The organism is Rhodococcus sp. SMB37, from assembly GCF_004345605.1.
Lineage (GTDB): Bacteria > Actinomycetota > Actinomycetes > Mycobacteriales > Mycobacteriaceae > Rhodococcus.
Map to the genome: position 1 here is coordinate 401,606 of NZ_SLVY01000003.1, position 53,908 is coordinate 455,513.

Consider the following 53,908-nt stretch of genomic DNA (forward strand, 5'->3'; position numbering starts at 1 on the left):
CTCGACGACGCCAACGGAGAAACGGTCTTCCTCGATCTCGGGCCGGCGGGAGCTGCCCTCGGAGGCTGACTCAGACGCCGAAATGCTGATTGGTGTCCGATATTTCGGTACATCAACCAGCATTTCCGGCACCGATGTCAGGCGCTCTCGAAGCCCGGCAGGCGCGACGGGGTCTCGACCACCGAGTACTCCGATGCGTCCCCCTGCACCACACGACTCCCGGTGCCGTCGACCCCGACCGGCAGATCGCCCGCGAGCGTGATCCGGTGCAGGCGACGGGTGTGGTCGCCGAAGTCGGCGATTCCGTAGTGCTGGGTGGCGCGGTTGTCCCACACAGCGACATCACCCGGCGACCAGGCCCAGCGGAAGGTGTTCTCGAGCTTCGTGACTCGCGCCTGCAAGAGCTGCAGGAGCGCGGTCGTCTCGGACGACTTCAACCCCACGAATTCCTTGACGAAGTGCCCGAGGAGCAAGGTGCGCTCCCCCGTCTGCGGATGAACGCGGACGACGGGATGGATTGTTTCGTAGGTGTTGCGGCGGAACTCGTCCTGATATTGCTTGCGTTCGTCGGTGAGAGCGGGATCGGTGCTTCCGGCATCCAGCTTCTCCGCGTAGTCGTACAGGTTCGTGTGCAGTGCCCACAGGTTGTCGACCAACGACTTCAACGCATCCGGAAGCTGGTTGTAGGCCGCGGTCGTCGACGCCCACGTGGTCGCACCCCCGTACGGCGGGAGGGTCACGGCTCGCAGGATCGACGCCTTCGGGATGCGATCGACGAAGCTGACGTCGGTATGCCAGCTGTTCGCGGCGCCCTCGATCGGAAGCAGGCGCTTCCCCTTCGAATGCACCGTCGGGTGCGACTGCGTCTGCTGACCGAGAAGACCCGCGAACGCCCACTGGCCCTCATCGTCGAGATGCTCCTGCCCCTGGAAGACGATCGCCTTGTTCACGGCAAGCGCGTAACGGATGGCTTCGACGGTCTCGGACGACAGATTGCCGGACAGCTTCACCCCATCGATCCGGGCGCCGATGTTCTCTCCGAGCTTGGTGACCACGATTCCTCCGGCGCGGTAGATCTCCTCCGCAGTTGCTACCGGGCGCTCGAGTTCGCTGAGGGTCATGTGAGGCTCCTGGGTCGTCGTTCAATGCCTCCACGCAGCTTTCCAACGCGACCGCGACGCGTCGACCGTTCGGCTCACTGGGATCCGAACCCACCGCCGACACCGGTAACATCAGTGCCCATGCGAACCTCGGCGAGAGTTCTCCTCGCAACAGCCGCCATCGCCCTGGCCTCAGCGGGGACGGCGACAGCCGCGCCCACTCCCATCGTCGACGGCAACGGCACCATCGTGGCACCGAACGCCGCACAGATCTCGTTCGCACACACGCCGTCCGGTACGCGCGCAGGTACTGCGAACGAGCACGAGTCGCGTGCCGGGGTCTCCATCGTCAAGCTGTACCTCGCCGAATATGTTGTTCGGCAAGGTGATCCGGCCGATCAAGCCGACGCCGTCGAGATGATCCGGGCGCCGGACGATTCGATCGCCGACCGGCTGCATGCGAAATACCCGCAGGCGATCTCCACGACGGCCGCCGAGTTCGGTCTCGTCGACACCCACGTGCCCGGGTACTGGGGGTTCGGAACCACATCGACGCACGACATGGTGACCTACCTCGAAGCGAAGAAGCGCACCGACCCGGGATCCCCCGTACTGGGCGCGATGGCCTCCGCCCACGAGACCGCAGCCGACGGCTACCCGCAGAACTTCGGCACCGCGTTGCTCGCCGGGGTGATCGGCACCAAGTGGGGTTGGAGCGACGACCGCTCGTTCCACGCATCGGCGTCGTTCGGGCCCGATTTCTCCGTCGCCGCGTCGGTATACGGGTCGGCGAGCCAGTTGACGGATGACGTCCTCGGCGCGTTCACCGAAGGTGCGCCTTCCCCCGCCGAACACGGATACCGGCTCGCAGACTGCCCGGCCGTCGCGTGGCTCGCAGACGACCCTGCTCTGAGTGCGCCCGCGCAAGCACTGCTCGACGCGGTTCCCCCACAGCAGACCGCAGCATTCTGCGGAGTGTGACTCCTACTCCGCGACCCGTACGTACCGTGGAGAACATGAGCACCGCATGGCAGAACCCGGACTCCGTGTCCCTCATGCTCGACGACTGCGCGACATGGGCAGTGGTCGGCCTCTCGGGCGACCCCAACCGAACCGCATACCGCATCGCGAAGCTGCTCCGCGAGCGTGGGAAGCGGGTGGTGCCCATCCACCCGAAAGCTCCGACGGTCTTCGGCGAGCAGGGCTTCGCGACCCTCGCCGACGTACCGTTCCCCATCGACGTCGTCGATGTGTTCCGCCGGTCCGACGCCGCCGGCGAGTTCGCCGATCAGGCCGTGAGGATCGGTGCGAAGGGCGTGTGGTTCCAGCTCGGCGTGATCGACGAGGACGCCTTCGCGCGGACGATCGACGCCGGGGTTGCGATGGTCATGGACACCTGCCCCGCCATCGAGTGGGGGATGCAGCGCAAGAACTGAGTCGCTTATCCGCTGTGCAACAGTCGCTTTCCGAGGGGATCACCCGACTGATCGTCGAGACGCCAGAAGGTCCAGCCATCATATTCGGCGTCGTCATCGCTGACGAACTTCGTGACCGCGTTCGCCGCGGTGGTGGGATGGCTGAATCGACGGCCTTCCATCGGTCCGCGGGTGATCTCGACGTTGCTGTTCTCCTGGTCGAAGCGCGCTTGGATCCGATATCCGCCGAAGTCCGCGACGATCGCCGTTCTGGGGTCGACGAATTCGGGTTCGGCCACAGGCTTGGTCGCCTTCGCCGGCCGAGTACGCGGCCGCAACACTTCCTTGCTATGACGGGAATCGCGAACTCGGTTGAGGTTGAGCAAATCCCACCGGTCGTGCCCGTGCGCGATACTGCTCATCGGGATCGGATGACTGCCGGTGGGTACACGACCGGGACGTTCGGCGAGCCACAATTCGACGTCTGCCGCGATGCCTGATTCCACCTCGTCGGATTCGACCATGTAGAACTCGGGATATTCCTTGCCCAGATCCACGAACACCCAGTACGACGACCCCGTCGGATCGCTGCCCGGTGTGCCGTCCTGCCGGCGCGCCATCCACTGATCTCTGGTGGTCGACCGCACCCGGACGACGCAACTGCGCCCGTCCACCCCCTTGACCCGCACAGAACGAGAGCCCTTCAGCTGTGTAGCACTTCCGCCTCGCTGAACGACATCGGTGACAAACGCCCGGACGCCCCTGTCGGCTGACTCTTCCATGGGCCAACCATACGGTTACATACCGGATGCCGGATAGTCCCCGTACCGGTTACCGAAAGGCATCGCCCTTGGTGGACAACGCCTTGACACGATCGACGATGCGTTCTTGCAGCTTGGACGGGGTGCGCCAGCGCATCGCGAGCTTGTCGTAGTCCATCGCGTGCTCTGCGATGATGTCCTTCAACCGGTCGACATCGAGCAAGGCGAGCTTGTCGCGAAGACCCGCTTCTCCCCCGTCACGGAACACTTCGAACGGGTCGAACGGGCCGGGTGCACGCTTGGCACGCCGAGCCGGGGCCTGCCGGGCTGGGGCCTGCCGGGTTGGGGCAGGAACCACATTTCCGGCCGCGGCTGCAGGCCCGAGCGCACCGGCGATCGCGTTGGCGAATCGTTTGTTGCGTGCGGCTTCGTCCGCAATCACCCGAACGAGCGCGACGAGCGACCCCGCTGCGTTCGGAGCAGTGCTGTTCAGGCGAAGCAGCGCGGCACTCGCCTCCCCGATCTGAACCCGCAACCGGGCGTCGGACACATCGCTGCCGGAACCAGAGTTGCTGTCGAGACCACCCGTGCTCACAAGTACACCTGGGCATTCATCAGAATCGTCTCGGTGAGCATGCGCAGGGCATCGAACTGTCCTGCGCCACCGTATTTGCGTTTGAGAGTGCCGTACGGAACGAACTCTGCCGACGCTGCGATCTGGTTCGCTTCGGGAATCCACGCGGGAACGACGTTGGCGATCCTGTCGTCGCGTTGAAGTTGCTCGATAATCGTGCGATGCAGACTCGATGCGCTGCGGTACTTGGTGATCACCAGGCCGAGCTCACGGATCGTATGACCCGTGCGGTCGGAGAACTTCTCCACCCTTTGCTGCAACTGCGGAATCCCGTACGTGGACAGTATGTCCGGAATCGTGGGGACGATGTAGCCGTCCGCGACGCGGAGTCCGTTGAGGGTGAGCATCCCGAGATTCGGCGGGCAATCGACGAGGATGTAGTCGTAGTCGTCGCCGATCCGGTCGAGCGCGGAGTGCAGGACCTCGATCGGCCGATGCGATTCGGGATCGGCGTATTGCTGAAAGCTCAGGCCTTCCTGGATTTCCATGAGATCCAGCGAAGACGCGAGAAGATCGACCCCGCGCACCGCTGTCACGGGTGAAACGTCGTGCTGCAATGCCTTCTCGATGTCGAATGCGTCGGCGTCCGGATCCACAGCACGATGGAAGAGCGTGGCAAGCGTACGGCCGAGCTCGTTGAGTTCCCGCCACCGCTCCTCTCCGATCATCATCGTCGTGAGATTGGTCTGCGGATCGAGATCCACGAGCAGGACCCGCTGACCGAATTCAGCGGCCATGAACTCACCCAGAGCGGCCGTAGTCGTGGTCTTGCCGACGCCACCCTTGAGATTGATTGTCGCGATTACCCGCGCCACCAGCGCACTCCTCCGGAAAAAATTGCTACACGTCGCTGCAGCAAACTACACCGGAATATGGACAAAGGCGACGCGGGACCAGCTCAGTGCCCCCGCGACTCCACTGCGACGCGCTCGTAGTCCGCGATTGCCTGGTCAGGACCCACCATCGACTCTGCGGTCGCGTATCCCGACAGCAACACTGCCGGCTTGTGGTCGATCACGGCAGTTACGACGTCATCACCCGAGGTGAACACGAGAATGCCTTTCGCCTCGTCGCCGGGAAGCCCTTCCCACACCGCACCTTCGGTACCGAGCGACCGATTGATCTCGCTCATGAGGAGCGGCGCACTGAAGTAATACATCCGGTCCCACGAGTCGCTGTCGAGCCCACCTGCCTCTGTGATCTCACCGAGGCTCCGCTGCTGTCCCGACGTGAGAACCGAGTCGAACTCCGATTCCAATTTCGGATCATCGACCACGGTCACAGTGCCTCCGGAGCCGCAACCCACCAAAATCACCGCAGCCACACCACCGAGTGCGGCCAATTTCAATCCCCTGCGAAATGTCACTTCTGCCCCTCGCGTCACTTTTGTCCCCCCACCCGAACGCGACGGACGCTAACACCGAACAAGAAGTTGATCAGTGGTGCAGCTCACTATTATCGAAGCCGAATCCGACCTATACGCAACACATAATTCGGCCTTGTGCCCATTCACAAATCCCGACGTCAGTCCTTTGCCGTCAGCTCCGCAATGTCGCCGAGAAGCGCGGATTGCAGCACGCCTATCGACTCCGCGGCACCACCGAATTGATCGCCGACGAAATTGGTGTTGTCGGTCGAAAGCTCGCGCGCGCCGGATCGCCCGATGAGGTCGTCGATCCGCTCGTCGAGGCTCGCCGCACGGTGCGCAACCTCCACCATGGCCATCCGCCCGTCGGCGTATCGGAGAAGCTCCCCGATACGAGCGAGCGCCGCGACCCGGTCCAGAAGCTGCTCCCAGACCGGGTCCAGCGCCACGATCCGGGACTCGAGCCCCGCTCGGGCGCCCGGCGCGGTGCTGATCGCATCGTCCAGTTCGGCGAGGAGGCCTCGCAGCGCGATCGCGTCGGTGGCGATCTGGACGAGTTCGTCGGTGAGGTTCAGTTGTGATCGCTGCACGGCGAGGTGTTCGGAATGCCATGCCGGCGACGACTCGATCCGGTCGAACAAGGTCCCCGCGAGAAACAGCAGGGTGTCGTAGCGATCGACGAAGCGATCGGCCTCGCCCGGGGCCTGCCGGGCGAGTACCTCGGCGGCGCGCCGTCCCGCGTCCGCCACGGGCGTGCGCTCGGACCACCGTCCCACTCGGTCGCTCGCGATACCCAGCAGCGTGTCGCGGGCGCGGTCCACCGCAGCAACCGGCATCGGAGCGGGTGTGCGCTGCAACGCCCGGAACAACGCCTCACGCTGCTCGAGTTCGAGGTGGATGCCGTCGCGGCGTTCGCGACGCACGGCACGCACCCCCTGTGCGTAGTGCGCCGGGGAATGCACTATCGATTGCCGCGCCGACCGGATTCGCTTGTCGATCTCGCTCGCCCGATGCTCGAGCATCAGCCGGGACACACCGGGGCGCTGCGCCGCGGCACGAGCGGCAAACTTCTCCCGCTCGTCGGTCAGGCGCCGGAGCTCTCCGAACCCGCCCACATCCGGGATTCGCCGCGCGAGACCCCTGCGGGCAGCGAGGACCGCTCTGGCGGGTTCGTCGAGGTACCCGGATGCGATCGCGACAGCGGCGTCGTCGGACAACGGGTCGTGGCGGACGTCGATGCAGCACTGTTCGCACCACCGTCGAACCTGGGCGGCGATGCGCTCGCGGCGTTCGAGTCGGGTCGCGAACTCCACGGGAACTCTCGACTGGTCGGGCTCGGTCATCGTGACCTCCTCGGAGACTGTCGACCTCCACTGTTCCAGAGTTCACCGACATCGGCGGGTACAGCGGTCTCCCCAGTTTCGGCCCAGGGTACCCACGAGGCAGGTAAGGAAGGGACATACCGCCGCGCCACTCCACCGCGCCACTCCACCGAAGGCGCCGATGATCTGCGGTGATGGATGTCACACGGGAAATCTCCGAAAAGTGCGCACCTTCCGTCACCGAGTGTCGTCCCAACCCTCCAGCAGTATCGAATTCCGTTGTGTCACAGCGTTTCCGTTCAAAATTGCGCACAGACACCCCGGACCGTCTCCAAGTTACCCGCCGGTGTTACCCCGCAGTACGTCGTACGCAGCCCATCCCGATAGGGCCACCCGCTCCGTCGACCCGACCAGGAAGCCCTGCCCCGCAACATCTCCCATCGATACGACGAGCGCCGCTCGCCACTCCCGGTCACCGATCGCCAAAACGTGACAAAGCCTCATGTTTCCTCCATGCTGTTACCCGGAGGGATCATCCGAAGCAGGGGGCGTTGTCGCATCGGCAACCGCGGGCTTCACGCAGGATCCCTCCGAACCGCCCGACGGCGCCCTGGGGCAGGGGCCCACAGGGCAGGGGACCGACACGCATGCCCGCGTCAACCACGAGGAGCCGACCGATACATGTTCCCAGCCGCGTTATCAACCCGTGACGCGGGACGAGCATTCGGTTAACTTGGCTTCCTCATCGGGGTTGGGCTTCGACGAGCGCGGTACTGCGCACAAACCATGGAGAACGGTGGCAACGAGCATGTTCAAACGGATCGCAGTGGTCAATCGGGGTGAGGCGGCCGTACGCCTCATCCGGGCAGTCCGGGAGCTGAACTCCGAGCACAACTACGACATCACGACGATCGCGCTGCACACCGAGGCCGAGCGACGGGCCATGTTCGTGCGTCAGGCCGACGAGGGTGTCACCCTTCGGCCGTCCACGACAGCCGCAACCCCTTACCTCGACTACGTCGAGCTCGAGCGCGCGTTGACCGAAGCGAAGGCCGACGCGGTGTGGGTCGGTTGGGGCTTCGTCGCCGAGGACCCCACTTTCGCCGACGTGTGCGCCCGGCTGAACATCACCTTCATCGGCCCGTCCTCCGACGCGATGCGTCTGCTCGGCGACAAGGTCGAGGCCAAGCTCCTCGCCGAGAAGGTCGGCGTGCCTGTCGCTCCGTGGTCCGGCGGTCCCGTCGAGAACCGTGCCGATGCACGCCGCCACGCCCAGGCCATCGGCTACCCGCTGATCATCAAGGCCCGTTCGGGCGGCGGTGGACGCGGTATCCGCAAGGTCTACGCCGAGGACGAACTCGAACTCGCCCTCGAGCGCACCCAGGGTGAGGCCGAGCGTTCCTTCGGCGACCCGGTCGTGTTCATCGAGCGTCTCGTCACCGATGCTCGGCACGTCGAGGTGCAGGTCATCGCCGACCACCACGGCAACGTGTGGGCGCCCGGCGTGCGCGACTGCTCCATCCAGCGCAAGAACCAGAAGGTCATCGAGGAATCCGCATCCCCGCTGCTGACCAAGGAACAGGCCGACGAGCTCCGCAAGGTGTCCGCCGACCTGGTCCGCGCCGCGGGCTACAGCGGTGCGGGCACAGTCGAATACCTGTACCAGCCCGACCTGAAGATCTTCACCTTCCTGGAGGTCAACACCCGTCTGCAGGTCGAGCATCCGATCACCGAGGCGACCACCGGCATCGACCTGGTCAAACTGCAGATCCTCGTGGCCGCCGGCGATAAGCTCCCCGGCGATTGCCCACCCGAGTTCGGTCACGCGGTCGAGGCCCGCCTGAACGCCGAGGACGCCGACAACGGCTTCGCTCCCGCCCCCGGCACCGTGCAGCTGCTCAAGTTCCCGCTCGGCTCAGGTCTGCGCGTCGACACCGGCATCGCCCAGGGCGACGTGATCCCGCCCGACTACGACTCGATGGTCGCCAAGATCATCGCGTGGGGCCGCGACCGAGACGAGGCGCTCGCCCGCCTCCGCACGGCACTCCGCGAAACCACCGTGGTCCTCGACGGCGGCACCACCACCAAGTCGTTCCTCCTGGACCTGCTGAACCGTGACGAGGTCATCGACGCCAGCGCCGACACCGGCTGGCTCGACCGCACCGGCGCCGGTACCGCCACCGGACCGACCAAGGTCGCCGATATCGCACTCCTCGCGACCGCGGTCGACGTGTACGACGCCGACGAGGCCCGCGCCCGCGCCGGATTCCTCGCCTCCGCACGCGGTGGACGCCCCCGCGCCGGCCAGACCGGCACTCGGAAGGTCGAACTGAGCTACCAGGGCCAGGGTTACGAGCTGCTCGTCGGGCAGATCGGTCCGCACCGATACCGCATCGGCGCCGGCGACTCCGAGCTCGAGGTCGACATCGAGCGTCTCGGCGAATACGAGACGCGTCTGACACTCGACGGAAAGCGCCACAACGTCGTCTCGATCGCCGGACCTGCACACTTCCTCGTCGAGGTAGACGGCATCAGCCACCAGATCAGCCAGGACGAAGCCGGGGTCGTGCGCACGCCCGCTCCGGCCGTCGTGGTCGCTGTGCCCGTCGCAGTGGGCGACGAGGTCGAGGCCGGGCAGACGCTGGTCGTGCTCGAATCCATGAAGATGGAGACCGCGGTCCGCGCGCCGTTCGCCGGCAAGGTCCGCGAGATCCTCGCAGTCGTCAACGGCCAGGTCGACGCCGGCGCTCCGCTGCTGCGCGTCGATCAGGTTGCCGAGGAGACCACGACCGCTGCGGTCGAGCGGGTGCAGTTCCCCACTGCCGCACCTGCGTTGACCGACGACGCCGTTGCCGATGCCCACGCTCGCCTCGTCCGGCTCGGAGCATTGATCACCGGCTACGACGTATCCGCCGAGCGCACCGCAACCCTCCTCGGCGAGTACGAGCAACTCACCACGAAGGCCGCGTCCTGCGACCTGGTGCGGGCCGAGCTCGCTCTGCTCACCACGTTCGCCGACGTGTGCGAATTGTCGCGTAACCGTCCGACGCAGGACGAGGAGAACAGCGACGACAAGGTGCACAGCCCCCGCGAGTTCTTCCACGGGTATCTGCAGTCGCTCGACGTCGAGGTCGGCGGACTGCCCGAGAGCTTCCGCGGACGTCTTTCGCGCGCCCTGCGTCATTACGACGTCACCGAGCTCGACCGCACACCTGAGCTCGAAGAGGCCGTCTACCGGTTGTTCTGCGCACAGGAACGCATCGAGGCGCAGATCCCCGTGGTCTCGGCACTCCTCGACCGCTGGCTCGAGCACGGCACCGGCGAGTCCGGTGTGTCGAGCGAACTCAACGAGGTTCTCGACCGTCTCATCGTCGCGACGCAGGTCCGCTTCCCCGTCATCGGTGACACAGCCCGCAATCTGCGCTACCGCTTCTTCGAGGAGCCGGTGATCCGGAAGGCTCGCGAGCAGGTGTACGACGGGGTGCGCGGTTCGCTCGCCTACCTCGCCGAGCACGACAGTTCCGCCGACTACGCGGAGCGGATCGAGGCGCTCGTCGCAACTCCGGAGCCCCTCATCGATCTGCTCGCGCAGCAGATTTCGCGTCCCGAGTCGGTTCCCGGACCGCTCCTCGAGGTGATCACGCGGCGCGCGTACAAGATCCGCACCCTCGAGGACGTGGAGTCGAACGTTCGCGACGGTCGCCAGTTCGTCACCGGCAACTTCGATCTGCGCGGCACCCGGCTGTACCTGATCTCGGCCGAGGCCAAGCATTCCGATCTCGCCGCGCTGCTCGCTTCCGTCGAGGACGCCGCGAAGCCGCTGCCGAGCACCGAGAACCTCGTCATCGATCTCTACCTGGCATGGGACGACACTCCCGGCGACGCCGATGCGCAGGCACAGGCGTTGCAGACCACGCTGGCCGCGAGGGAGGTCACCGCAACCGCGCGCCGCGTGACGGTCACGGTGTGCCACACCGACAATGCCGAGGAGCACGTCTTCACGTTCCGCCCCTACGAGACGGGATACGCGGAGGAGACCAACATCCGCGACATCCACCCGCTCACCGGCCAGCGTCTCGACCTGTGGCGCCTGAAGAACTTCGACGGCACGCGCCTTCCTGCCAACCCGGATACGTACCTGTATCACATTGTTTCGCAGGAGAACCCGTCCGACGAGCGGTTCATCGCTCTCGCCGAGGTGCGGGATCTGACGCCGCAGCGCGACGAGTCCGGTGCGATCGCAGGCCTGCCCGCGTTCGAGCGGGCGCTTGCGAGTTCGCTCGACGGCATGCGGCGTGCGCAGGCGGCCCGCGGCGGTCGTCGGCTCGACGCCAATCGCGTCGTGCTGTTCGTCTGGCCCGTCGTGGACCTGACGTTCGACGAGCTGCGCCGGACCGCGCAGAACGCCGCACCGCTCACCGTCGGCGCAGGACTCGAAGAGATCACCGTCATCGGCTGGCTCCGCGAGAACCCGGAGCAACCCGCGCGTGAGGTCGCGCTGCGGTTCTCGTACCGTTCGGGAGCCGGTGTGGTCGTGCGTCTCACCGATCCGCCGAAGGAACCCCTCAAGCCGCTCGACGAGTACACCCAAAAGGTGCAGCGCTCCCGCGCCCGCAACACCGTGTACCCGTACGAGCTGATTCCGCTGCTCACCGGCAACGGCGGCAGCTTCGTCGAATACGACTTCGACGAGGCCGGCGAACTGGTTCCGGTGGACCGCCCGTACGGTCGCAACAAGGCCGGTCTCATCGTCGGTGTCGTGACCACCGCGACCGAGTTGTACCCCGAGGGCATGACCCGTGTCGCGATGTTCGGGGACCCGACCAAGGCGCTCGGTACCGTAGCGGAAGCGGAATGCTCCCGCGTCGTCGCCGCCGTCGACCTCGCCGAGAAGCTCGGTGCCCCCGTCGAATGGTTTGCGCTGTCGTCGGGTGCGACGATCTCGATGGACTCGGGTACCGAGAACATGGACTGGGTGTCGCGTGCACTGCGGCGCATCATCACGTTCACGCAGAACGGCGGCGAGATCAACGTCGTGGTCACGGGCATCAACGTCGGCGCACAGCCGTACTGGAACGCCGAGGCGACGATGCTCATGCACACCAAGGGCATCCTGGTGATGACGCCGGACAGCGCGATGGTGCTCACCGGTAAGCAGTCGCTGGACTACTCCGGTGGTGTGTCTGCCGAGGACAACTTCGGTATCGGTGGCTACGACCGCGTCATGGGCCCCAACGGCCAGGCGCAGTACTGGGCCCCGAACCTGTCCGCCGCGATCGAGGTGCTCTTCGGGCACTACGCCCACGCATACGTCGCTCCGGGCGAACGGTTCCCCCGCAAGGCGGAGTCGAGCGACCCGATCGATCGCGACGTGCGTGTCTACCCGCACGTGCATCCGTCGAGCGACTTCACCACCGTGGGCGATATCTTCTCGTCCGAGACGAACCCGGACCGTAAGAAGCCGTTCGACATTCGCACAGTGATGCGGGCTGTGGTCGACCAGGATCACGCGGTGCTCGAGCGCTGGGCCGACATGGCGGACGCCGACACCTCGGTCGTGTTCGATGCACACCTCGGCGGCCACGCGGTCTCCGTCATCGGCATCGAGTCGCGGGCCATCGCTCGTAAGGGCTGGTTCCCGACGGACGGTCCGGACCAGTGGACCTCGGGCACGCTGTTCCCGAAGTCGTCGAAGAAGACTGCGCGCGCGATCAACGCGGCGAGCGGGAACCGTCCACTCGTGGTGCTCGCGAACCTGTCCGGATTCGACGGCTCCCCCGAGTCGCTGCGCAATGTGCAGCTCGAGAACGGTGCCGAGATCGGCCGTGCGATCGTCAATTTCGACGGACCCATCGTGTTCGTCGTGGTGTCCCGCTACCACGGCGGCGCGTTCGTCGTGTTCTCCGGAGCGCTCAACGAGAACATGGAAGTTCTCGCGGTCGAGGGGTCGTTCGCCTCGGTGCTCGGTGGTGCACCCGCTGCGGCGGTGGTGTTCACCCGCGACGTGAACAAGCGCACGGCGAGCGACTCGCGCGTCGTCGAACTCGAAGCCCAGATCGCGGCGGCAGAGGACGGAGAGAAAGCACGTCTCGGTGTCGAGCTCGCGTCGCTGCGGACCTCGGTCCGGTCGGAGAAACTCGGTGAGGTCGCCGCAGAGTTCGAGGCGATCCACAACATCCAGCGCGCTCAGCGGGTCGGGTCGGTCGATGCGATCGTGCCGGCCGCCGAATTGCGTCCGCAGATCATCGCGGCTCTCGAGCGTGGCATTGCGCGGACCCTCGCGTAACCACCCGTAGAACGACCGAAGCCCCGCACCGGAAACCGGTGCGGGGCTTCGTCGTCAAGTTCTAGTCGTCCCGGTCGTCACGATCGTCCCAGTCATCGTGATCGTCGTCGTCCCAGTCGTCATGATCGTCGTCGAGGAGATCGTCGCACCGATCGTCCCACTCGTCGTAGAAGTCCTCGACGAAATCGGGGACCGTGTCGTCCCAGTCGTCGAACCATGCGTCGCAGGTATTGGTGTCGATGAACGGGACTCCAGGTGCTAGAGCGCCGGCAACGTCGGTGGAGCCCGTTCCGTAGGCCGTCGCGATCGCAGCATTCGGTGTCGTGGACGGGGTGGCTCCGGTGGAGGAAGGATCGGCGACCGTCGAGATCGTGTAGGTCGAGGACGATGCGGTCGGCGCGGCCTCGTCCGAGTCCGAAAGCACGAAACCGGCTGTTCCGGCTGCGGCCGCAGTCGTCAGTGCTATGGCTGCCCACCAGGTGCGGCTCAGGGCCATGATCTTGTCTCCTTCACGAGGGTGTTCCGTTCGGTGCACCCTTACTCTGGCGATCCTCGATGAGACGGCCATGAGGCGAAGATGACGATTTCTTCATCTCAGTCGAGCGTGCGGATCCATTCGACGAGCGCGTGCGCGACCGCGTGCGGAACCTCGGGGATCAGCGCGTGGCCGCTGCCCTCGATGAGGACGGTCGTCACCAGGCCGGGTCCGAATTCGTCGATCAGTTCCGAGCGGGTTTCGGCCGGGCGGAACACATCGTCGCCGGCCTGCACGTCGAGCAGCGGGGACGACGCTATCGGCCACCACGACTCCTTGTCGGTCGATGCCATGGCAGCGCGCTGAGAGACGATGGCGGCGGGCCACCAGCCGTCGAGCCACACCGACGGGTCGTGACCCTCCGCGAAGAAGACTTCACGCAGGTGAACGAGGCGTTCGGAGTCCGGTAGCGCCAGGTCGGAGCATTTCGCCACGCGCTCGGTCAATGACGACGGGAAGCGACGCGCACCGGCGGCCAGGACGGCAACTCCGCTGACCAGCTCGGGACGGTCCACGGCCAGCACGCGCGCGACGTAGTGGCCGAACGCGTGCCCTGCCAGTACTGCGGGGCCCGTGTCGAGCGCCGTGAGGACATCGGCGACGTCGCCGGCGAGGTCGTGCAGATCCAGGCCGTCGAGCGGACCCGTGCTCGAGCCGACTCCGCGAGGCTGGGGACGCAGGGCGCAGAATCCGGCTGAGGCCAGGTCCTGCGCGATCGGCTCGAACTCGTGGGAGTCGCGGCCGAGCGACGGCAGCAGCACCACTGCCGGCCCCGTGCCGTTCACGAGGACTTCGAGTTCTGTTCGCTCGGTTCGAATGATCTGTGTCTGCGTCACGCCGACCATCATCTCAGTCGAATAAGCCCGGAACGGTGCAACGATGGGGCCCTTCCCCACACTTCAGACACTCTTGTGCCCAACGTCACAATGGATGCAGAGTGAGACTCGGATGGATCCGAAATGCTTCGCGACGCGATCCGAAGACACCTTCGTGGCACTGAGTGCTGACAAATTATGCACTGCATGCCATTCCCGCGCACACCACACAGACCGTTCATAAGATGTTGTGTACCAGATGTTTTCAACGCTCCCGCTGGTGCAATCAAGATCGTCGATCATTACCGATCGGTCCGACCTGACCCTGGAGTAAGACTGTGCGCCACAGCAATTTCCGGAATCATCCGCACACACACGGGTTGCCGCGGCTACGAACAAACAGCATGTTCGTACTCCGTAGTAAGAAGCAAAATCAACCTTAATTCGTTGTGCTGCAATTGATTACCCGATGATCATGGAATTTGCTCCCAGATTACGGCGATACATTGCACATGACAATCAAGGGGATGTGCTGCATCATTGAATACGCAGGGAGCTAGCGAGCAGGGGCGCTCGACAATACAACGCGCAACAGGGGACATCTCTCAATCGCGCACTACTACAAGACCATCGGGCATACGCAGCCCCGAAGGCACGTCGCCGTGCCCGACGCGATCGCCGCCATCAGAGGAGACGACACATGACCAGCACCGCCGAACCCACCACACAGTCCGTCCAGGGAAACAAGCTTCGTGGACGCGTCGCCCTCGTTACCGGAGGAACACGGGGCATCGGTGCTGCCATCAGCCGCAGCCTGGCCACCCAGGGCGCAACCGTGGCAGCGGGCTACGCACGCAACACGTCGCAGGCCGACCAGTTCCTGGCGGAGCTGAAGACCAACGGCCGCGACGGCGTGAACTACTCCGTACACAAGGGTGACGTCGCCAGCGCAGAAGATTGCCGCCGGACCATCGACGAGGTCATCGCCGAGCACGGCCGTATCGACATCCTGATCAACAACGCCGGCATCACCATCGACCGCACCGTGCTGAAGATGGAGGACGACGACTGGGACAAGGTCATCTCCGTGAATCTTTCCGGTGCGTTCTATCTGGCCCAGGCAGCTCTTCGCCACATGCTCGAGCGCGGTACCGGCCGTATCGTCAACGTCTCGTCCGTCATCGGAGAGACCGGCAACATCGGCCAGGCCAATTACGCCGCTTCCAAGGCGGGCCTCTTCGGCCTCACCAAGACCCTCGCCAAGGAAGCCACGTTCCACCTGGGCAAGGCAGGCCTTCTCACCCCGGACAGCATCGGTGTCACCGTCAACACGGTCACCCCGGGATTCGTCGCCACGGAAATGGTGGAATCCATTCCGGAGAAGGTGCTGGGCCGTATCACCGACAGCATTCCCGTGAAGCGCCTTGCGGATCCCCAGGAGATTGCTCGCGTCGTCCACTTCCTCGCAGCCGATGCCTCGTCGTACATCACCGGTCAGGTGTGGGGTGTCAACGGCGGGCTCGACATGTGACCGCTCATCCCCATTCCAGCCACATTCACTGAACGGTTTCATTTCACATGCAGTCATTCGAGCTCAATCGGCACGGCAAGATCGTCTTTCCTTCGAACTTCTTTCCCGACCTCGATTTCTCAGCGTTCACCAGCGTCGAGCACCTCGACTCGGTGATCCGCCGCGATTTCGACACGAAGGCACCCTCGGTCTCGGAAATCCTCTCGCGTAGCGCTCAGGGAGTCTACAGATCCAAGTTCGAGCTCATGCGCGACATGGCTCTGAGTGGGTTCTGGGCCAATCGGTTTGCGCTCACCATGTTCGACAAGACGCCGACGCGGTGGGCCGATGTCCCCCGTAACCGCGACGATATCTACATGCCGACTCTCACGCCGTGGCCCGAAGCAGCCGAGCGCATGGCTTCCGTCCAGGCCGCGTTCCGTGAACTGCCTGCCGCATGGAACGACTCCGCCGAAGATCTCATCTTCGCCCGTCTGTTCAACGTGTTCGGTGCCCGCCGGCACATCGCCGGGTCGTTGCCCACCGTCAAGCCGACGGTCGAGCAACTGCTCGCCGACCCGTCCAACATGACGCTCCGGATCGGCAACCACGATCCGAACTTCCCGACCTACACGTACGACGAGATCCTCGACAGCAGCGAGGACGTCGCCGAACTGGAGGCCCTCGGCCGGTGGTCGATGGTGCTGCACAACCAGCACCCGTACAACCGCAACGACCTGCAGGTCGTCAAGGTCTCGGAGCTGAAGGACGACGATTACGTGGTTGTCTTCCAGCCGCGCGACCGTGAAGTCCAGCGCTTCATCACCCGTGCCACGTCCGGCAAGACGCGCAAGGGTGTGGGTTATACGCGCCCGACTCCTGTACCTCCGTCGAAGCCCTACCCGGCCATCGACGTCAGCAGGGAGTTCACACTTCGGCCGCGCATCGACGCGATCGCGGTCGCGCACGGCGACACTGTCTGCACGAACGAGGACCTCATCCGGAACACGGCGTACAACTGGTCGCCGATGACCGCTGAGTCCATCGCCGAGAAAACCGGAATCGAACAGCGCCGCTACACTTCCGGCACGTTCGAGGATCTCGCATTGTCGGCAGCGAAACAGGCCGTCGAGCATGCGAAGGTCGGTCCCGAGGACATCGGCGCGGTCATCGTGTGCACGTGCACGAGCGGACGGTTGATCCCGTCGCTCGCCACATGGATCTCCGGTGAGCTCGGAATTGCGCAGAGCCACGCGTCGTTCGATCTGATAGCTGCGTGCGCGGGCATGCCCTACGGCCTGGCCGAGGCAACGCGGATCATGCAACAGGTCAAGCGACCGGTACTGGTGGTGTGCGTCGAGAAGTTCTCCGACAAGATCGGCAATGTGCGCCCCTCTCGGATGATCTTCGGTGACGGCGCAGCGGCGATCGTCGTCTCGCCCGCGGACGAGGGCGCCGACTCCGACATCGAGTACTTCAACAGCTATGCGAGTGGGCCTACGAGCGAGGTCAACTCGATCATCTGGCCCAACCCGGACTTCGACAACTCCATCACCGTCTACGGTCCCGAGGTCAAGTCGCTCGCCGGTCGCTACCTCGCGCAGATGCTCGACGAGATCAAGGAACTGCCCGCACCGGCCGGTAAGGACGGGTCGCTGCTCGACAACATCGACCTGATCGTGCCGCACCAGGCGAACAAGACGATGATCATCGAGCTCGCCGCGAACGCCGGACTGTCGGCAGATCGCCTGTATTTCAACATCGAGCAGGTCGGCAACGCGTCTTCGGCGAGCATCCCGCTCGCGATCCACGACGCCGTCCGCGACGGTGTCATCGACAAGCCGATGCGCATCTTCGCACCCGGATTCGGTGCCGGCGCAGTCGCGGGGTACACCGTCATGCACATCGATCCGCAGGTGGTCGTGCCGTTCCGTCACGCGGAGGAGCACGCTGAGATCGATCCCACGCATGGGGAGCCGTCACCGTCCGATGTGGAGCTCGCGTTCCGCTAGTAGACCATTTTGTGCCGATCGTCCCGTTCGCAACGTTTTCTGCGGACGGGACGATACCCATTTCGAGGTCGCATTTCCCGGATGACCTCGACATGATTCGAAAGGCATACCCAATGAAAATTCGGCGTCTGACTGCCGCAACTCTGAGCTTCCTGGCCCTGACGGTCGTTGCTCCCGCTTCTGCGAACGCGTTCACCCTGGTCGATCTCCTCCCCAAGGGCGTAGCCGATCTGATTCCGAGCGGATCGTGGAACCCGTTCGCGCCCCCGCCGCTTCCGGCGCCCGAAGCGCCGCAGCCGCAGCCGCAGGACCTTCCACCGGCACCGGCACCGGCACCGGCACCGCAGCAGTCTGCCCCCGCACCTGCACCGCGTTCGGCGCCGAGCGGCGGATTCAAGAACTGCACCGAAGCGTGGAATGCCGGGGCAGCACCTGTCTACCGCGACGATCCGGGATACGCACCGCGCCTCGACCGCGACAGCGACGGCATCGGCTGCGAGAACGATCCGCGCTGATCCTGATACAGGTAGAGGCTCTTCCGTCCGATCCGACGGAAGAGCCTCTACATAGTTGTGATGTCAGAGCCAACTCGGGGGTGTCAGCTCTCCCCCTTCGACTCCGACGGCGCCACGGCCGGCAGCCCAGCGCACGACAGCGGGAAGTGAGCCCTGCACCTTGTGGGTGATCTCGGAATCCTCCTGCACCACGACCGGGGTGCTGCCGTCGACCTCGATCGCAATACCCGCACCGAGATCTTTCTTGCGCCACATTCCGACGATGTCGTCGAGCAGAGACTCGAGGACGACCGTCGGGAAGTCGCTGAAACGTCCGCCGTCGTCGAGGTCGACTGCGTGGATCCACACCTCGCGGGTGCGCATCCACGCAGTCTCCTCCGCGGGAACAAGTCTGCCCTGTGCAGTACGCACCTGCGCCTGCCATGCCGACTCCGGCAGGTTCCGCCACTTCTCGTCGAGCCGTGCGACGGTGTGGGCGAACAGGTTCCGGAGCGCTGCGGGACTCAGCGTGGCTCCCTCTGCGATCTCCTGGCCACGCTGCTCGGTCGATGAGTACATCGGGGTCTCGACACCTGTTGCAGCCCAATCCAGAAGCCGGCACAGGGCCGCGGCGTTGTACCCGATATGTGCGACGAGGTGCCGTCGGGTCCACCCGTCGAGCAGGGTCGGTCCGTCGAGTTCGTCATCGGTCAGCTCCGCTAGCCGCTGCGACAGATATGCCGTGCCGCGCCGGGCGATCAGCAGACGCTCGGAGAGTTCGAGATCGTTGAATCCCACGTCCGGGTTCTCCTATTTGATGATCGTCTTGTTCTTGACGGTGCCGAGGCCTTCGATGGTGACCTCGACAGTCTCGCCGTTCTGGATGTACCGCGCGGGCTTGCGGGCGTGGCCGACGCCGCCGGTGGTGCCGGTGATGATGACGTCGCCGGGCTGCAGGGTGACGATGTGCGAGATGTAGTCGACGAGCTTGGCAGGGGTGAACACCAGGTCCTGAGTGTTCGAGGACTGCATGATTTCACCTTCGAGAACGGTCTCGATCTTGGTGCCGAGCGTGTAGTCGGTGTCGAGGAACGGTCCGAAGCCGCTGGTCTTCTCGAAGGTCTTGCCCTGGTCCCACTGCAGCGTGCGGTACTGGTAGTCGCGCATCGTGTAGTCGTTGATCACCGAGTAGCCGGCGATGTAGTCGGCGGCGTCGTTCTCGGTCACCTGGTAGGCCTGCTTGCCGATGACGACAGCCAGCTCCGCTTCCCAGTCGAGCTGCGCACCGGCGTACTCGGGCACGATCACGTCGTCGTAAGGTCCGGTGAGCGCTTCCTTGAACTTCGAGAACAGGGTCGGGAACTCGGGCAGGTCGCGACCCATCTCCTTGATGTGCGTCGCGTAGTTCAGACCGACGCAGACGATCTTGCCGGGGCTCGGCACCACGGGTGCGTAGTCGGCGTTCGTGAGGTCGACGATCTTGCCCGAAGCCTTATCGGCGATGGTCTTCCAGTCGGCGTTACCGAGCAGCGCGGACAGGTCGGCGTAACCATCGATCACGGTTGCGGCCGAGTCGCTGTCGACCCTCACTGCTGCGGTGGTGCCATCGAGGCGGAGAGTGGCGAGTCGCATGAGTTTCAGGCTCCTTCGGAGATGATGGTGCGGTTGAAGTGAAGTCGTTCCACGATCGGCGCATCCGAGAACGCGAACAGGTCGACGCCGTTGTCGGTCTCGAGCGACCATTCCGTCCAGGACGGCACCACGATCATGTCGCCCTTGACGACGTCGTGGCTCTGATCGCCGAGATGGAAGCGGCCTTCGCCGTCGAAGACCTGGAACACCACGGAGCCGACGTCACGGCGTTCACGGGTGTGGGCCCCGGCCCGGAGACGGTGGAACTCGGCACGGATCGTCGGCATGACGTCGCCGCCGGTGGTCGGGTTGGTGTAGCGGACCGCGGCGTGGCCCGGCTCCGGGGTCGCGGCGTAACCCTCGTCCTCGAGTGCGAGCTGTTCATCGAGAGCGCGGTCGGTGTGGACCCAGCGGTAGCACGCGATCGGCGAGCTGGTCTTGCGGTCCAGTCCGACGAGCGGACGCAGACCGGGATGCACCCAGAGCCGCTCGGAGCGCGAAAGATCGGGGGTGCTCTCGTCGGTCACGCCGTCGGATCCGAATTCGAAGAATCCGGTGTCGGTGTAGTGCACGAACGGAATGTCGAGTCCGTCGATCCACGCCATCGGCCGATCGGTCTCGTTGTGGTGGCCGTGGAAGTTCCACCCGGGCGTGAGCAGGAAGTCGCCGCGACGCATCGCGACCGGGTCGCCGTTGACCACGGTCCACACGCCCTCGCCTTCCACGACGAAACGGAAGGCGTTCTGGGAGTGACGGTGCTCGGGGGCCGTCTCCTTCGGACCGAGGTACTGGATCGCCGCCCACAGGGTGGGAGTGACGTACGGGACGCCACCGAGTCCGGGGTTGGCCAGCGCGATCGCGCGGCGCTCGCCACCGCGGCCGACCGGTACGAGATCACCGGCGCGCTGCGCGAGCGGGTACAGCGTCGACCACTTCCACACGAACGGCACCGCCTTGGACGTCGGAGCCATCGGCATGAGGTCGCCGAGCTGCGTCCACAGAGGGTTCAGGTTCTCGGTGGCGAAGTCGTCGTAGAGCTTCCGGAGCTCGGGGTCCATGGGTTCGGTGGCGGTCATTGGTCTCCTCGTCAAACGCGCAGCACATGTCCGGCTTGCCGTCCAACGTATGTCCGGTCACTCGTCGAGCGATACGGTTTTCTTTTCTGCAGAACTCTTGAGGAGCGACGGTTCGATGCTCGCGACGTCCACCTGTATGCCGCGGACGGCAGCGTGCATCTGGTTGACCAACTGCCCGCGTAGATGCGCCCGGTAGCGGGTGACAGGCACCGCGGCGGTGAGCGCCGCAATCGCGCTACCCCTGCCGTTGCGAATCGCCACACCGAGTGCAGCGACTCCTTCCTCGGTGTGCTCGACGTTGACCGCGAACCCCACCTTCCGCGCAGCCTCCAGCTCGTGGACGAACACCTCGAACTCCCCCACCGCCATCCTCCGATCGGTGTCGTACGCCGGCGAAGACCCCTGATCGATTCGGGGCTCGTCGGCCGGACGCAGGTACAACTGCTCCAGAACCGCGCGCGGCTGCTCTGCCAGGAGGATGCGCCCACCCGCTGTGAGCTCGGCCGGAAGAACCTGACCTTGCCGATCGCCCACACGCAGGATCGATTCGGTCTCCGCGGTCCACAGGAATCGCGCTTGCGACCCGATCCTGATGACGAGGTTGATCGTCTCCCCTGCCAGTGCGGCGAGCGCCTCCATGTGTGGCCGTGACAGTTCGGTGAGTTCGCGGGTCCAGCCCTGCCGCGCCGGCCCCACTCCCATCGCCGGCCCTGGGTGGTAGATCCGCTTCTCGTCCTGCACTGCGAACCCGCGGTAGACCAGCATGGCGAGCAGTCGATGTGCGGTCGACGGTGCGGTCCCGAGCTCTTCCGCAGCTTCCTTCAATCGCAGCGCACCCACATCACGCAGCATCTGGAGTAGGCGAAGCGCATTGTCGACCGACTCCAGGGCATAGGTAGGCCGCTCGATCCTGCCTGGCTTCTTCTGCATAGCAGAACTCTATTGCATGGCGGTGCTACGCACTCCCAAGGTGGAAAAATGCACAAGCCCAACGGGGTCGTCTCCTCGACAAGTGACGGCCACATCGTCCTCCCGCGCGGCAACGTCATCGCCGTCATCGTGTGCTGGATGTTCGTCGTCTTCGACGGCTACGACCTCATCGTCTACGGCAACGTCATTTCGAGCCTGCAGGACGAGTGGGGCATCAGCTCCGCGACGGCGGGCACCCTCGGGAGCCTCGCGTTCGTCGGCATGATGATCGGCGCGGTCCTCGCCGGCCGGCTGTCCGACGCGATCGGACGCAAGCAAGCGGTCATCGGATGCGTCGTCGTGCTGTCGGTATTCACCGCGCTGTGTGCGATCGCACCCGGACCCGCCGTCTTCGGCATCCTCCGCCTGATCGCCGGAATCGGCCTCGGCGGACTCGTCCCGACATCCAATGCGCTTGCAGCCGAACTCGTCCCGAACAAGTGGCGCGCAGCCGTCGCGACCATGATGATGTCGGGCGTACCGATCGGTGGCAGCATCGCCGCGCTCGTCGGCATCCCCGTCATTCCCCACTGGGGTTGGCGACCGATGTTCCTGTTCGCACTCATCCCCCTCGTCGTACTCGTGCCGCTTGCCCTCAGGACCCTTCCGAGCACCACGACGAAGGCCGATCAGAAGGCCGGCGCAAGCGGTTTCACAGCACTGCTCGGCTCACAGTTCCGTCTCATCAGCATCATGTTCGCCGCCGTCACCATCGTCACCCTTCTCGCCTGGTACGGACTCGGCACCTGGCTGCCGAAGCTCATGCAGGGTGAGGGCACCGATCTCGGCAGCGCCCTCACCTTCGCACTCGCCTTGAATCTCGGTGCGGTCGCCGGATCGTTCATCACCGCCTGGGGTGGTGTGCGATACGGATCGGTACCGACCAGTGTCATCGCGGCGGCGATTGCCGGCGTCTCCCTGCTCGCCCTGTTGCTCGATCCTCCGGTCGCCGTCGTCTACCTCATCTTCGTGCTTGCCGGCGTCGGTACACACGGCACGCAGGCACTCATCATCGCCGCCGTTGCCTCGTACTACCCGGACCACCTCCGTGGTACCGCGCTCGGCTGGGCGCTCGGCGTCGGGCGTATCGGCGCGGTCGCCGCTCCGCAGGTCGGTGGCTGGCTACTGGCCGCGGGACTCGGCGCCGACTCGAACTTCATCCTGTTCGGTATCAGCGCACTGGTCTCGTCGCTCCTGCTGACCGTGATCTGGAAGAAGTTCCCCACCAGTCATGACGCGGCTCGCGTCCCGGTCATGGCCCACTGATCCGACCTAACCTCGAAAACGAAGGAGCCTCACCTCATGTCCGATCTGAAGGACGCACGGGTCCTCATAGCCGGCGGCGGCATCGGCGGCGTCGCCAATGCCCTGGCCCTCTCCCAGAAGGGCGCCCAAGTCACCCTTTTCGAGCGCGCCCCCGAATTCGGCGAGGTCGGCGCCGGCCTTCAGATCGGGCCCCACGGCAGCCGGATCCTCCAGTCACTCGGCGTCTACGACGAGGTGATCTCCAAGGGCGTTCTGCCCAAGAACCTCGTCTTCCGCGACGCCGTGACCTCCGAGATCTTGACCAAGGTCAACCTCGGGCACGACTACCAGCAGCACTACGGTGGCGTGTACTTCGTGGTCCACCGCTCCGACCTGCATTCGGTGCTCGTCGAGGTTGCCCGCAAGGCCGGCGCGGATCTTCGCGTCAGTTCGACCGTGCAGGACGTGATCACCGAGGGCGACACCGTGCGCGTCATCCTCGAGGACGGCTCCGAGCATGTCGGCGACGTCGCGCTCGGAATGGACGGCCTGCACTCGCGCCTGCGACCGAAGCTGCACGACGACAAGCCCGTCGGCTCCGGATACGTCGCGTTCCGCGGCACCTTCCCGATGAACGAGGTTCCGCTCGAGGAAGAGATCGAGGACGTCGTCGGCTACATCGGCCCGCGCTGCCACTTCATCCAGTACCCGCTGCGCAACGGCGAGATGCTCAACCAGGTGGCCGTCTTCCAGTCCCCCGCGTTCCTGCGCGGTGAGGAGAAGTGGGGCAGCCCCGAGGAATTGGCACACGCCTACGACCACTGCCACCACTCGGTCAAGGAAGCGTTGAAGTATCTGTGGACCGACCGTTGGTGGCCGATGTTCGACCGCAACCCGGTCGACAACTGGGTCGACGGCCGCATGCTCCTGCTCGGCGATGCCGCACACCCGCCGCTGCAGTACCTGGCGTCGGGCGCAGTCATGGCTCTGGAGGACGCCCGGTGCCTGGCCGACTATGCCTCCGAGGATCTTCGGGGCGACACGAAGAACTGGCCGAAGATCCTGCGCGACGTCAATGCAGAACGTGCACCGCGCTGCAACCGCATCCTCACGGTCGGCCGAATGTGGGGCGATCTGTGGCACCTCGACGGGGCGGGTCGCGAAGCGCGGAACGAGTTGTTCCGCATCCGCGACACGTCGAGCTACAAATACACCGACTGGCTGTGGGGCTACAGCTCCGACCGCACGCACTGAGCCCGCGGCTTCTACCGCTGATGACCGAATGTCACCCCGAGTCACTTGGACTGACCAAGGGTGACATTCGGTCATCAACCGGTACATCCGACGAATCGAACATGTTCGGTCCCAATGCATTTCTCTCCCCTGGACGCGAGTCCTACGACGGAATCCACGGCTCGTGGCGCGACCTGCGCAACGCACCCTCGCCCGGTGGCACATCGACGATGACGATCGCCGAGCATCTCGTCGACACGGCACTCGAACGGCTCCGCTGACGCGCTCCGGACACACGGACCCGTTCAGGCAGGCATGCTGGGAGGCGGCACTGATCCCGAACACCAAGGAGCACCCGACATGGCACGCATCGCACTCTTCGGCGGACACGGCAAGGTCGCACTGCACCTCGAACGACTGCTCGCCGATGCCGGCCACGAGACCAGTGCGTTCATCCGCAACCCCGATCACGCCGACGACGTCCGCGCTGCAGGCGGCACACCGGTGGTGGCCGACGTCGAGCAACTCGATATCGCTGCGCTTGCCGAACTTCTACAAGGCCACGACGCGGTCGTGTGGTCGGCGGGTGCCGGCGGCGGCAACCCGGAACGCACGTATTCCGTCGACCGCGACGCGGCCATCGAGTCGATGACCGCAGCGCAACAGGCCGGCGTCCACCGGTATGTGATGGTGTCGTATTTCGGGGCGCGCCCGGACCACGGCGTGCCCGAGGACAACAGCTTCTATCCCTACGCAGAGGCGAAGGCCGCCGCCGACGCGCATCTGCGCGGCACCGATCTCGAGTGGACGGTTCTGGGGCCGAGCGCCCTCACGCTGGATCCGCCGACCGGACGGATCGAGATCGCCGGTCAGGGCGCGCGCGACAAGGGGCAGGTGTCGCGCGCCGATGTCGCCGGCGTCGTCGCTGCGGTGCTCGAACGTCCCGATACCGCGGGTCGCACCATCGAATTCAACAACGGCGATACCCCGATCGCCGAGGCACTCGACGCGCTCGAGTAGCCGTTCGACCCGACGACGTCTTACGGCGACATGGCCGAATGTCACCTTCATCCAGTCCAACTGAATGAAGGTGACATTCGGCCATAGTGCAGCGGGGATCAGGCCTGCGGGGCAAGCTCCTCGACGCGCACCGGGGAAGTGTCGGAGGCGGCCGCGATGGCCTCCTCGAACTGCCGGTGATCGACCTGGGATCCGAGCATCAGCGCGAGGCGCGCAAGGAACCCCTCGCGATCGTCCTCAGCGGCCTGGTCGAGGGCGGTCGACAGACCCAGCCACACGTTCTCGCGACGCTGCTCGTCCGCCGTGACCTGCTCGGCCGGGCGTGCGGGCAGCGCATCACCGGCTGGTGCGACACCCGCGTGCAGTGCAGCCGCGACCCCGGAGAGCTGCGCGACCGGGACGCGACACAGCAGCAGACCGTCGGGACGGATGACGAGCGCTTCGCCCGCGGTCGCACCGAGCGCCCCCGCGAGGTCGGCGGCGTCGAGGACGGTGACGCCCTCTGCAGCAGCACTGTCGACGGCAAGTGCACGGACACTCTCGGGCGACAAGGCTTCGCCGAGTTCGGTGGCCGCAGTCGCGAGCGCTTCACTGCCTGCCTCGTCGAGTCCGACGCCGAGCACCGCGAAGCCGGTGCCGCGTGCGACGTTGAGAGAGCTGTCGGCACCGCCGACACGCACCTTGCGATCCTCGACCGGGTCGCCCGGGAGCACGCCGTCGATACCGGTCGCGACCGGCCAGGTGAGCGGGGAGAGCCGGGCGTGGGTGGCGCTGGACTGACGCGGGTTGATCAGGTGACCGAACTCGGGGCGGCCCACCGCGAGCGCGAGCACCGCGTCGCGGGTGGTGCGGTAGCCGTGGCTGCCCGGGCTCATGATGAGCGTGGACTTGCCGGCGTTGGCGACGTTCTGCTCCCACGCATTGTGGCGCTCGAAGGAGTACGCCTGCAGCAGGGCCTCGTCGGCGTTGCCGTGGATGACGGCGGCGAGCTGCCACGCGAGGGTCTCGGCGTCTTCCATGCCGGAGTTCAGGCCGCGCACACCGAAGATCGGGACGAGGTGCGCTGCGTCGCCGGCGAACAGGATGCGGCCGTGCGTGAACTCGTCGAGTGCGAGTGCGCGGGCGCTGTAGAAGCCCTTCCACTCGAGCGTCCACGGCAGGTCGTTCTGCAGCCAGTCGAGGTGCTTGGTGATGCGGGCCCGGATGGCGTCTTCCTGGGTCTCGATCTCGGCGTCCTCGGAAGGGTCGAGCTGGTAGTCGATGCGCCAGATGTTTCCGGGTTGCTTGTGCATGATGATCGTCGAGCCCGGGTTGCTCGGCGGGTCGAACCACACCATCCGCTCTGCGGGCAGATCCGATTCCCAGTGGATGTCGGCGATGACGTAGCGACCCTCGTAGCTGGTGCCCTGCAGACGCAGACCGGCGAGCTCACGCATGCGGCTGCGGCCACCGTCGGCAGCAACGACGTAGCGGGCGCGCAGATGGCGCTTGCCGTCGGCGGTGTCGACCTCGAGGGTGATCTCGTCGTCGCCGCGCAGGATGCCTGCGATGGATGTCTGCCAGTACAGCGTGATGAGGGGGTTCTGCTCGATGGTGTCGACCATGATCTGCTCGAACTCCGACTGGGAGACGTTGATCATGGGCGGGCGCACGTCGAAGTCGCGCAGCGGCATCTCGAAGTGCAGGACCTGCTCGTCGCGGTAGTAGCTGCGGCCACCGACCCACGGGAGCACGATCTTCTCGAGTTTCCTGCCGAATCCGAGGCGACCGGCGGCTTCGAGGCTGTGCCGGGAGATGCAGATCGCGCGGCTACCGAAGGACACCTGGTCGGCGACCTCGATGATGGTGACGGGGATACCGCGTTGTGCGAGTCCGAGTGCGGTAGCCATGCCGACCGGTCCGGCACCCACGACGACGACGGGGAGCGTCTCGTCGGACGGCGTCATCGACTCGAACGTCGCTGCGGGGTACTTGGGAGGCTGGTAGTAGGTCGACATGGGTCAGACACCTTCCTGCGAGGGGGACTGAGCCTGCTCGGTGCCGGTGCCTGCGGAGGGCACACGCAGGAGCAGGATGCTCATCAGGCTGATCAGGGCGATCAGCACGAAGTAGCCGGTGATGGACATGGAGGTGCCGGTCGCGGCGAACAGCGAGGTCGCGATCATGGGAGCGAGACCGCCGCCGAGGATCGCACCGACCTGGTAGCCGAGGGACGCGCCGCTGTAGCGGATCTTGGCGGGGAACAGTTCGGCGAACAACGCGGACTGCGGGCCGGCGCAGCATCCGAGGGTGAATCCGAGGGCGATCATGGCCAGTGCCATCACCGGCAGGATCGCGGTGTCCATCAGCGGGAAGAACAGGGCAGCAGCGACGACGAGCGCAGCGGACGCCTTGATGTAGATGTTTCGGCGGCCGACGAGGTCGGAACGCCAGGCGCTGTAGGCCATGCCGGCCATCCAGAACGGGCAGGAGGCGATGAGCAGTGCCAGCATCGCGGTCTTACTGTAGCCGAGTTCGGTTTCGCCGTACTTGAGCACGTAGACCATGTAGGCGTACGCGATGCCGTTGGTGGCGATGAACGTGCCACCGGCCAGCAGCACGGTCTTCCAGTGCTTGGTCAGCACCTCGAGGATCGGCATCTTTTCATCGACGTCGGCGGGAGCTTCCTTGGCCGCCTTGAACTCGGCGCTTTCCTCGAGTCCGAGACGAATCCACATAGCCACGATGACGAGGACCGCCGACATGAGGAACGGCACGCGCCAGCCCCACGAATTGAAGGCGTCTTCGCTAAGGAACGCGGTCAGCGGAAGGTAGACGAGGTTCGCGATCAGTACACCAGCGGGCACACCCAGCTGGGGCGCCGCTCCGTACAGGCCACGTTTGCCTGCGGGGGCGTTCTCGGTCGCGACGAGCACTGCACCGCCCCATTCACCGCCCACGCCGAGGCCCTGGATGAAGCGCAGAGCCACGAGGAGGATCGGGGCAGCCACGCCGATGGCGGCGTAGTTCGGCAGCAGGCCGATCGCCACCGTCGCGAAGCCCATGAGCAGCAGCGACGTGACGAGCATCGACTTGCGGCCGATCTTGTCACCGAAGTGACCCATGACCACGCCGCCGATGGGGCGGGCGATGAAGCCGACGGCCAGCGTCGCGAAGGCAGCGAGGGTGCCGGCGACATCGGACGAACCGGGGAAGAACTGAGGTCCGAGTACGAGCGCTGCAGCAGTGCCGTAGATAAAGAAGTCGTACCACTCGATTGCGGTACCGACGAAGCTGCCCAGCGCGGCTTTACGCGCGGCTTCGGCCGACGCCTGCGGCGGCGAGTCAAGGACGGTCATGAGTACTGGTGCCCTTCGGCGAGATGTAACGGGGGTGCGTTCCGGTTAACGAGCGTTCGGACGCGATACGAACATCATGAGGGCGATCACATTCGTTTGAAAAGCGGATAAAGTCGGGGATGAATCACAGGAAAACCGTTATTAGAAGGGTTTCCCCAGTTCATTCGGGTACTTCGTGCTCCCCTGCAGTGAGCACGAAGTCCACAAAAGTCTGCGCGACACGACTCTGCAGCGCGTCTTTCCGCCATGCGAGGAGGATTCCGACGGGAGCCGGCTTCGGTTCCGCAAACGGCCGCACGGCGATCGGGAGCCCCTCGTAACTCACGTCCTGCGCGGGGCGCTGCAGCAGCAGCGTCCACCCCAACCCTCGGCCGACGAAGGATCGGGCGGTCTCGTAGTTCTGGGTGCGGTAGGCGACCACCGGCGAGAATCCTGCTTCGGCGCACAGGCTCATCGCGTGGCCCGAACTCGGCGGCGCATCGAGGATCACCATGGGATCCTGCGCGAGGTCCGTCAGTCGCACCGGCTCCCCCGACAACGCTGCCGGGTGTTCGGCGGGCAGCAGCAGCATCGGCTGTCTGGAATCGAGCAGGACGGTCTGGAGCCCCGGATCGAGCTCGAGGTCGTACAGGAATGCCACGTCGAGCTCACGGGAGTCGAGCAACGCCCGCAACCGGTCCTGCGTGTCCTCCCGGAAATCGACGCGCGCCCGCGGATGCGCCTCGGTGAATCCCGCGATCAACGACGGCAGCAGAGTCGGCCCGAGAGACGGATAGCACCCCACGGCGACAGGACCGACGACCGACCCCGCCTCGGAGTGGGCATCACTCTCGAGTTCCGTGGCGAAATGCAGGACGGTCTTGGCACGCTCGAGGACCGCATGCCCGGTCGGGGTCAACCGCACCCCGCGGGCCCGCTGCCGCACGAACAGTGTGACGTCGAGTGCCCGCTCGAGATCGTTGATGGAGGCGGACACCGCCGAGTGCGACATGTGCAGCGCGTCGGCGGCCGCGGTGATGGTCCCCCAGTCCGCGACGGCGACGAAGGCCGCCAGCTGACGGATGGTGTAGGCGGGCACGCCCTCGGATCTGGCCATGCGCCTACGGTAGATCGGCGCTCAGGACATCATCACGCGGTCGGCAATGTCGGCCCGGACCATCGACGGCACACTCGCGGCGAACTTCTTCAGGTACGCGAGGACCCACTCACGCTGCGATGCGAGGAACGGAAAATCCGAGCCCACCATGTGCCGTACGGCGAGCATGGGCAGCGGTGCGTCGAGCGCCCGGAACGCACCGTTCCTCAGACCGGACACCGTGCATCCCGGATAGAACTGGCCGAGCATCAGCCCACCGAGTACGAACTCCGACTTGCGCTCGTTCTGCACCAGGTCGATCACCTCGTAGTCCGTGACGTCGGGGAATACCGCGACGACGGATTTGAGTGCCGCGTCCGGCCCGGAGGCCGGCGACAGATGCGGGAAGAGCTCTGCGAGGTCGTCGGCGACGTCCCGCATCCGCTGCGCGTCGACCGCACCCCGCACGAACACCGCATAGAACAGCCCTCGGCCGATCGACGGCGCCGCGAACGGGCAGACCGCGCCGCTGCGTCCGAGCTCGTCGTGCGGGCTGCACAGGAAATCGACCGCCCAGCGACGCAGTTCCCCGGTGCGGGGATGCTCGTCGTCCCGGACATCGTCGAAGACGCTCACCGGCTCGATGCCGGATCGGCGGCCACGGAGAACATTGGTCTGGTCGGTCATGGTCGGCCTTTCCGGAGGTGGTCCGCGAGGACCGGGGTGATCTGGTCGAGTGCGTGCGGCCCGGTGATGTCCCGGTGCGTGACGTCGAGGCGGTGGGTGACGATGTGCCCGTCGATGTGCGGTTGCCAGACTTCGACGGGATCGGGCATCCGCGCGGCGACGGCGTCGGCCGATGCGAAGAACACCAGGTCAGCGGCGGGTCGTGCGGTCGGTCGGTGTCCGGTGGCGAAGCCGACGGTCCGACTGAAGGCGTTGTGTAGGAGGTCCCGGTGCTGTCGCGCGGATCCTGGGCCGGCTGCCTCGATCTCGGCGGCGATGATCTCCGCGTCCGGCGCTTCGTCCTGCAGGTGGGTATCGAGCATGGTCAACGTAGCGACCACCTCCCCCGCGGCGTCGAGCTGAGCTGCGATCTCGTGGGCGATCTGCCCGCCCACCGAGTAGCCGAGCAGGTGGTACGGACCGTGCGGTTGCGTCGCCCGGATGCTTTCGACGTGCGCGGCGGCAAGACCAGCGAGGGTGTCGACAACGCGATCAGGATCGGCCAGCAGCGGCGACTGCAACCCGTACACGGGCCGGTCGTCGACACGCCGTGCGAGTCCGGCGAAGCACCACGCCAGGCCCGCAGCGGGGTGCACGCAGAACAGCGGGTCCCCGGACCCGCCCTCGCGCAACGGGATCACCGCGTCGAATGAGTCTTCACACGCCGGCGAATCGACGAGGCGTCGAGCCAAGGACCCTGGGGTGGGGTGAGTGAAGATCCACTGCACCGGGACGGGACGGCCGAGGGACTCCGCCAGCGCGGCGACCACCGCCGTCGCGCCGAGTGAGGTGCCGCCGAGGGTGAAGTAGTCGTCGTCGAGGCCCACTCGTGGGATGTCGAGAGTTCCGGCGAACGCGGAGACCACGGCATTCTCCGTCTCATCGCGTGGCGCCCGGTAGGGCCGGCGCCCCTCGGTGAGGTCGGGGATCGGCAGGGCCGCCCGGTCGAGTTTTCCGTTGGGGGTGACGGGGAGCGTGTCGAGCACGGTGAGGGTCGCGGGCACCATGTGCGGAGCGAGTCGCGTCTGGGCGTGGGCGCGAACATCGTCGGCGACGAAGTCTGTGCCGGGAATCGGAACGACATAGCCGTCGAGGCGGTCGCGGCGCACGGTGACGACCGCGCGGGTTACTCCGGGGGCGTCGAGGAGCACCGATTCGATCTCACCGGGTTCGATGCGGAATCCGCGGATCTTGACCTGTAGGTCGCTGCGGCCGACGTAGTCGAGCGTGAGTGTGCCGTCGGCAGCGCGGCGCCACCGCACGAGGTCGCCGGTCCGATACATCCGCTCCCCCGGCTTCCCGGACGGATCGGCGACGAACCGGGACGCCGTGCCGCCGCGTCGGTTCCGGTAGCCGCGGGCCACGGCGGGTCCGCTCACGTACAGCTCTCCCACTACTCCGACGGGAACCGGGCGGAGGCGGTGGTCGAGGACGAGTTCGGTGATTCCGCGAATGGGGCCACCCAGTTCGACATGTCCGCCCGGAACCAGCGGTGTACCGGCGTTGGTCTGGATGGTGTTCTCGGCCGGCCCGTAGGTGTTGACCATGTCGCGTCCGGGTGCCCACTGCGCCACGAGTTCGGGCGGGCAGGTTTCCCCACCGACGACGACGGTACGCAGGTGCCCGAGCCCGGCAGGGTCGAGGGTCGCGAGCACCGATGGTGTCAAGGCGATGTGTGTGACACGTTCTCGGGCGAGAAGATCAGCGAGCTCGCTACCGCCGTAGACCGTCGGCGGGGCAACGATCAAGCACCCGCCCGACCCGAAGGCCCACAGCTGTTCGAGGATCGCGGCATCGAAACTCGGTGAGGCGAAATGCAGCACCCGCGACCGCGATCCGAGGACGAACCTCGTGCGCTGCTCTTCGACGAATCCAGCAAGTCCCGTGTGAGTGACCACGACACCCTTGGGAGTTCCTGTCGATCCCGAGGTGTAGACGAGATAGGCCGCCTGGTGGGGGCGAAGCGGTGCGCGACGGTCGATGTCGGCGATCGCGCGGTCGGAACAGGCTGCGATCATGTCACTTTCGGCCGGGTCGTCGAGCACCACCCACCGCTGGAATGGTAGGTCGGCGTGCAATTTCTCGACGGTGACTCCGATGGTCGCGTCGGAATCCTCGATCATGTGCTCGATCCGCGCGGAAGGGTACTTCGGGTCGACCGCAACGAAGGCGGCACCGGTTTTCGCGACCGCCCACAGCGCCAGGACCGACTCGACCGAGCGAGTCAGCGCGACCGCAACCACCGTCTCAGGGCCCGCTCCGAGATCGATGAGCCGGCGCGCCAGCCGGTTCGAGCGCGAGTCGAGTTCGCGGTAGGTGAGGTGGTCGCTGCCGCACACCACCGCGACGGCGTCGCCGCCGATCGTCGCGCCGCGCGCCAGCAGCCGCGGGAGGGTGACAGTGGGTTCTATCGGCCGACCCGACACCGGCACGAGATCGGTGCGTTCGCTCGTACTCAGGATGTCGATCTCGCCGACCTCGCGGTCGGGTCGGGCGACGACCGCGTCGAGGATCCGCGTGAACTCCGCGGCGAAGCGCTGAACTGTCACTTCATCGAAGATATCTGTGCTGTATCCGAACTCGGCTGAAGTTGCGTTCCCGTCCCGCGGCTCTTCCACGGCGAGGTAGAGTTCGCATTTGGCTACCGGCGGTGCCACGTCGACGGTGTCGATCACGAGGCCGGGCAGTTCGACGCGGGTAGGTGCGATGTTGCGGAACTCGAGCAGAGCCTGGAACAGCGGAGTGTGCGACGTCGACCGCGCGGGGTCGAGCGCTTGCACGACCTGATCGAACGGCACGTCCGCGTGGTCGAAGGCGTCCAGGTCGCGGTCGCGGGTGCGGTCGAGGAGTTCACCGAACGACGCGGATGCATCGATGTCGGAGCGGAGCACGACCGTGTTGACGAACATGCCGACCATGTCGTCGAGTTCGGCGGCCCCGCGGCCCGCCACGGGAGTCCCGATCGCCAGTGTCGTTGCACCGGTGATCCGTTCGAGCAGAATGGCGAATGCTGCGTGCATCACCATGAAGAGTGTTGCGTCGTGGGCGCGGGCCGTTGCAACCACACCCGACGTCAGTTCTGCAGGAATCTCGAACGACACAGCAGCACCGTGGTGGGTGCGCCGCGCGGGACGAGGTCGGTCGACGGGAAGGTCGAGGAGTTCGGGGGCGCCGTCGAGCGTCGAACGCCAGAAACCGATCTGCCGCGCCAGCAAGGACTGCGGGTCGGTGGCATCGCCGAGTCGGGCGAGATGCCGCAGCGCGTGGTCGGTGTAGCGCGCCGGCAACGGAGCCCACCCGGGTGCGTGCCCGTGAAGCCTGGAGGTGTAGGCGAGCATCGTGTCGCGTGCGAGCGGCAGCGTCGACGCGCCGTCGGCCGCGATGTGATGTACGACCATCACGACGACGTGATCTGCGGGCCCGACCTGCAGCAGCGCGACGCGAACCGGGACATCGCGGCTCACGTCGAACCCCGCGGACGCGAGGTCGCGGAGTGCAACGAGCATGCCGTCTTCTCCGTACACGGGCACAGGCGTGAAATCGAACGCCGTGTCGTCGAGGACTTCCTGGTATGGCCCGGACTCCGACGACGGGTAGCGGGTGCGCAGCGGTTCGTGTCGCGCGACGACGTCCGCGAAGGCCGCGCGCAGCACGTCGACATCGAGGTCGCCGGTGACGCGCAAGGCGATAGGCACGTTGTACGCGGGCGAAGCCGTGTCGACCTGGTTGACGATCCACATGCGCTGCTGAGCGGGCGCCAGTGGAACCCGGCCGGGGCGGCGTCCGGCAGGGACGAATCCCGCTGCAGGCGCAGCACTGCCTGCGCAAGCAGCGAGATCCGCAACGACCGGCGACGCGAACAGATCGCGGACGCCGAGCCCCACTCCGAGTGCAGCATTCACACGGGCGACCGCGCGGGTCGCGCTGAGGGAATTGCCGCCGAGGTCGAAGAAGTGGTCGCTGCGACCCACTCGCTCGAGCCCGAGGACCTCGGTGAACACCGCCGCGACAGCGTGTTCGGCGTCCCCCTCCGGTGCGGCGAACACGGCGCTCCCGGCGCCGAACACCGGTTCCGGCAGGGCGTTGCGGTCGAGTTTCCCGACGGGGGTGACGGGCAGCTCGTCGAGAACGACGATCGCGGCAGGCACCAGGTGGGCGGGCACGCAGCCGCGCAGGTACGCGGTGAGCTCACGCGCGTCGGGCTCGCCCGCGGTAGGAAGGGCGGGCTCGCCCGCGGTGGGAACGACGTACGAGACGGGAACGACATCACCGGACGGATCAGGGCGTCCGACCGTCACCGCCGCGGCGACGACGGGGTGGCGGACCAGGGCTGCGTCGATCTCGCCGAGTTCGACCCGGATACCTCGGATCTTGATCTGGAAATCGGAGCGGCCCACGTAGTCGAGGACGAGGGTGCGGTCGGGCAGTCGCCGCCAGCGCACCACGTCGCCGGTCCGGTACATCCGTGCACCGCCCGGCGCTGCGACGAAACGTGCCGCGGTGAGCGCCTCGCGATTGCGGTAGCCGCGTGCCAACGCCGGGCCGGCCACGTACAGCTCCCCGGCCACCCCGACGGGGACGGGCCGCAGCCGGTCGTCGAGGACGGTTTCGGTGAGCCCACGGACCGGACCACCGATCGTCACTTGTTCACTGGCCATGATCGTCGCGGCATTCGACATAACGGTCGATTCGGTCGGCCCGTAGCCGTTGATCATCGTTCGCCCGGGGGCCAGGCGTTCGACGAGTTCGTCCGGGCATGCCTCCCCCGCTACCGCCAGTGTGTGCAGGGAGTTCGGGAGCCGCGGCACCGTGGACAACACGGTGGGCGTGAGGACAGCGTGGGTGACGTCGTGACGATCGAGAATCTCGGCGAGTTCGTCGCCACCCATCACGGCGGGCGGCACCACGATCAGACGTGCTGCGCCACCCGCAGCCCACAGGATCTCGAACACGGAAGCATCGAAACTCGGGGAAGCGCAGTGCAGCACACGGGCACCGGGGTGCCCGCCGAAGCGGTCACGCTGCTCTGCGACAAGGTCGGCGATGCCGCGGTGGGTGATGGTGACGCCCTTGGGAAGGCCGGTCGATCCGGACGTGTAGATCAGATAGGCAGCCCCGTCCAGGTGTACGGGCGCGGGCGCGCACGCCGTGAACTCCGCAGCGGGCAGGCCCTCCCTGAGCTCGAGCCATCGAACCCCGTCGGGCAGCGCTGCGCGGAACTGCGGCGTGGTGAGCCCCACCGCCACGGCCGAATCGGTGAGCATGTGCGCGATCCGTTCGGCGGGGTACGAGGGGTCGACGGGCACGAATGCTGCGCCGCTCTTGACGACCGACCACAGCGCCACCACCGATTCGATCGACCGCGCGATCGCGACGGCCACGACCGTCTCCGGCCCGGCCCCCGAGGCTCGCAGGGCGTGGGCAATCCGGTCGGAGACCGCGTCGAGTTCTGCGTAGGTGACGGTGTGGCCCTCGTACTGCACCGCGACACCCTGCGGATTCGCGGCGACGGCGGCCGCGAGGACCTCGGGCATCGTCGTGCCGTTCACTCCTGCTGCGCCGCCGACTGCGCCGGGCACGTCGATCACCCCGATCCCGGTCAGCGGCGTGTCCGACGACGCGAACGCGAACGCATCGACGAGGTCGAGGAGTCGTGCATGGTGCCGATGCACCTCGTCGTCGGTGTACCGACCGGGGTTGGCGCGGATCTCGACGATCGTCCTCGGCGGGTGACCGGAGCGGTAGATGTTGATCATGATGTCCGGCACCGGGCCTGCGGTGAGGATGTGGAAATCGGCCGTGCAGGGTCCGAATCGCCATTGCCGGTCGAAGAGCATCACGTTGACGACGGGCGACGAGATCCGCCGGGCAGCGGCATCCGCGCCCAACTCACGCAGGATGTCCTCGACGTTCCCCCGCTGATGACGCAGCGCACCGGTGAGTTCGAGCCGGACCCGATCGACGAGCGTGCCCACGGTGTCGTCGGTGCGCACCGTCACGAGCAGGGGGACGACGTTGGCGAGCATGCCTCCGGACCGACGCAGCACCGCGGTAGTGCGCGCGGAGACGGGGATGTCGACGAGCACGGCCTGCCGCCCGGTCGTCTGTGCGAGGTGGCACGCAAACGCCGCAACGATCCGCGCGGCCACATCGGCTCCGGACGCATCCAGCCGGGCTGTCGTCTCCTCGGTGAGCGCGGCACGGGCAACCCGGCTGCGGACCGCGGGTGGTGCGATCTTGTCGGTGAGTGTGACTGCGGCCGAGCGTGAGTGAAGCCGTTCTGCCCAGTGGTCACGGTCCTGCTCGTACCGGCGGGAGGCGCGGTAGTCGTGGTCGATCTGCTGGAGTGTGCGCAGGTCGGCGGCGCGATTCGGCTGGGGTTCCCGATTCTCGAACTCTGCGGTGTACAACTCGGCGACCCGATCGACCATCGTCGCGGCGCCGTGCCCGTCGAGTGCGATGTGGTGGATGCGCGTGTACCAGAAGTACCGGTCGTCGGCGACCTGGAGCAGAGCGGCCTCGGTCAGTGGGTCGTCGGTGAGATCGATTCCGGCGGTGTGGTTGTGGTCCATCCACTCGTGCGCCGCCGCCTCCGGGTCGGGCGCCGCACGGAAATCGTGCACGCCCAGTTCGGCATCCGGAGGAGGCGCAACCACCTGATGGGGTTCGCCGTCGATGTCGACGAGCCGGAGGAACACCGATTGGAACTCGTGTGCGGCGACGAGCGAGATCCGACGGAACAGGTCGACGTCGAGCGCGCCACGAATGTCGACGTACTGTGCGATGCAGATCGGCACACGCGGTGCGAGCTGTTGAGCGAACCACAACCCACGCTGGGCGGGAGACAGTGGAAATGGTTCGTGGACAACAACAGTGGCGGCGGCCATGGAATCACACCCGGGGTTGCGGCAGAGGTGGCGTCCATTCGTTCCGGACGGCCGGAGAAACCGGCTCCACTACTGTCCCGCGGGCACGACCCCGCAGATACGCACCCTAGGTGTCGACCCGCACCACCTAGTCCCGTTCGCGGGCGGGCTCCTCGGATTCGCCATCGCTCTCGCCTGCGCGGTGCCGCGCGTCGGATACCTTCGCGAGGCCTCGGCCGAGAACACCGCCCACCGATTTGAGCGGACTGTCGATCGAATCCAGCGCGTCGGCGACCTCGGGATCCTCGTCGACGAGCCATCCTGCCGCGTCGGCTCGGCATGCCGAACGGAAATCCTCGAGGTCCTCCCGCAGCCTGGCAAGCGTGCGCATGGTGCGCGGTGAGGACAGTCGTTTGACGACCTCGAGCGGGGTGCCTTCGGCGAGCCGGGCGAGCGCGCGGCGTCCGCGGCGAAGCAATTCGCCATCCTGCTCGAAATGCTCGGCGAGCAGGATGCGTGCAGCGCTGAGAACCTCGCTCCGTTCGTCCGGTTCAGCGGTGCGGGCGCGTTCGATTCGCAGGCGCTGCCACATGGTCGTGGCGTCCTCGACGAGCACGAGCAGCTGCAGCGTCTCACCGAATCGGCCGTCGTCGGCCATCGTGAGCAGCAACGCGATGTGTGCCGACACGGTGATCTCGGGCTCGACCGGGCCCAGGAGCTCGAAGGCATGCGCGCGGAGCCGCTGGACCACTGAGGAGAGCAGCGGGCCGAGTTCCGCGACCGTGATCCACTCCTTCTCGGGGAGCGCTCCACGGTGATCGACGATCGCGATCGCGCGCGTCAACGCGTTGTGGTGGGCGACGACGTCGCCGAGATCGGGAGCGCCCGCTGCCGCCAGGACCTTCTCGACGGTGTCGGGTTCGGCGTCGTCGCCTCGGAGCCGCACGATCGCGGCTTCGACCGATCCGACGACACCCGCCAGCGCACGCACGATCGCATCCTCGGGGATCGCACCGGAAACGTCGGGATTCGGCAGGTCGTTCATGTGCACCATCGTGCTACGACGCACCCCCGATGCACCACCCGGCGACCCTACTCACAGCCGGGGACGATCCTGACCGCTGGGTACGCGCACCCACGCACTCTCGAGCAACGAGACCACCTCGGCTTCGTGACGTGCACGGTACGCGCTGAGGATGCGGCGTGGGCGAGTCTCGCCGTCGAGCCCGATCGCGGTCGCGAACGCGGCCGGAACGTTCGCTTCCGGCACGACCTCCGGCGTCGTGTAGCCGATGAGCGCGAGCGCTTTGCGGAGCGGGTCGGCATTCGAGGCGAACGTGCGCAGCGGCAGCACGTCGAACCGGCCGTCCGACCGGACTTCGAGAAACAGCTCGCCGTACTCGTCGATACCGATCTCGTCGAGGAACCGACGCACCGAGGCGAGCTGCGGAACCGGCCCGGTCCATCGCAGCATCTGAGGCCCGAGCCTCGACCTCAGCACCGTCTCGGCACCGGGCTCGCACCCGACGATGCCCGCGACAGCGGACGGAATCGGAACCTCCGCGCCGCGCATGTGGTCGCGAGTGACGGGAATCCGCAGCCGCCAGTGCTCATCGAGCCGGTACAGGCGTTTGGTGCGTTCCGGGGGCAAAGCGGGTACGTGGGTGCGACGCCGACGGCGGACACACTCCGCGACGACTTCGAAATCCCCGCTCGCCGCAAACACCCGGGCGGACGCATCGGAGATCGAAAATCGCTGGACCAGCGCTTCGGCCACCTTGTCGAGCTCGATCGAGCCGGCAGCACCGTCGACGAGCCGAGCGATGCGTGTCGCGACGGCGGTGACGAGGTCGGTCTCCCATTCGAGCAGACCCCACAGTCCGTCGTCCTCGGTGACGGTGAACCGGTCGTCGTCACCGAGCTCTTCGACGACGCTGTGGATGTCGATGTTCGCGTCCATGCGTGCGACGAGTGTTTCGGCGGAGAGCGGGTCGCCGATCACCTCGAGAATCTGCGCGGCGTGACCCGCGACGGTGCCCTGAGCGGTGAGAATCCGGCCTTCGAACATGGTGGTTCCGCAGTACTGCATCCACGATTCGAATTCGTCGGCCGGTAGCTGCCATATCGCGGCGACCCCTGCGGGTTGCACCACTCCGTTCGCGGATTCGAATTCGCCGAGCAGGGCACGGGTCTGCTTCTCCGCTTCGGCGAGATCGGGCACGGCGATCCATCCGTCTGCGACGGTGCAGCGATCGTCGAGGCGGTCGAGGACTTTCCACAACGGCGCGTCGAGCCCCGGCACCACCTGCGCCAGCACGGGACGATCACGCAGGATCCGGTCGAACGAGGCCACGGGGCGTACGTCGGTGCGTAGCGCGGCCAGGAAGTCACCCACCGCGGTCCCGAACGGGAACGTCGACGGTTGGGACGAATCGGCGTCGACATCGTCGTGGATGCGACGGCGCAGGATTTCGCGCTCGGCGCCGGGCAACGACGCAACGTATTCAGCGAGTTCGGTCACCGGGTCGGCCGGAGCCCCCACGGGAAGATCCCGGGCGGCGATCGCCCCGAGTCGTGCGACGGCCTCCTGGATTTCTTCGGGCGCCCCCGTGTCGAGGCCGATGTTGAGCAGAGGGCGATCCCGCTCATTGCACAGCGTGCGCCATCGGGCGACGGCAGCGAGATCGTCGACGAGAAGCGCGAGCGCCGGGACAGGCGCTGCCGACTCTTCCGGCCCGAGTGTGGAAGGGTCGCGCAGCACCGTGAGTACGAGAGCCGCACAAACGATTTCGTAGACCGCGTCGCTGTCGGCGCCGCGCACGTCGAACAGGTCGGCGGGGCTGCGGCTGAACAGCTCCGCGGTGGTAGGGGCATGTGGCAGGCGCGCGACGATCGTCGCGGCCGACACCCCCAGGTCGAGGGCTTCCACGGCGACTTCGACGGTGCGGATCAGCCCGTCCGCGAACCGCAGTTCGGGGTGGTCGGTGACGTAGATCCGCGACAGTTCCGCGCAGAGCTCCGGGATCTCGGTGTCGGCGGCGGTCTGCGCCGGTGACTGCGATTCCCACCAGCTCGGTGTCGGCGCGAGCGCATTCAACGCTGCCGTGCGCGCAGATCCGTAGCGATCGAGCCACGGCATGAGCTCGAGCCAGGTTCGGTCGTCGAGCTCATCGACAGAAAGCGCACGTGACCACAACGACACGAACCGATGCTCCTCTTCGACGTCCCGGGGGAACCGTCGTAGGTTCCTCCGTGCGAAACGCCCGTGCGGACGCCCGACCGCTCAGCATACCGGCCGAAACCGCACCGTGCGCCCATCGGCGAGTGCCACCGAGCCACGGTGGCGCGTATCCGATCAGGTGGTGGTGTGGACCGGCAGACGTCAGGTCCCGGCCGATGTCATGTCACTGCCGCGTCGTGAGGGGCTTCGTCGCCGGCCTCCTCGTCTCCCACCTCCGGCCGCAGGCGCAACAGCACGAGCCCCGCGACCGATGCGACGATGAGCGAGCCCACTGCCCCGTTCACGTGCAGGGCGTACACCGCGATCCCGGATCCGATCAGCCCTGCCAGCAGCGCACACCACAGCAGCGCTTTCCCGACGAACGCTCCCATTTCTCAAATACCTTCCGGCAAGTCCCCATCCAGGTCGCAACGATAGTGTCACCTGTCACAAAACCGACAGAACCCGGGCGGTGTGTCCCCGATTGGTGTACCAATCGCGGCGCGAGGATACTCGGCACAACATGGCTCGATGGATGAGAGGCACGACGTGGATACACAGTCGACCGGGCACGATGTGATCCTGCGGGATGTGACCCTGCGCGACGGCCTGCAACTCACCGGGAAGCTGCTCCCGGCGCAGCGCAAGGTCGAGATCGTGCGCACCCTCCTCGCCGCGGGGATACCGGAACTCGAGATCGGGTCGCTGGCGCGCGCCGACCTGGTGCCGCCGATGGCGAACACCCTCGAACTGGTGTCGGCGCTCACCGAGGAAGAACTCGATCGCTGCTGGATCTGGGTGGCCACCCCGCGGCACGTGGAGAAGGCACTCGCTGCGGGAGCGCGGCGGTTCCAGTACTGCTTCTCGGTGTCCGATTCCCACAACCGCGCGAACATCGGGCGCGACACCGAAGACAGCCTCGCGGCCATGCCCGCCGCCGTGGCACTGGCCCGCGCCGCGGGCGGCAGCATCCAGTTGTGTCTGGCGACATCGTTCACCTGCCCGTTCGGCGGACCCGTCGACCCGGACCGTGTCCTCGAGATCGCGTGCGACCCACGGGCCGACGGATCGGCCGACGTCGTCGTCGCGGACACCCTCGGCCAAGCCGTCCCCGCGCAGGTCAGCGACCTCGTCTCGCGCATCCGCGCGGAGTCGCCCGATCGTCGGATCGTCTACCACGGCCACGACACGTGGGGTCTGGGTGTCGCGAACAGCCTCGCTGCCGTGGAGGCCGGTGCGAACGTCGTCGACGGCGCGCTCGGCGGACTCGGCGGTTGCCCGTTCGCACCCGGAGCGAGCGGGAACACCGCGAGCGAGGACCTGCTCTTCGCGACCCGTCCGTCGTGGCTCTCTCCGCAGGTGTTCGCCGACATCGTCCGGCTCGGAGAGGACGTCGTCGCCGAACTGGACGAGCCGAACCGGTCCCGTGCAAGGCAGGGGGCACGGTCGGAGGCCGACGCGTTCGAATGGATCGTCCGCGCATGAGGATTCTGATTGCACCCGACAGTTTCAAGGGCACCTACACCGCCGCCGAGGTCGCCGATGCAATCGCTGCCGGAGCGGTATCCGCGGGTCACGAGACGATCCGTATGCCCGTGGCCGACGGCGGTGAGGGCACGCTCGACGTCCTCACGGTTCCGCTCGGCCTCGAACATATCGAGGTCGACGCGGTCAACCCGTGGCGGGCCCCGTGCCGCGGCTTCTTCGGCCTGTCCCCCGACGGCACCGCGATCGTCGAGCTCGCCACGGTCAGTGGAATCACGACCGCACACAACGGTGTTCGCGATGCCGCCACCGCGGACACGTACGGCACCGGGATGATCATGGCCGCCGCGGCGAAGCGCGGTGCGCGGCAGATCGTCGTGGCCGCGGGCGGGTCGGCCACCACCGACGGTGGCCTCGGGGCGCTCGCCGCGATCGAAGACGCCGGTGGCCTGTGCTCTGCCTCCGTCGTCGTGCTCACCGATGTCACCACCCGCTACACCGACGCCGCTCGCGTGTTCGGACCGCAGAAAGGCGCCGACCCCGCGACCGTCGAGCTGTTGACGACGCGACTACACGAGGCCGCCGCGTCATTGCCATGCGATCCTCGGGACGTGGACGGCACGGGTGCAGCCGGCGGGTTCTCGGGAGGAATGTGGGCCCGATTCGACGCCGAATTGCGCCCCGGCGCCGACTACGTGCTGGATGTGGCAGGTTTCGACGACGCGCTCGCTACCGCCGACCTCGTGGTGGTCGGAGAGGGACGACTCGACGGGCAGTCGCGCGCCGGCAAGATCATCTCGGCGATTCTGGCGCGCAGTGGTTCAGTGCCTGTCGTCGCGGTGGTGGGATCGGTCGGTGACGATCTCGGCGACTACCGGTCGCGGTTCGCAGACGTGGTGGTGGCCTCCGATGCGGACGCGATGCGGGATGCGGGGGCGGCGCTGACCCTGCCAACGCCGAACAGTCGCGCGAGCCGCGCATCGGATGCGTAGAGCGCATCGACGTCGAAAGTGGACGCCGAGCTCAGCACCTCGGCCGCACCTGTCGTCGCGACGAGTTTCTCGATCTGTTCGGCGACCCGGTCCTCGGTGCCGACGATCGCGGCGGCCGCCGTACCCTCGAGGACCCGCTGTCGGCGCTCGGTGACCGGCAGACGTCGCAGCGCCTCCACCGGCGACAGCGGCGGGAAGAATCCGCGCTCTCGGGACAGCGCCATCGCCCACCCTTCCGGCAGCAGCAGATCGGCGGCATCCGCATCGGTGTCGGCGATGAGGATGTCGGCGCCGATCACCAGGTACGGCTCGGGATTCGCCACGCTGGGTCGGTAGTCGGCGCGATAACGATCGAACGGTTCCGGTCCCTGCGTCAGGATCGGACCCGCAACGACGGCGGGTAGGCCCAGGTGTGCTGCCACTCGAAGGCCGGCGCCGGTCCCCAGCACGAACAGTGGAGGTGGTTGCGCGACACGTGGCCTGATCGACACCGTCGCCGTGTCGTCGAGATACGCGCGTAGTTCGTCGATATCTGCGGCGAAGTCGTCCGGATCGGCGCGGGTGGTGCGCAAGGCCTCGCGAATGGGTGCGGTGAAGCCGAGCGACCGCCCGACACCCAGATCGATCCGGCCCGGGTGCAGTGCTTCGAGTGTCGCGAACTGTTCGGCGACGACGATCGGTTGATGATTGGGCAGCATGACACCGGCCGACCCGACCCGGATGTGTCGTGTCCGATCGGCGAGGGCCTGGATCAGCAGTGCCGGGGTGCCGGATGCCACGCCCGGTACCGCATGATGTTCGGCGACCCAGAATCGTTGATACCCGGCGGCTTCCGCGAGTTCCGCGCGGTGCAGGGTCTGCCGCAGTGCCGACGCGTCGTCCTGCCCTTCCCGAGTGCGGGAGCGGTCCAGCAGCGACAATGCGACATCCATGTGGGATATCAACGCCTCACCTTGCGGCGATCATCCCGGAACCTGCCCGCAGTGGTCAGGGCGCCGGGTCGACCGGTGGGTCGCAGGGAGCTACGGGCTCCGGAGCGTGTTCGGGTGCGGGGAGCGGTGCAGGGCTCGGGGCGGGGTCGGACCCACGGGCCGGCCACGACGCAGGCTGCGCAGCGCCGCACGGATCACTGCCGTGAGGTGCCGGGTCCGGGGGTGAACCTGCATCGCCGGGAGTACCCGCATCGCGGGGAACAGAATGCGGCGCGAGGCGATCCCACAGCTCCGGGGTGTCGGCTTCGGGCGCGAGGTCGGTGGTGCCGGGTATCGCACTCTGCCCCTGGGAACCACCCGGCGGCTCGGAGCTGCCCTGGTCGTCGGACCCACCGCCGGATACACCCATCGCGAGCGCCAGCCCGCCGCCGAGCATTGCGAGGAGAGCGATGACGATGACCATCAGGGCCAGGTTCCGGCGGGTCGCTGCCGCACCCGCCGCGGCAGCGGGCTGCACTCGACTGCGACGCGACGCGACCAGGGCCGCTCCGGTAGAGCGATGCCACGGCACACCGTGCGGCGTCACGAACGGGACGCCGAGGATCGTGGAGAGTTCCCGGGCGGGCGCCGCGTCGCCGGGGCGGAGGTCCAGGAAGACCAACGCCGCGGGTGAGACTCCGGCCCGGGCGAGTGCTTCGTCCATCGTGTCGGGCAGGGCGTCGGGGTGGCCGGTGAGATCGTCGCCGCCGCGCACTACCGACGACAGCACCGTCCGCGAGCCGGTGTCGACGATCGACACCGACTCGACGCCGCCGGTGCGAGTGTGGATGGCCAGGACGGGAGTCTCGGCGAGTTCGGGTGCTCCGGCCAAGTACGCGAGCCGTGCGCCGTCGAGTGGGACCACTTCGACAGGTGCCTCGCTCACCGCGCGGACAGCCTCCGCGACGGCGTCGGTATCGGCCTCGCCGCTCGGCAGGGCGACCAGACCGATCGTTCCGACGGTCAGCGACGCGTTCTCTGCCCGTTCCGTCATCGAGGTCACGGCCCGGGCGACGGCGTCGGACTGCGACGCATCCGGTTCCGCCGCCCAGCGCTGCGAGTCGAAGGGGCCGAGCTGCGGAACGTCGGCGTCGACGAGGACCGCGGAGACTTCACCGTCATCGACGGCAACGCCGAGTACAGGACGCATCGTCACCGCCTCTTCGTCAAGATCGTCACGGACCGCACGAGCGTAACCGAATTCGATGCTCAGATCCGGTAGCACCCGACGGTCAGTCCGACGATCGCGGCCACATAACTGCCGAAGGTGATGTACGAACCGTCGGCAGCGAACATCCGCATCGAGAACCCCGTGTCAGGTGGCAGGACCTGACGTCCGTGGAAGCCGGCATCGGCGGCGGTGCGTTCGAACAGGTCGGCCGCACGCTGCAGATCGGCCACGGGTACCGGGTTCGAACTGCCTTGGATGGGCAGGTGCACCGACATTCCGTAAGTTCCGTCGGCAAGGGTGCACCCCGCGTTCGTGCGCGCGTATTTCTCGGAGAACTCGAGGTCGGGAAATTCCTCGGACAGTGCGTCCACGACGTCGCGCTGGACTTGGAGGTAGTACTCGACGGCTGCATCGGTGGAGTCGGCGACAGGCTCGGGAACAGCTCTGGATCTCGCTGTGGCGCATCCGGTCATCGTCGCCACCACCGCTGCCACGATGCATACGCGGAGAACAGGAAATTCGCTCATCGGACACTCCGTTCGTCGGCGGTGTCCGCTACGACGACCGCAATGTTGTAGGTGCTCATGGAGCCGGGCACCAGATAGGAGCTGTGCCCTTCGGAGGCGGTGCGCTGAACACCCGAAACATCTTCTCCCGCATCGCTGGACAGATGGGTCAGACCTGGAAGGTGACTGGGGTCGCCGCCGAAGATCCCCGTGTCGGCGATGAAGTCTCCATCCGCCTCGATGAGGTACATCGACCCAGGCGCCACGCCGAGTGAGCCGACGTCGGAGGTACCGAGCCCGGCGGCGCCGACGAAGACCGCCTTGTCGGCCTCTGCCCCCTGCTGCAACGCGAGACTCGTCACGAAGGCTCCGTACGAATGACCGATCGCGGTCACATGCGGTGGCGAGTCGGGTCGGGACGCATCGAGCCCGTCGAGGAACGTGGCCAGGCGCGGCGCGCCCAGCGTCGCGGACAGATCCGAGACGGGACTGCGTTCGGTGAAGGCCAGCCCCCAACCGAAATGCGGTGCCTGATAATTCATCCAGGTGACGGCGGCGACGGTCTCGGAGCCTCGGTCGACACGGCCGAGTTCTCGCTGGGCTTCGTCGCGCAACGCAGAAACCTGCTGGTCGTATCCGTGGAGGTTGCCCTGCACTGTCGATCCTGCTCCCGGAGTGTAGACCGCGATGTGGTCGGCAGTGTCGATGTCGCCCACCGCGACCGCGGCCATCGCCTCACGGCCGGACATGTCGAGCGCCAGCAGCCTGCGGTCGTCCAGCGTGAGCGTGCGGTCGATCGCATCGAGCGCAGCGAGCTTGTTCAGGGTCTGCTCGAGCCCCGCGTCGGCGTTGGAGAGCAGACCGCCGAATACGTTGCTCTCCAACTCTTCCTGCAGTTGCAGGACAACTCCCTCCAGCCGCTCTCGTTCGATTCCGAGCAACGCGCGGTTCGCGAGGTCGCGGACGTCGGAGGGTATCCCGTCGAGCCCACCGATTCGCTCCGGGTGCTCGGTGAGCAGCACGGTGCGGTCGAAGGGGCCGAGACTGTTCCACCATGCGGCCACAGCACCCGGGTCCGATGCTGGATCGGGAAAGGGCCCCATCGCCGGAAATCTCATGGATGTGTGGACGAACTGCGTTGCCGACACGACACTCTCATCAGGGAAGGTGCGTGCGAGCATCGATGCCGCCTCATGGTCGAGTTCTTGTGCGCGCCGAAGCACCGAGTCGAGTCGCGCACGCAATGCACTGCGGTCGGTGTCGGGTTCGGGTCCGATTCGACCGGGGGCGTCGGTGAGTGTGCCGTCTACTCCGATGACGAGCCCGTGTTCGTCAGCCCAGGTGTGTGCAGCCGCGAGTTCGGCACGCACAGCACGTAGTTTCGGAGCCACCATCGCTGCGCACGCACTCACCCGGCGATACGAATCGGCCTGGACATCAAGGGTATCGACGAGCATTCGGAGCGATACCGCTGCGGCATCCGCGGCATCGCCGGTCCAGGCTCCCCCGAACATGGCGGCCCGGCGGATGTCGCCGGCGATACGGTCCAGTTCCTCGGCACGATCGCCGAGGTGGGCACCCAACTCCTCCAGTGCGTCCGGATTCCACCCTGCAAGGTCGTGCAGATCCATGTCGTTTCCACCCCCTGCCGCGAAAGCATAGGGGGCGCATACGACTACCGGTCCAGGGAGGGGTCCACGGACCGGAATCTGTGGATGAATCGACTGCCTGTGGACAACCCGCTCGCTGCACGCCTGCACACGGCAGCCGTCGGCGCCGGGACGATCACAGTTTCTTCAAGGCGTCGACAGCAAGTGTCAGATCGTCACCGTCGAGCAATTCGGCGCTGGGTGCTGCAAGCCAGAGCATCGCGATCCCCTGGAACAGGGTGAACAGCAACTTCGCCAGTGCGTGCGCCTGCGCCGGCGGAAGGTCCGGGTGGGTCTCACGCAGCGCTGCGGCGAGGTCTGCGTAGGCATGCTCGGATGCCTCGGCCATGTAGTGCCGAGAATCCTCGGCGCGCGCGATACGCACCAGGTTCTCCAAGGTCAGCATCAGGTCTTCGCGGTGGTCACCCAAAATGGCGACCATCTGGTCCCAAGTTCGACCGAGCGTGTCGTACAGGGGCGGGCCGTCACCCGCGCTGCGGATCGCGTCGCCCATCCGGTCGCCGATACCACTGCCGACGCCTTCGGTCAGCGCCTCGGTGACGAGGCGGTCCTTCGAGCCGAAGTGATAGCCGATGGCAGCCAGACTGACCCCGGCCGCCGTCGCGATGTCGCGTGCCGTGACCTTGGCCAGTCCTTGCTCGAGGATTGCTTTGCGGGCTCCCGCCAGTAGGTCCTCTCGGTTTCCCATGGCGGCAGCCTAGCAAGAACGTCTGAGACATTTGTTCTAGACATGGGCCGCGCTGTGTGAGACGTTTGTCTAAGACATTCGTTCTACGGAAGGTACGAGCATGGACACCGATCTTCACGTTCTCGTCAGCGGCGGCGGAATCGCAGGCAATGCCGTGGCGTTACAACTGCTTCGCGCCGGTATCCGCACCACCGTGGTGGAGCGAGCGAGTGCACCGCGCCCCGGCGGTCAGGCGGTGGATCTACGAGGGCCGAGCCGGGAAGTCGCACAGCGAATGGGTCTGATCCCGGGCATCCTGACGCACCGACTGGACGAGCAAGGAATGGAATACGTCGATCGCCGTGGGCGCGCGTATGTCCGGATGCCCACCGAAATGTTCGACGGGAAAGGCCCGGTCGCCGATATCGAGATCACCCGCGGCGACCTGAACCAGGTGCTGTTGGACGCGCTGACCGACACCGTCGGCACCCTCGACTACCGCTACGGCGAATGGATCGAGGCGATGACCCAGGACGAGGGCGGCGTCGACGTCCTCTTCGCCTCGGGAAAGAGGCAACGGTTCGGTCTGGTCATCGGAGCAGACGGTGTCCACTCTGCGACCCGACGACTCGCGTTCGGGCCCGAGGAACAGTTCTCCACCTATCTCGGCGGCTACACGTCGTACTTCACTGTTCCGGCCCCAGCCGGCATCGAACCAGGCTGGATGAGCTTGCACCTGAAGCCGCGTGTCGCCGTGGGACTCCGGCCGGACGCCGATCCGCACACGGCCAAGGCTCTCGTGATGCTTCGCGTCGACGCTGATCCTGCCTTGCGAGGCGACGTCGACGCACAGCAGCGGCTCCTCCGCCGGATGCTGGCCGACTCCGGCTGGCTGACTCCGCAGATCCTCGACGCGATGGTCGACGCCCCGGACTTCTACTTCGACGAACTGGCCCGCATCGACGTGCCGAATCTGTCTGCCGGACGGGTGGCCTTGCTCGGCGACGCCGGCTACTGCGGGTCGCCTCTGAGCGGCATGGGCACCGCCATGGCCCTCGTCGGCGCGTATCTGCTCGCGGGGGAACTCGCCGCCGGCCCGACCGATCCGGTGAATGCACTGCGCCGATACGAGACCGCAGTGACGCCGTTCCTCGACAAGGCGAAGAAACTGCCCGGTGGCGGCCTCGCGGCGATGGTGCAGACCACCCGGCTCGGCTCGATGCTCGGCCGCGCCCTGGCCCGGGTGATGGCCTCGCGACCTCTGCGCCCGGTGATGATCAAAATGATGAGCGGAACCGACGAGTACGAATTGCCTTCGTATCCCGCCGATTCCGCTCCCACCGCGCGGTGAGGCGGTGGTGTGGCTACATGTCGGCGATGGCCTCGAGCGGCGGGGTTTTCGCAGCCCGGTGCCCCGGCCACAGCGCGGCCAGCACACCCACCACACCGGAACCGATGAGCATCCCCACGACCTGGCCCCACGGCACCGAGATCCGATCGAGTCCCTGATCGGCCAGGGTACTCACGAACGCCCAGCCGAAGACCAGCCCGAGCACGAGACCGACGACCGCACCGAACACCGCAATGAGCAGCGACTCTATGTAGATGGTGCGTCGCACCTGGGCACGTTGCATCCCGACGGCCCGGAGCATGCCGATCTCACGTCGCCGCTCGACGACCGACAACGCGAGTGTGTTGACGATGCCGAGGATCGCGATGACGACAGCGAGTGCAAGCAGTCCGTAGAGGATGGCGAGGAGCATGTCGATCTGCTGGGCCTGCTGCCCCTTGAACTGATCGCGGTCCATGACCTGGACGATCACGAGGTCCTTGGTGGCGTCCTCGAGTCCCACCCGGACCGCCTCCGGATCGGCACCGTCCGCGGTGTTGACGAGTACGACCTGCGCCGACCTCGACGACACCGGGGTGAACTGTTCGTACAGCTCGTTCGAGATGATCCACGGTCCGATGAGCTGGTTGTCCGCATAGATTCCGACGACGCTGGTCTCGACCGTCTCACCGTCCATGCTCGTGAGCGGCACAGTGGCACCGATCTGCCAGCCGTTGTCCGACGCGGCGGTCTCCGACACCACCATCTGGTCGCCCGTGATCGCGTCTGTGCCTTCCTTCATCTCCAGAGAGAGAACGTCCTGGATGGCGCCACCCGTCACCGCGCTGCCGTATGCGGCCTCATCGTCGATGGTTGCCTGAACACCGTGCGAGGACACCACTTCGACGACTCCGTCGACACCGCGTGCAGCGTTCTCTGCCGCGATCGGCAGTCCGAACATCGGCGGCCCGGTGAGTACGAACTCGGCCTTTACTCCGGTATCGACCAGTGCGTCGACGCTGGCCTTCGCGGACGAGCCGAACACGCCGATGACGGACACGAGCATCAGGCCGAGTGTCAGCGCGAAGGCGGTTGCTGCGGTTCGACGCGGGTTGCGAGTCGCATTGGTGCGGGCCAACCGTCCGACCGCACCGAAGGGCCGTGCGAACACCGCACCGAGAACCTTCACCACCGGTCGAGACAGAGCGGGTGCCGCAAGCAGCACGGCGAGGATCAGTGCGAAGGCTCCCGCTCCGACAGTCGCGGCAGCACCACCTCCGGTGCTCCGAGAACCGACCGCGACGAGCACAGCACCGACGACAGCAGCGACGACACCGGCGATCGTGCGGATCTTCAGAGACTCGACGGACGCCGTGGATTCCTCACGCATTGCAGCCACCGGCGGCACATGCATGGCACGCCTGGCAGGCGCATAGGCACTGACGACGGTGACGATGATCCCGACGACCAGCGCGACGATCACGGTGCGCGGCGCCAACTGGAGCGGACCGGACGGAAGTCCGAGATCCGCGGCATTGAGTGCTGCGCGGAGGCCGTATGCGAGCGCGACACCGGCCGCGATCCCGATCGCACTGCCGATGACACCGACGACGAGCGCTTCGAGGGTGACCGACCGGCCGACCTGCTTCCGGCTCGCGCCGATCGCGCGCAGCAGCGCGAGTTCGCGCAGGCGCTGAGCCACGATCATCGAGAAAGTGTTGTAGATGATGAACGTGCCGACGAGCAGTGCAATGCCACCGAATGCAAGCAGGAAGTAGTTGAGGAAGCTCAACGCCTCCGACACCTGATTCTGGGTTTCCTCGGTGACTTCGGCGCCGGTCTGCACCTTCATGTCGGGCAACGCGGCAGCGACCTCGTCACGCAGCGCTTCCGGACTCATCGAACCGTCGCCGACGATGTCGAGGAACTGGACGTGAGTGCCGTCGGTGAACAGTTGGCTCGCCTGCTGCTCGGTGAACAGCACGCCTATGTATCCGCCGGTGTCGGTGTCGAGGTCGTAGATGCCGCTCACCGTGACGGGAACCATTCCCTGAGACATGGTCAGGACCTTCGTCTCGTCCCCGATTGCCAGGTCGCCGCGTTCGGCTGCGCTCGTGTTGAGTGCGATCTGCCCGACCTCCGTGGGCGGGGTGCCCTCGACGAAGACCTCGGGTTCTCCGACTGCCTGTTCCGGGGGGAACCACGCGTAGCCTTCGGCGGGTGCACCGCCGGTCTGGATCGCGGCGCCGTCGGAGCCGAGCACGATGAGCCCGCCGCCGATCGTCGGCGCGGTGCGTTCGACGCCGTCGAGTGCGTCGACCAGCGTGATGTCTTCGACGGGCACACCGCTCGCACCGAACTCTTCGCTGCTGACGCGGACGTCGACGCCCTTGGCGACATCACCGAAGATGTCGTCGAACGTGCGCTGGAGAGTATCGGTGAACACGAACGACCCGGTGATGAAGGCGGTGCCGAGCACCACCGACAGCACCGTCAGGGCAAGCCGCACCTTGTGTGCGGCGAGGTTGCGCAGCGCAACCTTGCGGATGGGATTCCCACTCATGGTCGCCGGCTCCTACTGCGCCGTGGGTGCGTTGACGACGGTGTCGAACTGCTTCATTCGGTCGAGCACCGAGTCGGCGGTCGGCCCGCGCATCTCGTCGACGATGCGGCCGTCGGAGAGGAACACGACACGGTCGGCGTATCCGGCGGCCCGCGGATCGTGGGTGACGATCACGACGGTCTGCTCGAACTCGTCGACCGCGGCGCGCAGGATCGACAGCACCTCGCCGGACGAGTGCGAGTCGAGGTTGCCTGTGGGTTCGTCGCCGAAGATGATCTCGGGCCGTCCGGCCAGCGCGCGGGCACACGCGACACGTTGCTGCTGGCCACCGGACAGTTCGCCGGGTTTGTGGTCGAGGCGGTCGCCGAGCCCGAGTCTGCCGACCACGGTGTCGAGCCATTCGGTATCGACCTTGCGACCGGCGATGTCGAGCGGCAGCGTGATGTTCTCGAGTGCCGTGAGTGTGGGGACGAGGTTGAACGCCTGGAAGACGAAGCCGATGCGGTCACGACGCAGCTGCGTCATCGCCTTGTCGGACAGCGTCGTGAGGTCGGTGTCGCCGATGAGCACTGCACCGGAGGTCGCACTGTCGAGTCCGGCAAGGCAGTGCATCAGGGTGGACTTACCGGATCCGGACGGGCCCATGATCGCGGTGAACTCACCGGCAGCGAAATCTTCGGTCACACCGTCGAGGGCGTGAACAGCGGTTTCACCTGTTCCGTAGATTTTCTTCAGGTTCTGGGCTCGGGCAGCGGGGGCCGAATGCGATGGCATGCGCACCATCCTTCCCGCTGACGCGTCGACGCACCATCGGGGACTCCCCTGATTTGTGGTCGACGCCCATCAGGGAAGTCAGCTCCAGCGTGCCTGGCCACCGTCGAGGGGGACGGTAGCGCCCGTGAGATAGCGGGCGTCGTCGCCGACGATCCACGCGACGGCCCGCCCGATGTCCTCCTCGCAATCGCCGATACGACGCAACGGAATGCTCTCGACGAACGCAGCGGCCTCCTCGGGACGATTCTCGGTCCACCACTGCAACCCGGGCGACATGGCGTGCGGTGCGACCGCGTTGACCCGGATGCCGTCTACACCCCACTCTGCGGCGGCGGCCCGCGTCAGGCTGCGCAGCGCTTCCTTGACGGAGGCGTACCCCCCGTAGCCGCTCATGTCCCACCGCACCGCGGCCGAGGAAACCATGTTGACGATCGATCCGCCGCCGCGCTGCTTCATGATCGGATGTACGGCCTGCATCGCGTGGAGCGACGCGATGGGCCCGGACGCGTAGGCCTTCGTCATCAGTTCGGGTGTCAGGTCGAGGACCGGCCCGAGCGGGTTCAGACTCGCATTGTTGACGAGGATGTCCACTCCCCCGAGCTTCTCCACGGTCTGCTCCACCGCGGCGGTGATCTGCTCGGTATCGGCGATGTCGCAGGCGATCGGTTCGGCGACACCCCCGAACCCGCGGATCTGTTCGACCGTGTCGACGAGTTTCGATTCCGTACGACCTGTCACCGCGATCGCGGCTCCCTCACGCGCCAGCGCGAATGCGACGCCCTGCCCGACACCCTGACCTGCTCCGGTGATGAACGCGACCTTGCCATCCAATGTGCCCATGCGGCGACCTCCCTATCTCGGCCCCCGCATGGAAGCAGACCCCACCGCTTTCGAGCGCTCGCCGGTCCTGCTCACCGGAACACCGCACCCGCACGAAACTTCCTCCCGTTGCCCGGCTTGCCTGGGTCGTGAGGCAACGGAAAGCCGCACGACTGGGGGAAAGTTGTGCAGTGGCGACACCGGCTAGGCTCTAGCCTCAATCTTTCGCGCGGGTGACGCGCTGGCCTGAGCAGTTCGGATTGGACGTGGAAAACCGTGGATCCGGTGTGCTTCCACGATCGACTACCCG

The 53,908-nt window shown here is 66.4% G+C and carries 42 protein-coding genes and 1 pseudogene (1 of these 43 only partly in view); 14 read left to right on the plus strand and 29 right to left on the minus strand.

Annotation, left to right across the window (positions count from 1 at the left end; translation table 11 throughout):
* Nucleotides 1-69, plus strand: partial view of an esterase-like activity of phytase family protein gene (locus EV641_RS07495; RefSeq protein WP_132471327.1) — the 3' end only. It extends 2,271 nt beyond the left edge of the window; only the last 69 of its 2,340 coding nucleotides appear in the window; its start codon lies beyond the left edge, outside the window; the stop codon is at nt 67-69.
* Between the two features lie 68 nt (nt 70-137).
* Here the strand turns inward: EV641_RS07495 and EV641_RS07500 are convergent, their stop codons facing one another.
* Nucleotides 138-1,121: a TauD/TfdA family dioxygenase gene (locus EV641_RS07500; protein ID WP_132471328.1), complete on the minus strand. Its 984-nt coding sequence runs from the start codon at nt 1,119-1,121 to the stop codon at nt 138-140.
* 120 nt (nt 1,122-1,241) lie between these two features.
* Here EV641_RS07500 and EV641_RS07505 point away from each other — a divergent pair, with 120 nt between their 5' ends.
* The gene (locus EV641_RS07505; RefSeq protein WP_241996901.1) at nt 1,242-2,081 is read left to right on the plus strand and encodes a hypothetical protein; all 840 of its coding nucleotides are present in this window, start codon (nt 1,242-1,244) and stop codon (nt 2,079-2,081) included.
* A gap of 35 nt (nt 2,082-2,116) precedes the next feature.
* On the plus strand, nt 2,117-2,536 hold the full coding sequence (locus tag EV641_RS07510) for a CoA-binding protein (RefSeq protein ID WP_054716408.1): 420 nt from the start codon (nt 2,117-2,119) through the stop codon (nt 2,534-2,536).
* Nucleotides 2,537-2,541: 5 nt separating this feature from the next.
* Here the strand turns inward: EV641_RS07510 and EV641_RS07515 are convergent, their stop codons facing one another.
* From EV641_RS07515 to EV641_RS29170, 6 genes are all read right to left on the minus strand, one after another.
* A complete protein-coding gene (locus EV641_RS07515) occupies nt 2,542-3,297 on the minus strand; it encodes a hypothetical protein (RefSeq protein ID WP_054716405.1) in 756 nt (251 codons plus the stop codon).
* Between the two features lie 49 nt (nt 3,298-3,346).
* Nucleotides 3,347-3,871: a hypothetical protein gene (locus EV641_RS29410; RefSeq protein WP_199233173.1), complete on the minus strand. Its 525-nt coding sequence runs from the start codon at nt 3,869-3,871 to the stop codon at nt 3,347-3,349.
* Entirely contained in the window at nt 3,868-4,725 is an 858-nt protein-coding gene (locus EV641_RS07525) for an AAA family ATPase (protein WP_054720294.1), read from the minus strand. The genes EV641_RS29410 and EV641_RS07525 overlap by 4 nt, the downstream gene beginning before the upstream one ends.
* Nucleotides 4,726-4,808: 83 nt before the next feature.
* A complete protein-coding gene (locus EV641_RS07530) occupies nt 4,809-5,276 on the minus strand; it encodes a hypothetical protein (RefSeq protein WP_241996902.1) in 468 nt (155 codons plus the stop codon).
* A 158-nt stretch (nt 5,277-5,434) separates the two neighbouring features.
* Entirely contained in the window at nt 5,435-6,619 is a 1,185-nt protein-coding gene (locus tag EV641_RS07535) for a hypothetical protein (RefSeq protein WP_132471329.1), read from the minus strand.
* Between the two features lie 315 nt (nt 6,620-6,934).
* Entirely contained in the window at nt 6,935-7,102 is a 168-nt protein-coding gene (locus tag EV641_RS29170) for a hypothetical protein (RefSeq protein WP_158289135.1), read from the minus strand.
* A 304-nt stretch (nt 7,103-7,406) separates the two neighbouring features.
* On the opposite strand from EV641_RS29170, the gene EV641_RS07540 reads away from it, so the two are divergent.
* Entirely contained in the window at nt 7,407-12,884 is a 5,478-nt protein-coding gene (locus tag EV641_RS07540) for a carboxyl transferase domain-containing protein (protein ID WP_132471387.1), read from the plus strand.
* A gap of 61 nt (nt 12,885-12,945) precedes the next feature.
* Here EV641_RS07540 and EV641_RS07545 read toward each other — a convergent pair whose 3' ends face one another.
* Together EV641_RS07545 and EV641_RS07550 are read right to left on the minus strand one after the other, a co-directional pair.
* On the minus strand, nt 12,946-13,380 hold the full coding sequence (locus EV641_RS07545; RefSeq protein ID WP_132471330.1) for a hypothetical protein: 435 nt from the start codon (nt 13,378-13,380) through the stop codon (nt 12,946-12,948).
* Nucleotides 13,381-13,478: 98 nt separating this feature from the next.
* Complete coding sequence (locus EV641_RS07550) at nt 13,479-14,255, minus strand: alpha/beta hydrolase (RefSeq protein WP_241996903.1); 777 nt, start codon at nt 14,253-14,255, stop codon at nt 13,479-13,481.
* 679 nt (nt 14,256-14,934) lie between these two features.
* Here EV641_RS07550 and EV641_RS07555 point away from each other — a divergent pair.
* The 3 genes from EV641_RS07555 to EV641_RS07565 all read left to right on the plus strand — a co-directional run bounded on the left by EV641_RS07555 (nt 14,935) and on the right by EV641_RS07565 (nt 18,271).
* Nucleotides 14,935-15,765 carry a beta-ketoacyl-ACP reductase gene (locus tag EV641_RS07555; protein ID WP_054719199.1) on the plus strand — a complete coding sequence of 277 codons (831 nt, stop codon included), beginning with the start codon at nt 14,935-14,937 and terminating at the stop codon, nt 15,763-15,765.
* A gap of 47 nt (nt 15,766-15,812) precedes the next feature.
* The gene (locus EV641_RS07560) at nt 15,813-17,756 is read left to right on the plus strand and encodes a ketoacyl-ACP synthase III (RefSeq protein ID WP_054719202.1); all 1,944 of its coding nucleotides are present in this window, start codon (nt 15,813-15,815) and stop codon (nt 17,754-17,756) included.
* Nucleotides 17,757-17,869: 113 nt separating this feature from the next.
* Complete coding sequence (locus EV641_RS07565; protein WP_132471331.1) at nt 17,870-18,271, plus strand: excalibur calcium-binding domain-containing protein; 402 nt, start codon at nt 17,870-17,872, stop codon at nt 18,269-18,271.
* Nucleotides 18,272-18,334: 63 nt separating this feature from the next.
* Here EV641_RS07565 and EV641_RS07570 read toward each other — a convergent pair whose 3' ends face one another.
* The 4 genes from EV641_RS07570 to EV641_RS07585 are packed head-to-tail and all read right to left on the minus strand — an operon-like array spanning nt 18,335 to nt 21,888.
* Nucleotides 18,335-19,048 carry a maleylpyruvate isomerase family mycothiol-dependent enzyme gene (locus EV641_RS07570; RefSeq protein WP_132471332.1) on the minus strand — a complete coding sequence of 238 codons (714 nt, stop codon included), beginning with the start codon at nt 19,046-19,048 and terminating at the stop codon, nt 18,335-18,337.
* Between the two features lie 12 nt (nt 19,049-19,060).
* Nucleotides 19,061-19,882, minus strand: a complete 822-nt coding sequence (locus tag EV641_RS07575; protein WP_132471333.1) for a fumarylacetoacetate hydrolase family protein — start codon at nt 19,880-19,882, stop codon at nt 19,061-19,063.
* A gap of 5 nt (nt 19,883-19,887) precedes the next feature.
* Nucleotides 19,888-20,958, minus strand: a complete 1,071-nt coding sequence (locus EV641_RS07580) for a cupin domain-containing protein (RefSeq protein ID WP_132471334.1) — start codon at nt 20,956-20,958, stop codon at nt 19,888-19,890.
* Nucleotides 20,959-21,015: 57 nt separating this feature from the next.
* On the minus strand, nt 21,016-21,888 hold the full coding sequence (locus EV641_RS07585) for an IclR family transcriptional regulator (protein WP_132471335.1): 873 nt from the start codon (nt 21,886-21,888) through the stop codon (nt 21,016-21,018).
* A 138-nt stretch (nt 21,889-22,026) separates the two neighbouring features.
* On the opposite strand from EV641_RS07585, the gene EV641_RS07590 reads away from it, so the two are divergent.
* The 4 genes from EV641_RS07590 (at nt 22,027) to EV641_RS07605 (ending at nt 25,425) form a co-directional block, all read left to right on the plus strand.
* Nucleotides 22,027-23,193 (plus strand): aromatic acid/H+ symport family MFS transporter, encoded by a 1,167-nt coding sequence (locus tag EV641_RS07590; RefSeq protein ID WP_241996924.1) that lies wholly within the window; start codon nt 22,027-22,029, stop codon nt 23,191-23,193.
* Nucleotides 23,194-23,229: 36 nt separating this feature from the next.
* A complete protein-coding gene (locus EV641_RS07595; RefSeq protein WP_132471337.1) occupies nt 23,230-24,426 on the plus strand; it encodes an FAD-dependent monooxygenase in 1,197 nt (398 codons plus the stop codon).
* Between the two features lie 101 nt (nt 24,427-24,527).
* Complete coding sequence (locus EV641_RS07600; RefSeq protein WP_199233180.1) at nt 24,528-24,686, plus strand: hypothetical protein; 159 nt, start codon at nt 24,528-24,530, stop codon at nt 24,684-24,686.
* A 79-nt stretch (nt 24,687-24,765) separates the two neighbouring features.
* Complete coding sequence (locus EV641_RS07605) at nt 24,766-25,425, plus strand: SDR family oxidoreductase (RefSeq protein WP_132471338.1); 660 nt, start codon at nt 24,766-24,768, stop codon at nt 25,423-25,425.
* Between the two features lie 98 nt (nt 25,426-25,523).
* Here the strand turns inward: EV641_RS07605 and EV641_RS07610 are convergent, their stop codons facing one another.
* From EV641_RS07610 to EV641_RS07645, 8 genes are all read right to left on the minus strand, one after another.
* Entirely contained in the window at nt 25,524-27,422 is a 1,899-nt protein-coding gene (locus EV641_RS07610) for an FAD-dependent monooxygenase (protein WP_132471339.1), read from the minus strand.
* 3 nt (nt 27,423-27,425) lie between these two features.
* Nucleotides 27,426-28,763: an MFS transporter gene (locus tag EV641_RS07615; protein ID WP_132471340.1), complete on the minus strand. Its 1,338-nt coding sequence runs from the start codon at nt 28,761-28,763 to the stop codon at nt 27,426-27,428.
* A gap of 160 nt (nt 28,764-28,923) precedes the next feature.
* Nucleotides 28,924-29,859, minus strand: coding sequence for a LysR family transcriptional regulator (locus EV641_RS07620; protein WP_054718072.1), 936 nt, complete (start codon nt 29,857-29,859; stop codon nt 28,924-28,926).
* A 21-nt stretch (nt 29,860-29,880) separates the two neighbouring features.
* Entirely contained in the window at nt 29,881-30,525 is a 645-nt protein-coding gene (locus tag EV641_RS07625; RefSeq protein ID WP_054718074.1) for a DUF6875 domain-containing protein, read from the minus strand.
* Nucleotides 30,522-37,451: a non-ribosomal peptide synthetase gene (locus EV641_RS07630; protein ID WP_132471341.1), complete on the minus strand. Its 6,930-nt coding sequence runs from the start codon at nt 37,449-37,451 to the stop codon at nt 30,522-30,524. Before EV641_RS07630 ends, EV641_RS07625 begins: the two co-directional genes overlap by 4 nt.
* A 127-nt stretch (nt 37,452-37,578) precedes the next feature.
* Nucleotides 37,579-38,475, minus strand: coding sequence for a hypothetical protein (locus EV641_RS07635; protein ID WP_132471342.1), 897 nt, complete (start codon nt 38,473-38,475; stop codon nt 37,579-37,581).
* A gap of 51 nt (nt 38,476-38,526) precedes the next feature.
* Nucleotides 38,527-40,632, minus strand: coding sequence for a hypothetical protein (locus tag EV641_RS07640; RefSeq protein ID WP_132471343.1), 2,106 nt, complete (start codon nt 40,630-40,632; stop codon nt 38,527-38,529).
* Between the two features lie 197 nt (nt 40,633-40,829).
* Nucleotides 40,830-41,042 (minus strand): hypothetical protein, encoded by a 213-nt coding sequence (locus EV641_RS07645; protein ID WP_132471344.1) that lies wholly within the window; start codon nt 41,040-41,042, stop codon nt 40,830-40,832.
* A gap of 139 nt (nt 41,043-41,181) precedes the next feature.
* Between EV641_RS07645 and EV641_RS07650 the strand changes: the two genes are divergently transcribed.
* Nucleotides 41,182-42,135, plus strand: coding sequence for a hydroxymethylglutaryl-CoA lyase (locus tag EV641_RS07650; RefSeq protein ID WP_199233174.1), 954 nt, complete (start codon nt 41,182-41,184; stop codon nt 42,133-42,135).
* On the plus strand, nt 42,132-43,127 hold the full coding sequence (locus EV641_RS29675) for a glycerate kinase (RefSeq protein ID WP_132471345.1): 996 nt from the start codon (nt 42,132-42,134) through the stop codon (nt 43,125-43,127). The genes EV641_RS07650 and EV641_RS29675 overlap by 4 nt, the downstream gene beginning before the upstream one ends.
* Here EV641_RS29675 and EV641_RS07660 read toward each other — a convergent pair.
* The 5 genes and pseudogenes from EV641_RS07660 to EV641_RS07680 all read right to left on the minus strand — a co-directional run.
* Nucleotides 43,103-44,059, minus strand: a pseudogene (locus EV641_RS07660) (MsnO8 family LLM class oxidoreductase); the annotation flags it as partial. The gene EV641_RS29675 and the pseudogene EV641_RS07660 overlap by 25 nt on opposite strands.
* A 55-nt stretch (nt 44,060-44,114) precedes the next feature.
* Entirely contained in the window at nt 44,115-45,248 is a 1,134-nt protein-coding gene (locus EV641_RS07665; RefSeq protein WP_199233175.1) for a hypothetical protein, read from the minus strand.
* A gap of 59 nt (nt 45,249-45,307) precedes the next feature.
* Nucleotides 45,308-45,796, minus strand: coding sequence for an LppA family lipoprotein (locus EV641_RS07670; protein ID WP_054717383.1), 489 nt, complete (start codon nt 45,794-45,796; stop codon nt 45,308-45,310).
* Nucleotides 45,793-47,406, minus strand: coding sequence for an alpha/beta hydrolase (locus EV641_RS07675; RefSeq protein WP_132471347.1), 1,614 nt, complete (start codon nt 47,404-47,406; stop codon nt 45,793-45,795). Before EV641_RS07675 ends, EV641_RS07670 begins: the two co-directional genes overlap by 4 nt.
* A 154-nt stretch (nt 47,407-47,560) precedes the next feature.
* Nucleotides 47,561-48,133, minus strand: coding sequence for a TetR/AcrR family transcriptional regulator (locus EV641_RS07680; protein ID WP_054717386.1), 573 nt, complete (start codon nt 48,131-48,133; stop codon nt 47,561-47,563).
* Between the two features lie 100 nt (nt 48,134-48,233).
* On the opposite strand from EV641_RS07680, the gene EV641_RS07685 reads away from it, so the two are divergent.
* Nucleotides 48,234-49,463, plus strand: coding sequence for an FAD-dependent monooxygenase (locus EV641_RS07685; protein ID WP_054717389.1), 1,230 nt, complete (start codon nt 48,234-48,236; stop codon nt 49,461-49,463).
* 13 nt (nt 49,464-49,476) lie between these two features.
* Here the strand turns inward: EV641_RS07685 and EV641_RS07690 are convergent, their stop codons facing one another.
* The 3 genes from EV641_RS07690 to EV641_RS07700 form a co-directional block, all read right to left on the minus strand.
* On the minus strand, nt 49,477-52,005 hold the full coding sequence (locus tag EV641_RS07690) for an FtsX-like permease family protein (protein WP_132471348.1): 2,529 nt from the start codon (nt 52,003-52,005) through the stop codon (nt 49,477-49,479).
* Nucleotides 52,006-52,017: 12 nt separating this feature from the next.
* On the minus strand, nt 52,018-52,779 hold the full coding sequence (locus EV641_RS07695; protein ID WP_132471349.1) for an ABC transporter ATP-binding protein: 762 nt from the start codon (nt 52,777-52,779) through the stop codon (nt 52,018-52,020).
* 78 nt (nt 52,780-52,857) lie between these two features.
* On the minus strand, nt 52,858-53,619 hold the full coding sequence (locus EV641_RS07700; RefSeq protein ID WP_054719760.1) for an SDR family oxidoreductase: 762 nt from the start codon (nt 53,617-53,619) through the stop codon (nt 52,858-52,860).
* Nucleotides 53,620-53,908 lie beyond the last annotated feature (289 nt).

Excerpts from the sequence above, each read along its gene's own strand:
- EV641_RS07625 (WP_054718074.1), bottom strand. The coding sequence starts at position 30,525 with ATGACCGACCAGACCAATGTTCTCCGTGGCCGCCGATCCGGCATCGAG.
- EV641_RS07665 (WP_199233175.1), bottom strand. The coding sequence starts at position 45,248 with ATGCGTCCTGTACTCGGCGTTGCCGTCGATGACGGTGAAGTCTCCGCG.
- EV641_RS07575 (WP_132471333.1), bottom strand. The coding sequence starts at position 19,882 with ATGCGACTCGCCACTCTCCGCCTCGATGGCACCACCGCAGCAGTGAGG.
- EV641_RS07650 (WP_199233174.1), top strand. The coding sequence starts at position 41,182 with ATGGATGAGAGGCACGACGTGGATACACAGTCGACCGGGCACGATGTG.
- EV641_RS07500 (WP_132471328.1), bottom strand. The coding sequence starts at position 1,121 with ATGACCCTCAGCGAACTCGAGCGCCCGGTAGCAACTGCGGAGGAGATC.
- EV641_RS07610 (WP_132471339.1), bottom strand. The coding sequence starts at position 27,422 with ATGTCGACCTACTACCAGCCTCCCAAGTACCCCGCAGCGACGTTCGAG.
- EV641_RS07515 (WP_054716405.1), bottom strand. The coding sequence starts at position 3,297 with ATGGAAGAGTCAGCCGACAGGGGCGTCCGGGCGTTTGTCACCGATGTC.
- EV641_RS07685 (WP_054717389.1), top strand. The coding sequence starts at position 48,234 with ATGGACACCGATCTTCACGTTCTCGTCAGCGGCGGCGGAATCGCAGGC.
- EV641_RS07555 (WP_054719199.1), top strand. The coding sequence starts at position 14,935 with ATGACCAGCACCGCCGAACCCACCACACAGTCCGTCCAGGGAAACAAG.
- EV641_RS07565 (WP_132471331.1), top strand. The coding sequence starts at position 17,870 with ATGAAAATTCGGCGTCTGACTGCCGCAACTCTGAGCTTCCTGGCCCTG.
- EV641_RS07505 (WP_241996901.1), top strand. The coding sequence starts at position 1,242 with ATGCGAACCTCGGCGAGAGTTCTCCTCGCAACAGCCGCCATCGCCCTG.
- EV641_RS07620 (WP_054718072.1), bottom strand. The coding sequence starts at position 29,859 with ATGGCCAGATCCGAGGGCGTGCCCGCCTACACCATCCGTCAGCTGGCG.
- EV641_RS29675 (WP_132471345.1), top strand. The coding sequence starts at position 42,132 with ATGAGGATTCTGATTGCACCCGACAGTTTCAAGGGCACCTACACCGCC.
- EV641_RS07560 (WP_054719202.1), top strand. The coding sequence starts at position 15,813 with ATGCAGTCATTCGAGCTCAATCGGCACGGCAAGATCGTCTTTCCTTCG.
- EV641_RS07690 (WP_132471348.1), bottom strand. The coding sequence starts at position 52,005 with ATGAGTGGGAATCCCATCCGCAAGGTTGCGCTGCGCAACCTCGCCGCA.
- EV641_RS07615 (WP_132471340.1), bottom strand. The coding sequence starts at position 28,763 with ATGACCGTCCTTGACTCGCCGCCGCAGGCGTCGGCCGAAGCCGCGCGT.
- EV641_RS07645 (WP_132471344.1), bottom strand. The coding sequence starts at position 41,042 with ATGGGAGCGTTCGTCGGGAAAGCGCTGCTGTGGTGTGCGCTGCTGGCA.
- EV641_RS07600 (WP_199233180.1), top strand. The coding sequence starts at position 24,528 with ATGTTCGGTCCCAATGCATTTCTCTCCCCTGGACGCGAGTCCTACGAC.
- EV641_RS07675 (WP_132471347.1), bottom strand. The coding sequence starts at position 47,406 with ATGGATCTGCACGACCTTGCAGGGTGGAATCCGGACGCACTGGAGGAG.
- EV641_RS29170 (WP_158289135.1), bottom strand. The coding sequence starts at position 7,102 with ATGAGGCTTTGTCACGTTTTGGCGATCGGTGACCGGGAGTGGCGAGCG.
- EV641_RS07635 (WP_132471342.1), bottom strand. The coding sequence starts at position 38,475 with ATGAACGACCTGCCGAATCCCGACGTTTCCGGTGCGATCCCCGAGGAT.
- EV641_RS07695 (WP_132471349.1), bottom strand. The coding sequence starts at position 52,779 with ATGCCATCGCATTCGGCCCCCGCTGCCCGAGCCCAGAACCTGAAGAAA.
- EV641_RS07535 (WP_132471329.1), bottom strand. The coding sequence starts at position 6,619 with ATGACCGAGCCCGACCAGTCGAGAGTTCCCGTGGAGTTCGCGACCCGA.
- EV641_RS07630 (WP_132471341.1), bottom strand. The coding sequence starts at position 37,451 with ATGGCCGCCGCCACTGTTGTTGTCCACGAACCATTTCCACTGTCTCCC.
- EV641_RS07585 (WP_132471335.1), bottom strand. The coding sequence starts at position 21,888 with ATGCAGAAGAAGCCAGGCAGGATCGAGCGGCCTACCTATGCCCTGGAG.
- EV641_RS07590 (WP_241996924.1), top strand. The coding sequence starts at position 22,027 with ATGTTCGTCGTCTTCGACGGCTACGACCTCATCGTCTACGGCAACGTC.
- EV641_RS07700 (WP_054719760.1), bottom strand. The coding sequence starts at position 53,619 with ATGGGCACATTGGATGGCAAGGTCGCGTTCATCACCGGAGCAGGTCAG.
- EV641_RS07540 (WP_132471387.1), top strand. The coding sequence starts at position 7,407 with ATGTTCAAACGGATCGCAGTGGTCAATCGGGGTGAGGCGGCCGTACGC.
- EV641_RS07680 (WP_054717386.1), bottom strand. The coding sequence starts at position 48,133 with ATGGGAAACCGAGAGGACCTACTGGCGGGAGCCCGCAAAGCAATCCTC.
- EV641_RS07580 (WP_132471334.1), bottom strand. The coding sequence starts at position 20,958 with ATGACCGCCACCGAACCCATGGACCCCGAGCTCCGGAAGCTCTACGAC.
- EV641_RS07605 (WP_132471338.1), top strand. The coding sequence starts at position 24,766 with ATGGCACGCATCGCACTCTTCGGCGGACACGGCAAGGTCGCACTGCAC.
- EV641_RS07595 (WP_132471337.1), top strand. The coding sequence starts at position 23,230 with ATGTCCGATCTGAAGGACGCACGGGTCCTCATAGCCGGCGGCGGCATC.
- EV641_RS07510 (WP_054716408.1), top strand. The coding sequence starts at position 2,117 with ATGAGCACCGCATGGCAGAACCCGGACTCCGTGTCCCTCATGCTCGAC.
- EV641_RS07545 (WP_132471330.1), bottom strand. The coding sequence starts at position 13,380 with ATGGCCCTGAGCCGCACCTGGTGGGCAGCCATAGCACTGACGACTGCG.
- EV641_RS07670 (WP_054717383.1), bottom strand. The coding sequence starts at position 45,796 with ATGAGCGAATTTCCTGTTCTCCGCGTATGCATCGTGGCAGCGGTGGTG.